Origin of the sequence: Streptomyces sp. NPDC056361, from assembly GCF_042262805.1 — a bacterium.
Taxonomy (GTDB): Bacteria; Actinomycetota; Actinomycetes; order Streptomycetales; family Streptomycetaceae; genus Streptomyces.
On sequence record NZ_JBHJQI010000052.1, the window covers coordinates 1 to 52164 of the forward strand.

Consider the following 52164-nt stretch of genomic DNA (forward strand, 5'->3'; position numbering starts at 1 on the left):
GCTTCGACAAGGAGCCCGTTTTCCGGTTCTGCTTCAAGGACGGCAAGCTGATCGAGAAGAAGTCGTACGAGGTCGAGGCGCGGTAGCGCCGATCGCCCGTACCGGAGCTGTGGGGGAGTAGCTGTGGCAGGGCAGCCGATCAGGGTCGTGATCGCCGACGACGAGCCTCTGATCAGGGCCGGGATCCGGATGATCCTCATCTCGGACCCGGAGATAGAGGTCGTCGGGGAGGCCGCCAACGGTCGCGAGGCGATCGAGGCGGCGCGGGCGCACGCCGCCGACGTGGTGCTGCTCGACATCCAGATGCCGGTGCTCGACGGCCTCTCGGCGCTGCCGGAGCTGCGCCGGGCGGCGCCGGCGGCCCGGGTGATCGTCCTGACGACCTTCGGGGAGCGGGAGAACGTGCTGCGGGCGCTGGAGCACGGGAGTGCCGGGTTCCTGCTCAAGGACACGGCGCCGGCCGAGCTGATCGGGGCGGTCCGGGCGGCCGCGGCGGGGGACGCCTACCTGTCGCCGGCGGCGACCCGGCACGTCGTGGAGCGGCTCGCCACGAGCCGGGAGGCCGCCCGCGCCGAGCAGGCGCGGGGGCGGGTCGCGGCGCTGAGCGAGAAGGAGCGCGATGTGCTGGCGCTGCTCGGCGAGGGGCTGTCCAACGCGGACGCGGGCAAGCGGCTGCACATGAGCGAGGCCACGGTGAAGACGTACGTGAGCAGGATCCTCGCCAAGCTGGACTGCGAGAACCGCGTCCAGGCGGCGCTGCTGGCGCGGGACGCGGGGCTGTAGGCGTCGCGGGACGCGGGGCTGTGGGCGCTCCGCGGGGACGCGTCAGCCCGGGGTGTTCTCGGGGAGGCCGGCGGTGCCCGCGGCGTTGTAGCGGAGCAGGTACGCGGCGAAGTGGGCGAGGTCGTCGGCCGACCAGTCCTTGAGGCGTTCCTGGTAGGCGGCGCGGCGGTTGGTCCGAGCCGAGTCGAGGATCCTGAGGCCCGCCTCGGTGGGGTGCAGGACGTGGACGCGGTGGTCGTCGGGGGCCGGGCGGCGCTCGACCAGGCCGAGCTTCTCCAGGCCGGCGACCTGGCGGCTGACCGTCGACTTGTCCAGCAGGTAGTGGGCCGCGAGGTCGGTGGCCCGGCAGCCGCGCTGTTCCTCGATGTGCGCGAGGAGCGTGTACGAGACGAGCGGGAGCTCGGGGTGGACCCGGGCCGCCGCGGCGCGGGCCCGGCGGGCGAAGGCCGTCAGTTCGCGCTGGATGACGTCCACGGACGCTTCGCGTGGTGGCTGTGTGTCGCCGCCGGTCATGATGCGCTCCCTCTGCCGTGGTCGGGCGCTGTTCGCCCGCCATCCCCCTTCGGTTGTATAGTACAACGGTTGTTTAGTTGTAAAAGCCAACTATGGAGGTCTCGTGTCCGCAGGACCGAACACCACCGGTGCGTTGCGGCATGTCCTCGGACATCTGCTCACCCCCCTGCTGATGTGCGTCGGCATGGGCCTCGCCTACCTCGGCGCCTTCCACGCCCCCGCACCCCACGATCTGCGCGTCGACGTCGTCGGCTCGGGCCCCACCACCCAGGTCCTCGCGCAGACCCTCCAGGACAAGGGCGCGGGCGCCCTCGACGTCCGTACCGTCGCCGACCGGGCGACCGCCGTCACCGCCCTGCGCACCCAGGACAGCTTCGGCGCCTACATACCCGGCGAGAAGCCCGAGCTGCTCGTCGCCTCGGCCTCCTCCGACACCAGCGCCATGGCCGTGGAGAAGGTGTTCACCAAGGTCGCGGCCGGCCAGGACGCACCGCTGAAGGTCACCGACGTCACCCCCGTCGCCTCCGGCGACCCCACGGGGCAGGGCGTCTTCTTCCTGCTCGTCGCCCTCAGCATCGGCGCGTACGCGTCGGTCGCCGTCATCGGCGGAGCCGGCTCCGTCCTGCCCATGCGGATCAGGGCACTCCTCGCCGCCGGGACGTCCCTCGTCGTCAGCCTCGTCGGCACCCTGTTCGCCGGACCCGTCTTCCACCTCGTCGACCGGGGACTCGGCGGGGTGTGGGCGATGTCCTGGCTGTACGCGGCGGGCATCCTGCTCGTCGGCGTCGGCCTGCACACCTTCCTGCGCCGCTGGACCACCCTCGGCGTCATGGTGCTGTTCGTGATGCTCAACTTCACGAGCTCCGGCGGCATCTACCGGCCCGAACTCCAGCCCGGCTTCTTCGGCGCGCTGCACGCCTTCTGGAACGGCGCCGGCTTCGTCGAAGGCGTCCGCGGCCACGTCTACTTCGACGGGCACGCGGTCGGCGGACACCTCCTCACCCTCTCCCTCTGGCTCCTCGCCGGCATCGCCCTCGTCGTCACCGCCGGCCTCGCGGAAGCCCGCCGGAAGCCCGCGAACGGCCCGCACGTCCCGGCGGCGACCCAGGCCGGGACCACCGAGGCGACGGAGAAGAAGAGCCAGGAGGTGACGGAGGCGGAGACCGAGGAGGATATGGAGGAGGCGGTCGCGGTCTGAGCACCGCCCGCGCACGTTGTCCACAGGGCCTTGTCCACAGGGGGAGACGGCCGATCGGACACGGCTGTACGGTCGGGGCCGGATGATGTTGGACCATCGCATCGGGGGAGGGCGTCCCATGGACGAGAACAGGGTCGTCGTAGCGGGACAGCGCGGTACGGACGGAGGGCCCGCGGGCTCGCGCGTCCCGCACGTGCCGGGATTCGCGCGCCGCGCCGCCGTCGGCGGGGACGCGGACGGCGGGGCCTCCCCCAAGGAGCTGGGCAGGCGACTGCGCGAGACGGTCCCGCGCTCCGCGCACGACCGGCCCGCCCTCGCCGCCGACCGCCCCGACGCCGTCCGCGCCGTCGAGGAGTCGAACCGGGGCCGCGTCCCCGAGCTCGCGCCGCTGCGCGTCGGCAGGATGGCCGCGAGCCCCTTCGCCTTCCTCCGCGGCTCCGCCGGACTCATGGCCCACGACCTCGCCGTCACACCCGTCACCGGCATAGCCGCCCAGATATGCGGCGACGCCCACGCGGCCAACTTCGGCCTCTACGGCGACGCCCGCGGCCGGCTCGTCATGGACCTCAACGACTTCGACGAGACCGTCGTCGGCCCCTGGGAGTGGGACCTCAAGCGGCTCGCCACCTCCCTCGTCCTCGCCGGACGCGAGGTCGGCGCGAGCGAGGAAACGTGCCGGGCCGCCGCCTTCGACACCGTCGGCGCGTACCGGCGCACCATGCGCCTGCTCGCCCGGCTCCCCGCACACGACGCCTGGAACGCCATCGCCGACGAGGAGCTCGTCTCCCACACGGACGCCCGCGACCTCGTCGGCACCCTGGAGCGGGTCTCCGCCAAGGCCCGCAACAACACCAGCGCCCGCTTCGCCGCCCGGTCGACCGAGGCCGTCACCGACGAGGAGGGCGGCGGCCGCCGGTTCGTCGACGCGCCCCCGGTGCTGCGCCGGGTCCCCGACGCCGAGGCGGCCGAGGTCGCCCTCTCCCTGGGCGCGTACCTGGAGACCGTGTCCGAGGACCGGCTGCCGCTCCTCGCGCGGTACGCCGTCCACGACGTCGCCTTCCGGGTCGTCGGCACCGGCAGCGTCGGCACCCGCTCCTACGTCGTGCTGCTCCTCGACCACCGGGGCGAGCCGCTGGTGCTCCAGGTCAAGGAGGCCCGGCCGTCGGCGCTGCTCCCCCACCTGCCCGCCGGCTACACCGCGCCCGACCCCGGCCACGAGGGACGGCGGGTGGTCCTCGGACAGAAGCGCATGCAGGTCGTGAGCGACATCCTGCTCGGCTGGACCACCGTCGACGGGCGCCCCTTCCAGGTGCGCCAGTTCCGCAACCGCAAGGGCAGCGTCGACCCCGCCGCCCTCACTCCCGACCAGGTCGACGACTACGGCCGGATGACCGGCGCCCTGCTCGCCCGGGCCCACGCCCACAGCGCCGACCCCCGCCTCATAGCCGGCTACTGCGGCAAGAACGAGGAGCTGGACGAAGCCGTCGCCTCCTTCGCGGTCGGTTACGCCGACCGCACCGAGGCCGATCACGCCGATCTCCTCACCGCGATCCGCACCGGTCGCACCGTGGCGGAGCCGGGCGTCTGAGGACCGTAGGCTGGACGGGACGAGGCGGAACGAGGACTGGGCGGGCGTGGACGTGAGCGTGGACCAGGGCAAGAACGAGGAACCCGGGGACGAGCGGCCCGAGGCGCGTCTCGAACAGGCCGTGCGGGTGGCCGAGCAGGCGCTGATCGAGTTCGAGATCGCCGTGGAGACCTTCCGGGTCGAGGTGGACAACTTCTCGCGGCTCCACCACCAGAAGCTCGGTCCGATGTACGCGCGGCTCGACGAGCTCGACGCGCGGATCGCCGAGGCCCGGGCGGCGCGCAGCGGGGATCCGGAAGACCTGCGGAAGGCGCAGGAGGCACGGGCCGCGGTCATGCCGATGCCGGGAGTGGAGGAGCTGTTCCACGACTGGATCGACTCCGACGGCCTCTCCCCCGAGGCCGCCGCGATGCTCACCGACCGTCCCGTGCAGTCGCCGAAGCGGGTCCGGCCCGGTGAGGAGGCGCGCCGGCTCTACCGCGAGCTGGCCCGCAAGGCCCACCCCGACCTGGCCCGCGAGGAGGACGAGCGGAAGCGGCGCGAGGAGTTCATCACCCGGGTGAACGCCGCCTACGCCCGGGGCGACGAGGCGCTCCTGCGCGAGCTCTCCGCCGAGTGGGAGGCCGGACCGGCACCTGCCGAGGAGCGGCTCAGCGAGAGCGAGGAGCTGTACGCGCGCCTGGAGTGGCTGGCGGAGCGCAAGGACATGCTGTCGGCGCTGGCGCGGGAGCTGGAGGAGAGCGCGATCGGCGCGATGCTGCGGATGGCGCCGGACGATCCGGATCGGCTCCTGGAGGAGATCGCCGAGCAGCTGCTCGCGCAGGTTTCCGAGCGGGAGGCCCAGCTGACGGAGCTGGTGGAGTAGGTTTTCCGTGCGCTCGAGACAGCTCGGGCGGTACTGACGAGAGAAGGCCGTTCCCATGAATTTCTCCCCGCTGCCCTCGGTGGACGCGGCTTCCGTGCCGGTCGATGCCCTGGTGCTGGACGTCAGGGAGGACGACGAGTGGGAGGCCGGTCACGTCGAGGGTGCGCTGCACGTGCCCATGAGCGACTTCGTGGCCCGCTTCGGTGAGGTGACCGAGGCCGTGGCCGAGCGCGGCCGCGCCTATGTGATGTGCCGGGTCGGCGGCCGTTCCGCCCAGGTCACGCAGTACCTGGTGCAGCAGGGCATCGACGCGGTGAACGTCGACGGCGGCATGCTCGACTGGGCCGGCGCCGGCCGCCCGATGGTGTCGGACGACGGCGGCGCGGCCTTCGTCCGCTGACCGGCTCCTAGTCGAGCGGGTGGGCGGCCAAGAGGTCGCCCAGTGCCTCTTCGTGGGCGGCGGCGGGGCCGAGGGAGAGTTCGAGGTGCTTGGCCCAGGCGTGGTAGCGGTGCAGGGGGTAGTCGGTGTCGGCGCCGAAGCCCCCGTGCAGGTGCTGGGCGGTCTGCACCACGCGTCGCACGCCTTCGGACGCCCAGATCTTCGCTACGGCGACGTCCCCGGCGGCGGGGAGCGCCCCGTCGGCCCCGGTGGAGACGCGCCAGGCGGCCTGCCAGAGGGTGGCTTCCATGGCGCGCAGGTCGATGTAGCGGTCGGCGGTCTGGACGGCGACGGCCTGGAAGGTGGCCACGGGGTGGCCGAACTGCTCGCGCTTGCCGGTGTACTGGCTCGTCATGGTGAGGACGGCCTCGCCGAGGCCGAGGGCGAGCGCGCAGGTGCCGGTGGTGAGGATCGCGCGCAGCTGTTCCCAGGCACCGTCGGCGTCGATGACGTCGGCGTCCGTGAGGCGGACGTCGTCGAGCCTTAGTTCGGCGAGGAGTTCGCCGCTGGTGGAGTACTGCTCGGTGAGGCCGAGGCCCTCGTGGGTCCGGGGCAGCAGGGCGAGGACGGTGCGGCCGTCGGGGGTGTGCGCGGGGACGGCGATGAGGTCGGAGCCGTGGGCCCACGGGACGGCGGTCTGGAGACCGTCGAGGAGCCAGCCGGCGCCGTCGCGGCGGGCGGTGACGGCCAGTTCGGCGGAGTCGTGGCCGGTGCGCCCCTGGGAGGCGGCGGTGAGGACGAGTTCGCCGCGCCCGACACGGGGGAGCAGGGCGGCGGCCGTCTCCGGGTCGGCGTACCGCTCGACGGTCATGGCGACCGCGCTGGTCTCCAGGAGCGGGACGCGGGCGAGGACGCGGCCGGCTTCGCGCAGGACGAGGCAGAGCGCGACGGCGTCGAGGCCGGCGCCGCCGTGCTCGGGGGCCGTGACGAGGCCGAGCAGGTCGGCGGCGGCGAGGCGGGACCAGAGCCGTCGGTCGAAGTCGTCGGACACGGCACCCGGTGTGAGGGCGGGACTGGGTACCGCGTCGGGTACGACGTCCGCGAAGACCGCCTTGGCCGCCTCGGCGGCCGCCTGCTGCTCTTCGGTGAAGGTGAAGTCCACTGCCCTGCCCTCCCGTTGCCGTACCCGTCGCCGTCCCGGCTCTCCTGACGGACCGTCAAGATAGAACAGGTTCTAGGCGAAGGGAATGGAGGCGCGGGAGTTCGTCGGCCGTCGGAATCGGCGGCCGACGTCAGCGGCGGTGTCGGCGGGCCGTGGCGGTCGCCGGTGTCAGCGGCCGGTGGCGGTCGCCGGTGTCAGCGGTCGAAGTCGAGCTCCACGTCGGCGGTGACGGGATGGGACTGGCAGGCCAGGACGTAGCCGGCGTCGGTCTCGTCCGGTTCCAGGGCGAAGTTGCGGTCCATCCGCACCTCTCCGCCGACGACGAAGGCCCGGCAGGTGCCGCACACCCCGCCCTTGCAGGCGTACGGAGCGTCGGCGCGGGCGCGGAGCACCGTGTCGAGCAGCGTCTCGCCCCGGTCGACCGGCCAGGTGCCGGAGCGGCCGTGGAGGGTCGCGGTGAGCGTGGCGTGCGCGGGGGCGTCGGCCGCGGGGGCCGGGGCCGGCGCGGACCCGTCGTCGACGTGGAAGATCTCCTGGTGGATCCGGGAGCGGTCCACCCCGAGGCCGCGCAGGGCCTGTTCGGCGCCCTGGACGAGCCCGAACGGCCCGCAGAGGAACCAGCCGTCGATCTCGCCGACCGGCAGCAGCGCGGGCAGCAGCCCGGCCAGCCGCTCGCGGTCGAGGCGCCCGGACGGCAGACCCGCCTGCTGCTCCTCCCGGGAGAGGACGGTGACCAGCTGGAAGCGGTCCGGGTAGCGGTCCTTGAGGTCGGCGACCTCGTCCAGGAACATCGTGGACGAGGCGGTGCGGTCGCTCCGGACCAGGCAGAACCGGGCCTCCGGCTCACGGGCGAGCAGAGTGGCGGCCATCGACAGGACCGGGGTGATGCCGCTGCCGCCGACGACGGCCGCGAAGTGGCCGGGGCGCGGGGCGAGCGTGAAGCGGCCCATGGGCTCCATGACCTCGACGACGTCGCCGACGGCCAGTTCCTTGAGCGCGTACGTCGAGAACGAGCCGCCGTCGACGAGCCGGATGCCGACGCGCAGGACGGGGGCTTCGCCGGCCGGGGCCGCGGGGGCGCAGATCGAGTACGTGCGCCGGATCTCCTCGCCTCGTTCGCCGGCACGCCGCAGGGCGAGGTGCTGGCCGGGGAGGTGGCGGTAGGTGTCGTGGAGTTCGGGCGGGACCGCGAAGGAGACGGCCACGGAGTCGTCCGTGAGCCGCTCGACCTCGCTCACCCGGAGCGACTGGAATCCGGCCCGCCCGGAGCCTGAGGACGCCATCTACAACTCCTTGAAATGGTCGAACGGTTCGCGGCAGGCGGTGCAGCGGCGCAGTGCCTTGCACGCCGTGGACGAGAAGCGGCTGAGCAGCTCGGTCTCGGTGGAGCCGCAGTGGGGGCAGCGGATCGCGAGGGTCAGCGGCACCGGGCCGCCCGCGGGGCCCTGGGGGCGGGGCGGGGCGATGCCGAACTCGGCGAGCTTGCGCCGGCCTTCCTCGCTGATGTCGTCGGTGGACCACGCGGGGGCGAGGACGGTGACGACGGAGACCTCCGGCACGCCGTGCTCGTGGAGCGCGCGCTCGATGTCGGAGGTCATGGCCTCGATCGCCGGGCAGCCCGTGTAGGTCGGCGTGAGGGCGACCTCGACGCGGCCGGGGCCGAGGACCTGGACGCCTCGCATGACACCGAGCTCCTCCAGGGTGAGGACGGGCATCTCGGGGTCGAGGACCGCGCCGGCGATCCGGCTCAGTTCCTCTTCCAGGGCGGTCGTGGTCACCACGACGCACCCGGGTGGCTGCGGTGCAGGTGCTGCATCTCGGCGATCATCCGGCCGAAGGACTCGGTGTGCAGGCCCTGCCGGCCCGCTCCGGCCGCCCAGGCGCCGGTGCGCGGCCCGCCGGGCACGGTGAGCGTGGCCCGGCCGAGGACGTCGGTGACCGAGGCGAGCCAGGCGCTCTCCAGCGCCGCGTGGTCCAGGTCGATGCCGTCGACGGGCTGGAACAGCTCGCCGGTGTACCGCCACAGGGCGTCGCAGGCGCGCTGCATCCGGTCGTGGCTCTCGGCGGTGCCGTCGCCGAGGCGCAGGGTCCAGTGCTCGGCGTGGTCCTGGTGGTAGGCGACCTCCTTGACGGCCTTCGCGGCCAGGCCGGCGAAGGGGCCGTCGCCGGCGGCCAGCTGTCCGTACAGGAGCCGCTGGTAGGTGGAGAAGTACAGCTGCCGGGCGATGGTGTGGGCGAAGTCGCCGTTGGGCTGTTCGACCAGCTGGACGTTCCGGAAGGAGCGCTCCTCGCGGAGGTACGCCAGTTCGTCCTCGTCGCCGGCGAGCGAGAGCAGGACGCGGGCCTGGCCGAGGAGGTCGAGGGCGATGTTGGCCAGGGCGACCTCCTCCTCCAGGACGGGGGCGGCGCCGGCCCACTCCCCCAGGCGGTGGGAGAGGACGAGGGCGTCGTCGCCGAGGGCGAGGGCGGCTCCGGTGAACGCGGCGGCCTCGTGGGTGGTCGGGGTGCTCACAGGTGCTTCACCCCCTCCGGGATCTCGTAGAAGGTCGGGTGGCGGTAGGGCTTGTCCGCGGCGGGCTCGAAGAAGGGGTCCTTCTCGTCCGGCGAGGAGGCGGTGATCGCCGCCGAGGGGATGACCCAGATCGACACGCCCTCGCTCCTGCGGGTGTACAGGTCGCGGGCGTTGCGCAGGGCCATCTCCGCGTCGGGCGCGTGGAGACTGCCCGCGTGGGTGTGGGACAGTCCGCGGCGGGAGCGCACGAACACCTCCCACAGCGGCCAACCGTCGCTCGTCATGCCTGTGCCTCTCCGTGCGTGCCGGTGTGCTTCTCCGCGTAGGCCGCGGCTGCTTCCCTGACCCAGGCGCCGTCCTCGTGGGCCTGGCGCCGCTTGCTCAGCCGCTGGTCGTTGCAGGGGCCGTTCCCCTTGAGGACGTCCCAGAACTCGGTCCAGTCGATCGGTCCGAAGTCGTAGTGCCCGCGCTCCTCGTTCCACCGCAGGTCGGGGTCCGGGAGGGTGAGTCCGAGGGCCTCCGCCTGGGGCACGGCGATGTCGACGAACCGCTGGCGCAGCTCGTCGTTGGAGTGGCGCTTGATCTTCCAGGCCATGGCCTGGGCGGTGTGGGTCGACTCGGCGTCCGGCGGGCCGAACATCATCAGCGAGGGCCACCACCAGCGGTCCACCGCGTCCTGCGCCATGGCGTGCTGCGCTTCGGTGCCGCGGGAGAGGGCGAGCAGGGCCTCGTACCCCTGCCGCTGGTGGAAGGACTCCTCCTTGCAGACGCGGACCATCGCGCGGGCGTACGGCCCGTAGGAGCAGCGGCACAGCGGGACCTGGTTGGTGATCGCGGCGCCGTCCACCAGCCAGCCGATGGCGCCGACGTCGGCCCAGGTCAGCGTGGGGTAGTTGAAGATCGAGGAGTACTTCTGGCGGCCGGAGTGGAGCTTGTCGAGCAGCTCGTCGCGGCTGGTGCCGAGGGTCTCCGCCGCGCTGTACAGGTACAGGCCGTGGCCGGCCTCGTCCTGGACCTTGGCCATGAGGATCGCCTTGCGCCGCAGCGAGGGCGCGCGGGTGATCCAGTTGGCCTCCGGCTGCATGCCGATGATCTCGGAGTGGGCGTGCTGCGCGATCTGCCGGACGAGCGAGGCGCGGTACGCCTCGGGCATCCAGTCGCGCGGCTCGATCCGCTCGTCTGCGGCGACAGCGGCGTCGAACACGGCCTCGTAGGCGGCCTGCTCCGCCGCCACGGCCGCGTCCGAGCCGCCGGGCGCGCCCGTGCTCTCTGCCGTCCCTGCCGTCACTGCGGTCATCGGACCCCCTACCGACCGATCGTTCGGTTGAATCACTTCAATGGTGGGTCGACGGCCCGTATGGTGTCAACCCTGTGAATGACCGAGGTGGGCCGTTGGGGGGTCGGATCGGGATGGACCCGTACGTGGAAAGGGACGCGGTCGAGGCGGGCGACGACCGGCCCGGACCCGAGGAAGCGGAACGCCGGGAAGACGGTGCCGGGGCGGGTCGTGGCACCGGGATCACGGCCCTGTCGCTGCCGTACCAGGTCGTCGTCGCCGTGGCGCTCGCCGTCGTCGGGGTGTTCGCCTGCGTCCACCTGGCGATGGTGTTCCTGCACGTGGCGCCGTCCAACACGCTGACCCAGCGGCACGGCCAGGCCGTCGACGACTGGATCTACCCCGAGTTCGAACAGAACTGGAAGCTCTTCGCCCCGAACCCGCTCCAGCAGAACCTCTCCGTGGAGGTGCGCGCCGAGATCGCCGGCGAGGGCGGGGAGCTCCGCACCACCGACTGGATCGACCTGACCGCCCAGGACATCACGGCGATCCGCTACAACCCGATCCCCAGCCACTCGCAGCAGAACGAGCTCCGCCGGGCGGTGGACTTCTACCGGAGCTCGCACTCCGACGACAACCGCCCCAACGGGCTGCGCGGCCGCCTCTCGGAGCGGTACATCCACCGGATCGCGCTGCTCCGCCTGGACTCCGACCCGTCGCTCCACGGTTCCGACGTGCGGCGCATCCAGCTGCGCACCGTCACCCGCCCCGTGCCCGCCCCCGGGTGGAGCACCGAGAAGACCGACGCCACACCGTCCCACCGCGACCTCCCGTGGTGGCGGGTCACCGACGCCGACCGGCCCGCCGGAACCGACCGAAGCCGCACGGAGGCGGGCCGATGAACGAGCCGACGCCCATGAGCGGGGCGACGCCGGTGGCCGGACCGACATCGCTGACCGGACCGACGCCGGTGGCCGGACCGACACCGCTGACCGGACCGACGCCTGGGGGCGAGCCGACGCCGGTGAGCGGGCCCGCGGACGCTTCCGCCGCCACGCGCGTGCGTGCGGGGGAACCCTTCGACCGGCGGCTCGCCTGGGCCGTCCAGACCGTCACGGGCCGTTCCCTCGGCCCGTACCAGACCGCGATCGTGCGGATCGGCTTCTCGCTGACGTGGCTGTTCTTCCTGCTGCGCGAGATTCCGCACCGGAACGAGCTGTACGGGCCCGACGGCCCGTGGTCCTGGGACATGGCCCGGCGGCTGATGTCCGGCAACCACGCCTTCACCGTGCTCATGTGGTCGGACGGGCGGCTCTGGTTCGAGGTGGTCTACGGGCTCGCGGTGCTCTCCGCCGTGCTGCTCCTGGTGGGCTGGCGCACCCGGGCCGTGTCCGTGGTGTTCATGGTCGGGGTGCTCTCGCTGCAGAACCGCTCCATCTTCGTGGGCGACGGCGGCGACAACGTCCTCCACCTCGTCGCGATCTACCTCGTGCTGACCCGCTGCGGCCAGGTCTGGTCCCTCGACGCCCGGCGGGCGGCCCGCGAGGCACGGGCGGCCGCGGCCGGCGAACCCGAGCGCCGCGACCTGGCCGGTCCGCTGCTGTGGACCGTGCTCGGCGGCTTCCTCCTCGCCGCCACCTGGTTCGCCGACGTCACCGGTGAGTGGTGGCTGCTGGTGCTGATGTGGGTGCTGTGGCTCGGGAACGCGCTGTGGTGGGTGGTGTGCCGGAACGCGCCCGGGGAGCCGCGCATCCTGCTCGACGCCCTCGCCCACCTCGCGCACAACGCCGCCCTCGCCGTGATCATGGTCGAGGTCTGCCTGATCTACGCCACGGCCGGCTGGTACAAGATCCAGGGCTCGCGCTGGCAGGACGGCACCGCGCTGTTCTACCCGCTCCACCTCGACTACTTCTCGCCGTGGCCCGCCGTCTCGGGACTGCTCGGCGCCAGCGGGATCATGGTGATGCTGCTGACCTACGGCACGGTGATCGTCCAGGTCGCCTTCCCGTTCACGCTCTTCAACCGCAAGGTCAAGAACGTCCTGCTGGTCGCGATGATGCTGGAGCACGCCGGGATCGCCGTGCTCCTCGGGCTGCCGGTCTTCTCGCTCGCGATGATCTCCGCCGACGCGGTGTTCCTGCCCACGGCCTTCCTGGTGGCGCTCGGCGCCCGGGCGGGGCGGGGCAGGGACCGGCTCCTGAAGCGGCCCCCCGCGAAGGCGGTGCCCGAGCAGCGCCGTACGGGTGAGGAGCGGGGTCCCCGTACCCTCGTCGGGTGAGCACCACCGAAGAGCAGCCAGGAGCCGAGCGGGCCGAGCGGGCCGGGACCGCCGAGCCGGTCCAGTACGACGAGGGGTTCGGCCCCGAGGTCGGCGTCGGGCCGCACCCCCGCCCGTGGCCCGAGGGCGAGCGGTACGACCCCGAGCTGCTCGCCGGAGGCGACCGGCGCAACGTCGTGGACCGCTACCGGTACTGGACGCACGAGGCGGTGGTGGCGGACCTGGACACCCGGCGCCACGACTTCCACGTGGCGGTGGAGAACTGGGGACACGACTTCAACATCGGGTCGGTGGTGCGGACCGCCAACGCGTTCCTGGCGAAGGAGGTCCACATCGTGGGCCGGCGGCGCTGGAACCGGCGCGGTGCCATGGTCACCGACCGCTACCAGCACGTGCGGCACCACCCGGACACCGAGTCGCTGACCTCGTGGGCGGCGGCCGAGGGCCTGCCCGTCATCGGGATCGACAACCTGCCGGGCGCCGTGCCGCTGGAGCGGACCGTGCTGCCCCGCCGCTGTGTGCTGCTCTTCGGGCAGGAGGGCCCCGGCCTCACCGAGGAGGCCCGCGCGCACGTGGAGATGGTCTGCTCGATCGCCCAGTTCGGTTCGACCCGGTCGATCAACGCGGGGGCCGCCGCCGCCATCGCCATGCACGCGTGGGTGCAGCGGTACGCGGAGATCGAGACCCCCTGAGGGGGTGCGGAGGCCCTGAGGGCCCCCGCACCGCCCGCCGGGTCAGGCCTGGCGGCGGACCTCCACCACCCGGAAGCGGTTGGAGACGAAGGCGCCGTCGCACAGCGCCGCGTTCGCCGCAGGGTTGCCGCCGGAGCCGTGGAAGTCGGAGAACGCGGCCGTCTGGTTCACGAACACGCCGCCCGTGAGGTTCAGCGACAGCTGCGCCGACTCCTCCAGGCAGACCTCCTCCACCGCGCGCTCGGTGTCCGCCGAGGTGGTGTAGGCGCCGACGGTCATGGCGCCCTTCTCGCGGACCGTGCGGCGGAGCAGCTCCAGGGCGTCGGCGGTGGAGTCCACCGAGACGGCGAAGGAGACCGGGCCGAAGCACTCCGAGAAGTACGCGGCCTGGGCGTCCGGCTTGGAGCCGTCCAGCTTCACGATGACCGGGGTGCGGACCACGGCGTCCGGGTACTCCGGGTTGACCACCTCGCGGGAGGCGAGCGCCACCTCGCCCAGACCGGCGGCGGCCTCCAGGCGCGCCTTCACGTCCGGGTTGACCAGGGCGCCGAGCAGGCCGTTCGCCCGGGCGTCGTCGCCGAGCAGGCCGCCGACCGCGCCCGCGAGGTCGGCGACGACCTCGTCGTACGACTTGGGGCCCTGGTCGGTGGTGATGCCGTCGCGGGGGATCAGCAGGTTCTGCGGGGTGGTGCACATCTGGCCGCTGTAGAGGGACAGCGAGAACGCCAGGTTGGACAGCATCCCCTTGTAGTCGTCGGTGGAGTCGACCACGACCGTGTTGACGCCGGCCTTCTCGGTGTAGACCTGCGCCTGGCGGGCGTTCTCCTCCAGCCAGTCGCCGAACTCGGTCGAGCCCGTGTAGTCGATGATCCGGATCTCTGGACGCACGGCCAGGGTCTTGGCGATGCCCTCGCCCGGGCGCTCGACGGCGAGCGCCACCAGGTTCGGGTCGAAGCCGGCCTCGGCGAGCACCTCGCGGGCGACCCGGACGGTGAGCGCGAGCGGCAGGACCGCGCGCGGGTGCGGCTTGACCAGGACCGGGTTGCCGGTCGCGAGCGAGGCGAACAGGCCCGGGTAGCCGTTCCAGGTGGGGAAGGTGTTGCAGCCGATCACCAGGGCGATGCCGCGGCCGACCGGGGTGAACTCCTTGCTGAGCTCCAGGGGGTCGCGCTTGCCCTGGGGCTTGGACCAGCCGGCCCGGCCGGCGGGGGTGCGGGTCTGCTCCGCGTACGCGTACGCCACGGCCTCAAGGCCGCGGTCCTGGGCGTGCGGGCCGCCGGCCTGGAACGCCATCATGAACGCCTGGCCGCTGGTGTGCATGACCGCGTGGGCGAACTCGTGGGTGCGGGCGGAGATCCGGGCGAGGATCTCCAGGCAGACCAGGGCGCGGGTCTCGGCCCCGGCGTCCCGCCAGGCGGCCGTGCCCGCGCGCATGGCGGGGAGCAGGACGTCGATGTCGGCGTGCGGGTACTCGATGCCCAGGGACGGGCCGAACGGCGAGGTCTCGCCGCCGGTCCAGCCGTCCGTGCCGGGCTGGTCGAGCTCGAAGCGGGTGTTCAGCAGGGCCTGGTGCGCGGCGAGGCCGGCCGCGGCGTCGAGCGAGCCGTCCGCGCCGTACGCCTTCGGGTGCTCGGGGTACGGCGACCAGTAGGCACGACTGCGGATGGTGTCGAGTGCCTGGTCGAGCGTGGACCGGTGCTTCTCGGCCAGACGGTCGGTGGTCAGCTGAGCGATGGCCATGGATGGACCAACTCCTCGTCGAGCTGGGCAGGGAGACGCGTACGGAGTTAGAGTAACCGAACGATCGGTCGGGACAAGGGGGTCCGTCGATCCTGTGGAAAACCCATCGGGGAGGATCACTCCTATGAGCGCCAACGTGACCGTCAGGGGGAGCGACGACGTGACCGCCAGTGAGACCGCAGCCGTGGGCCCGGACCGCACCGTCGCCGTGGTCGGCACCGGAACCATGGGCCAGGGCATCGCCCAGGTCGCCCTGGTCGCGGGCCATCCCGTGCGCCTCTACGACAGCGCCCCCGGCCGGGCGACCGAAGCCGTCGCGGCCCTCACCGCGCGCCTGGACCGGCTCGTGGAGAAGGGGCGCCTCGACGCCGCCGCGCGCGAAGCGGCCGTCGGCCGGCTGTACGCGGCGGAGGACCCCGCCGAGCTCGCCGACGCCGCCCTCGTGATCGAGGCGATCGTCGAGGACCTCGCGGTCAAGCAGCGGCTCTTCGCCGACCTGGAGAAGATCGTCGGCGACGACACCGTGCTCGCCACGAACACCTCCTCCCTCTCCGTCACCGCCATCGCGGGAGGACTCGGGCTCCCCGGCCGTTTCGTCGGACTGCACTTCTTCAACCCGGCGCCGCTGCTCCCGCTCGTCGAGGTCGTCAGCGGCTTCGCCACCGACGCGGACGTCGCCACGCGCGCGTACGAGACGGTGAAGGGCTGGGGCAAGACGCCGGTGCGCTGCGCGGACACCCCGGGCTTCATCGTGAACCGGGTCGCCCGCCCCTTCTACGCGGAGGCGCTGCGGGTGTTCGAGGAGGGCGGGGCCGACCCCGCCACCATCGACGCCGCCCTGCGCGAGTGCGGCGGCTTCCGCATGGGACCGTTCGAGCTGACCGACCTCATCGGCCAGGACGTGAACGAGGCCGTCACCCGCTCGGTCTGGGAGTCCTTCTACCAGGACCCCAAGTTCACGCCCTCGCTCGCGCAGCGGCGGCTCGTCGAGTCGGGCCGGCTCGGCCGCAAGACGGGCCACGGCTGGTTCTCGTACGCGGAGGGCGCCGAGCGGCCCGAGCCGCACACGGCGCCGCCGGCGGCGGCGCCCGAGTGGATCACCGTCTGCGGTGACCTCGGGCCGGCGGATCCGCTGGTGGGGCTCTTCGAGGCGGCCGGAATCACCGTCTTGACCAAGAAGGGCGGCGCGCACATCGAGCTGCCGGGCGGCGGCGAGCTCAGCCTCGCGGACGGCGAGACCTCCTTCGAGTACGACGAGGAGGCCATCATCTACTTCGACCTCGCGTACGACTATGCGGCCGCGAGCCGGATCGTGCTGTCGGCCCGCGAGGACATCGACCCCGGCGTCCTCGCCGAGGCGGTGGGGCTCTTCCAGGCGCTCGGCAAGAAGGTCTCCGTGATCGGGGACGTGCCGGGCATGATCGTGGCCCGCACGGTCGCGATGCTGGCCGACGTCGCGGCCGACGCGGTCGATCGGGGCGTTGCGACCGCCGAAGACATTGACACGGCGATGCGGCTCGGGGTCAACTACCCGGCCGGACCGCTGGAGTGGACCGGGAAGATCGGCCACCGGCGCACCTGCGGGCTGCTCCGGGAGCTGCACAAGCGGTACACGACCGGCCGGTACGCGCCGGGGCTCGGCCTCGTGCGCCGGGCGGCCGCCGAGGGCGGGGAGGACTCCAGATGACCACGGCGAAGCGCGACACGTACACCCCCGAGACGCTGCTCTCGGTCGCGGTGCGGATCTTCAACGAGCGCGGCTACGACGGCACGTCCATGGAGCACCTGTCCAAGGCCGCGGGGATCTCGAAGTCCTCGATCTACCACCACGTGTCCGGCAAGGAGGAGCTGCTGCGGCGGGCGGTCAGCCGGGCGCTCGACGGGCTCTTCGCGATCCTCGACGAGCCGGGGGCCGAGCGCGGCCGGGCCGTCGAGCGGGTCGAGTACGTGACCCGGCGGACCGTCGAGGTGCTGATAGCGGAGCTGCCGTACGTGACGCTGCTGCTGCGCGTGCGGGGCAACACCGCGACCGAGCGGTGGGCGATGGAGCGGCGCCGCGAGTTCGACCACAAGGTGGCCGACCTGCTGAAGGCCGCCGCCGCCGAGGGCGACCTGCGGGCGGACGTGGACATCCGGCTCGCCACCCGGCTCCTCTTCGGCATGATCAACTCACTGGTCGAGTGGTACCGGCCGCACCCGGAGTCGACCGCGGAGCGCGACCAGCTCGCCGAGACCGTCGTGCACCTGGCCTTCGACGGGCTCCGGGCGACCCACTGACCTGTCGCACGGGCGCCGCGGGGCCGTCGTGCGGGCCGCTGGCGGTCGTGCGGGCCCCGCTCGTCGTCGTACGGGCCGTGTCACCTTCGTAGGGCCCACCGGGTCCGTCGTACGGGCTGCTGAAGCCCGTGGGCGGGCCCGGCCCTGTTCCGGGCCCCCGGCCGGCCCCCGTGCGCCCGCTGATCACCCGTACGGCCCAGTGGGGGCCGTCAGCGGCCCGGGTCCCGGTGGTCGGGGTCGAGGTCGGTCTCCTCGAAGACCAGCAGGGTCCGGGTGGAGAGGACCTCGGGGATCGACTGGAGCTTGGTGAGCACCAGCTCGCGCAGGGTCCGGTTGTCGGGGGTGTGGACGAGCAGCAGGACGTCGAAATCGCCGCTGACCAGGGCGATGTGCGCGGCTCCCGGCAGTGCCTGGAGCTGTTCGCGCACGGTCCGCCAGGAATTCTGGACGATCTTGAGCGTGATGTAGGCGGAGGCGCCGTGCCCCGCCCGTTCGTGGTTCACGCGCGCGCTGAAGCCGCGGATCACCCCGTCGTCGATGAGCCGGTTGATCCGCGCGTACGCGTTGGCCCGGGAGACGTGCACCCGCTCGGCCACGGAGCGGATCGAGGCGCGACCGTCCGTCTGCAGGATGCGCAGGATGTCGCGGTCGATCGCATCGAGCGGGCGCGCCGGCGGCCCCGGCAGCCCCGCCGCGGGTCCCGGCGCGACGACCTGCTCCCAGTCCTCGGCCATTTGTTCATCCGCCATGTGCCCCCGCCTCTCTCCGGTGGACGACCTGCCCTTATCCCAGGCTGTGGAGAACCGTTTGTCCACAGGCTGGAGGTGCCTGTAGCCAAAATGCCTCCACGACCGAACAATCGGTAGGTGAGGCGCGCCACACTCGCGCCACCCGCCTTCGGGTCTTATGCCCGCTCCCACGAGGAGGTGGACTCGTTGCAACAGCGCAGTTCGACAGTCCAAGAGCCGCCCGCCGCCGTCGACGCCTACCGGCCCACCCCGCCGCCGGCGTGGCAGCCGCGGACCGACCCCGCCCCGCTGCTGCCCGACGCCGAGCCGCTGCGCGTGCTCGGCACGGACGCCGTGGCCGACGCCGACCCCGCGCTGCTGCTGCGGCTGTACGCGGAGCTGATCCGCGGCCGCCGGTACAACACGCAGGCCACCGCCCTCACCAAGCAGGGCCGGCTCGCCGTGTACCCGTCCACCACCGGCCAGGAGGCGTGCGAGATCGCCGCCGCCCTCGCCCTGGAGGAGCGGGACTGGCTCTTCCCCTCGTACCGCGACACGCTGGCGGCCGTCGCCCGCGGCCTCGACCCCGTGCAGGCGCTGACCCTGCTGCGCGGCGACTGGCACACCGGGTACGACCCGCACGAGCACCGCATCGCGCCGCTCTGCACCCCGCTCGCCACCCAGCTCCCGCACGCGGTGGGCCTCGCCCACGCCGCCCGGCTCAAGGGCGACGACGTCGTCGCGCTCGCCATGGTCGGCGACGGCGGCACCAGCGAGGGCGACTTCCACGAGGCCCTGAACTTCGCGGCCGTCTGGCAGGCCCCCGTGGTCTTCTTCGTCCAGAACAACGGCTTCGCGATCTCCGTGCCGCTCGCCAAGCAGACCGCCGCCCCCTCCCTCGCCCACAAGGCCGTCGGATACGGGATGCCGGGCCGGCTCGTCGACGGCAACGACGCGGTCGCCGTCCACCAGGTGCTGACCGAGGCCGTGGCCCGCGCCCGGCGCGGCGGCGGCCCCACCCTGGTCGAGGCCGTCACCTACCGGATCGACGCGCACACCAACGCCGACGACGCCACCCGCTACCGGACGGCCGGCGAGGTCGAGACCTGGCGGGCACACGACCCGATCCTGCTCCTCGAACGGGAACTGACCGAGCGCGGCCTGCTCGACGAGGACGGCCGGCGCGCGGCGGCGGAGGCCGCCGAGACGATGGCCGCGGAGCTGCGCGAGCGGATGAACGCCGACCCGGTGCTCGACCCGATGGAGCTGTTCTCCCACGTGTACGCCGAGCAGACGACGCAGCTGCGCGAACAGGCGGCGCAGCTGCGCGCCGAGCTCGAAGCCGAGGGTGAGGCGTGATGACGACCGCGACGACCGGCCCCGCGGCGGCCAAGGCCGCCGGGAAGGCCAAGCCCGCCACGATGGCGCAGGCGCTCCAGCGCGCCATGCGCGACGCGATGGCCGAGGACCCGACCGTCCACGTGATGGGTGAGGACGTCGGCACCCTCGGCGGCGTCTTCCGGGTCACCGACGGACTCGCCAAGGAGTTCGGCGAGGACCGCTGTACGGACACGCCGCTGGCCGAGGCCGGCATCCTCGGCGCGGCCGTCGGCATGGCCATGTACGGCCTGCGGCCCGTCGTCGAGATGCAGTTCGACGCCTTCGCCTACCCGGCGTTCGAGCAGCTGCTCTCGCACGTGGCGAAGATGCGCAACCGCACCCGCGGCGCGGTGCCGATGCCGATCGTCATCCGCGTCCCGTACGGCGGCGGCATCGGCGGCGTCGAGCACCACAGCGACTCCTCCGAGGCCTACTACACGGCCACCCCGGGACTGCACGTCGTCACCCCGGCCACCGTCGAGGACGCCTACGGGCTGCTGCGCGCGGCCATCGCCTCCGACGACCCGGTGGTCTTCCTGGAGCCCAAGCGGCTCTACTGGTCCAAGTCCGACTGGTCCCCCGAGGCGCCCGCGCCCGTCGAGCCGATCGGCAAGGCCGTCGTGCGGCGCCAGGGCACCGGCGCCACCCTGATCACCTACGGCCCCTCGCTGCCGGTCTGCCTGGAGGCCGCCGAGGCCGCCCAGGCCGAGGGCTGGGACCTGGAGGTCGTCGACGTCCGCTCCCTCGTGCCCTTCGACGACGAGACCGTCTGCGCCTCGGTGCGGCGCACCGGCCGCGCGGTCGTCGTCCACGAGTCGACCGGCTTCGGCGGCCCCGGTGCGGAGATCGCCGCCCGGGTGACCGAGCGCTGCTTCCACCACCTGGAGGCACCGGTGCTGCGGGTCGCGGGCTTCGACATCCCGTATCCGCCGCCGATGCTGGAACGGCACCACCTGCCGGGCGTGGACCGGGTCCTCGACGCGGTGGCGCGTCTCCAGTGGGAGGCGGGGAACTGATGGCCCAGGTGCTGGAGTTCAAGCTGCCGGACCTCGGTGAGGGACTCACCGAGGCCGAGATCGTGCGCTGGCTGGTCGCCGTCGGCGACGTCGTCGCCATCGACCAGCCGGTCGTCGAGGTCGAGACGGCCAAGGCCATGGTCGAGGTGCCCTGCCCGTACGGCGGTGTCGTCACCGCCCGGTACGGCGAGGAGGGCACCGAACTGCCCGTCGGCGCACCGCTCCTGACGGTCGCCGTCGGCGGCACGGGCGCGCCCGAGGAGCTCGCGGAGGCCGTTCCCGAAGCGGCACCCACGGCGGGCGGGTCCGCCGCCGCGGAAGCCGTCTCCTCGGAGTACTCGGGCAACGTGCTCGTCGGGTACGGCACGGCCGAGCCCGCCGCCCGCCGCCGCCGGGTCCGGCACGCGAACCCGGCCGCCGCCCAGTCGCCCGTCGCCGCTCCGGTCGCCGCTCCGGTGCCCGCGGCGGTCCAGGCCCCCGTGGCCCTCGTGTCCGCCGGGCAGGCGGGCCCGGTGCCCGTCATCTCGCCGCTCGTGCGGAAGCTGGCCAGGGACCGGGGGATCGACCTGCGGGAGGTGCCCGGATCGGGTCCCGAGGGGCTGATCCTGCGGGCCGACGTGGAGCTGGCCATCGCGGCCCTCGAACGGCCGGTCGCCGCCCCGGCGCCCGCCCCGAGCCCGGTCGCGACCCCCGTCGCGGCGGCCGGCGAGCGGATTCCGCTGCGCGGGATCCGGGGCGCGGTGGCGGACAAGCTGTCCCGGAGCCGTACGGAGATCCCGGACGCGACCTGCTGGGTCGACGCCGACGCGACCGAACTGATGGCGGCCCGGGCGGCGATGAACGCGGCGGGCGGGCCGAAGATCTCGCTGCTCGCGCTCCTCGCCCGGATCTGCGTCCACGCCCTGGACCGGTTCCCCGAGCTCAACTCCACGGTGGACACCGCAGCCCGGGAGATCGTCCGGCTGCCGTCCGTGCACCTCGGCTTCGCCGCCCAGACCCCGCGCGGTCTGGTCGTCCCCGTGGTCAAGGACGCGGGGCGGCGCACGGCCGAGTCGCTGACGGCCGAGTTCGCCCGGCTGACGGAGGCCGCCCGGGAGTCCGCGCTGACCCCGGCCGATCTGACCGGCGGCACGTTCACCCTGAACAACTACGGGGTGTTCGGGGTCGACGGCTCCACGCCGATCATCAACCACCCCGAGGCGGCCATGCTCGGCGTCGGGCGGATCATCCCCAAGCCCTGGGTGCACCAGGGCGAACTGGCCGTCCGCCAGGTGGTGCAGCTCTCGCTCACCTTCGACCACCGCGTCTGCGACGGCGGCACGGCGGGCGGCTTCCTGCGGTACGTGGCGGACTGCGTCGAGCAGCCGGCGGTGCTGCTCCGCACGGTCTGACGGATCGTCCGGCCCGTCTCTCTCCGTGGGACGGGCCGGACGTCCACGACCCCCCTCGGCCCATACTGCTGGGGTGACCACCGCATACGACGCCGTCGTGCTCGCCGGGGGAGCCGCCCGGCGCCTCGGCGGCTCCGACAAGCCCGGGGTACGGGTCGGGGGCCGGACCCTGCTCGACCGGGTGCTCGCGGCCTGCTCCGACGCCGGCCGGACCGTGGTCGTCGGCGACCCGCGCCCGACCGTCCGCCCGGTCCGCTGGACCAGGGAGGACCCGCCCGGCGGCGGCCCGCTGGCCGCCCTCGACGCCGGAACGCGGCAGACGGAGGCCGACGTCCTCCTCGTCCTCTCCGCGGACCTCCCCTTCCTCGACGCCGCCACCGTCCGGCGCCTCCTCGACGCCCTCGCCGCGGCCCCGGAGGCCGAGGTCGCCCTCCTCGCCGACACGGACGGCCGGGACCAGCCGCTGGTCGCCGCGTACCGGTCCGACCCGCTGCGCCGCGAACTCGCCCGGCTCACCGCGGACCACGGCGGCCTCGCGGACCTGCCGCTGCGCGGGCTCACGCGGGCCCTCCGCCCCCTCCGGGTCCCCGCGGGGCCCCTGGCCTCCTTCGACTGCGACACCTGGGAGGACATCGCCATCGCCCGGGCCCGCATCAGGGAGCATGGGACCGTGCTGGACGAATGGATCACCGCAGTCAAGAACGAACTGGGCATCGAGCTGGACGTCGACACCGGCGTGCTCCTCGATCTCGCCCGTGACGCCGCGCACGGCGTGGCCCGCCCCGCCGCACCCCTGACCACGTTCCTGGTCGGGTACGCGGCGGCGCTCTCGGGTCCCGAGGGCGGCCCGGAGGCGGTCGCCGAGGCCGCCCGCAAGGCCGCGGCGCTGGCCCAGCGCTGGGCCGCCGAGCAGGACGAGGCCGGATGAGTCCGACGGAACCCGTCCCCCTGGCGGAACAGCCCGCCGTGGCTCCGGCGGCCACGGGGACCCCGGCGGCTTCCGGGGCTCCGGCGGCCTCCGGGACCCCCGTGGTCTCCGGTGCCGGTACCGTCCCCGGCGTCCCGGTGAAGGCGGACCGGCCGCACCGCGCCACCCCGTGGCCGGAGGCGCGGGCCGCCGCCGTCCTCGCCGGGAGCGCCGTCCGTGCCGCGGCCGACCGGGAGCCGGTGGCCGTCCCGCTCGGGCGGGCGCTCGGGCGGATCGTCGCCGAGCCGCTCGCGGCCCTCACCGACCTGCCCTCCTTCGACACCTCCGCCATGGACGGCTGGGCCGTCGTGGGTCCCGGCCCCTGGGCCGTACGCGAGGAGGGCGCGGTCCTCGCCGGGCGCGCGCCCGGCGTCGTACCGGCCGAAGGGGAGGCCGTACGGATCGCCACCGGCGCTCGCGTCCCTCCCGGGACCACCGCCGTCATCCGCAGCGAGCACGCCAGGACCGAGCGGATCGAGCGGACCGAACAGCCCCAGCGACCGGAGACACCCGGTCCCACCACGCCGGGCGCCGCCGCCGGATCGACGCCGGGCGCCGCCGCCGGATCGACGCCGGGCGCCGCCTCCGGATCCACCCCAGGGGCCATCGCAGCGACTTCCGACTCCGCCGGATCGGCTCCCGCCACCACCACCGGGCTCGTGCTGCATGCCCTTCGCGAGGTCCTGGAGGGGCAGGACATCCGTCCCCGGGGGCAGGAGTGCCGGGCCGGGGACGAGTTGCTTCCGGCGGGCAGTGCCGTGACCCCCGCGGTGCTGGGCCTCGCCGCCGCCGCGGGCTACGACGAGCTGCGCGTACGCCCCCGCGCGAAGGTGGAGATCCTGGTCCTCGGCGACGAGCTGCTCACGGCGGGGCTGCCCCGCGAGGGCCTCATCCGGGACGCGCTCGGCCCGATGCTCGGCCCCTGGCTGGAGGCGCTCGGCGCCGAGGTGCTCGGCACCCGCCGGATCGGCGACGACGCCGAGGAGCTGTACGCGGCCGTCACCGGATCCCCCGCCGACCTGGTCGTCACCACGGGCGGTACCGCCGCGGGCCCGGTGGACCACGTCCACCGCGTGCTCGACAAGGCGGGGGCGACCCTCCTGGTCGACGGCGTGCAGGTCCGACCGGGCCATCCGATGCTCCTGGCGTCCCTGGGCGGCGACCGTCACCTCGTCGGGCTTCCCGGCAACCCGCTCGCCGCCGTCTCCGGGCTCCTCACCCTCGCCGAGCCGCTGCTCGCGGCCCTGGCCGGGAGCGCCCTCGCCGAGAGCAGCTCCCCCGTGGCCGGCGAGGTGCACGGGCATCCCCATGACACCCGGCTCGTCCCGGTCGTCCGCCACGGCGGACGGGCCGTTCCCCTCCACTTCAACGGACCGGCCATGCTCCGGGGCATCGCCGCGGCCGACGGTATGGCCGTCGTCCCTCCGGGCGGCGCACTGCCCGGCCAGGAGCTGACCGTCCTCGACCTTCCGTGGCCGGCGGCGGGGGCCGCTCCGGCCCAAGGAGCGTGTTTCACGTGAAACTTCCCAGCCGTGACGTGATGGCCCGCCACGCCGAAGAGAGGATCTCGGGCCCGACGGTCAGGCTGCCGCGCCGGGTCGTGGAGAAGCCGCTCCGCCAGGTCGGCAAGAGGCTCCTCATGGCGCTCGGCGTGCTGATCCTCACGGTCGTCATCGTGTACGTCGACCGCGAGGGCTACCACGACAACGCCGACGAGACGCTCGACCTCCTCGACTCCGCCTACTACGCGACCGTCACGCTCTCCACGACCGGATACGGCGACATCGTTCCGTACAGCGACTCGGCCCGGCTCGCCAACATCCTGCTCGTCACGCCCCTGCGCGTGCTCTTCCTGATCATCCTGGTCGGCACCACTCTCGAGGTCCTCACCGAGCGGACCCGGGAGGAGTTCCGGCTGAACCGCTGGAGGTCCACCTTGCGCGACCACACCGTCATCGTCGGCTTCGGGACGAAGGGGCGGTCCGCGATCCAGACCCTCTGCGCCACGGGGCTCCACAAGGAACAGATCGTCATCGTCGATCCCTCCACCAAGGTGATCGAGACGGCGAACGCCGACGGCTTCGTCGGCGTCATCGGCGACGCGACCCGCAGTGACGTGCTGCTCCGCGCCGAGGTGCAGAGGGCCCGTCAGATCGTCATCGCCACCCAGCGCGACGACACGGCCGTCCTGGTCACCCTGACGGCCCGGCAGCTCAACCGGGGCGCGAAGATCGTCGCCGCGGTCCGCGAGGAGGAGAACGCACCGCTGCTCCGCCAGTCCGGCGCCGACGCGGTCATCACCAGCGCCAGCGCCGCCGGGCGCCTGCTCGGCCTCTCCGTCCTGAGCCCCAGCGCGGGCACCGTGATGGAGGACCTGATCCAGCAGGGCTCGGGCCTCGACCTCGTCGAACGCCCGGTGACCAAGAGCGAGGCCGGCAAGAGCGTGCGGGAGACCGAGGACCTGGTGGTGAGCGTGCTCCGCGGCCACCGGCTGCTCGGCTACGACGACCCCGCGGCCAGCCCGCTCCAGCTCACGGACCGGGTGATCACCATCGTCCGCGCCGCACCGGTGACCCCGCTCTCCACGCCGCCGGAGGACTGAACACGGCCTGCGGGCGCGGCGGGAGTAGCCTCGCCGCCATGTATGCGATCACGATTCCGGAACCCGGTGGCCCCGAGGCACTCGTCTGGGACGAGGTGCCCGATCCCGTACCCGGCGAGGGCGAGGTCCTCGTCGAGGTGGTGGCCAGCGCGGTCAACCGCGCCGATCTGCTCCAGCGCCAGGGCTTCTACAACCCGCCGCCGGGGAGCTCCCCCTATCCCGGCCTCGAGTGCTCGGGCCGGATCGCGGCCCTCGGCCCCGGGGTGTCGGGCTGGTCCGTCGGCGACGAGGTCTGCGCCCTGCTCGCCGGCGGTGGCTACGCGGAGAAGGTCGTGGTCCCGGTCGGCCAGCTCCTTCCGGTGCCGGAGGGCGTCGACCTGGCCACGGCCGCCGCGCTCCCCGAGGTCGCGTGCACGGTCTGGTCCAACATCTTCATGATCGCGCATCTGCGGCCGGGCGAGACGCTGCTCGTGCACGGCGGCGCGAGCGGCATCGGCACGATGGCGATCCAGCTGGCGAAGGCGGTCGGTGCGCGGGTCGCGGTCACGGCCGGCGGTCCGGAGAAGCTGGCGCGCTGCGCCGAGCTGGGCGCGGACGTCCTCATCGACTACCGCGAGCAGGACTTCGTCGAGGAGCTGGCCAAGGCGACGGACGGGGCGGGCGCGGACGTCATCCTGGACATCATGGGCGCCAAGTACCTGGAGCGGAACGTGAAGGCGCTGGCCGTGAACGGCCGGCTGGTGATCATCGGTCTCCAGGGCGGGGTGAAGGGCGAGCTGAACCTCGGGGCGCTGCTCGCGAAGCGCGCGGCCGTCATGGCGACCACGCTGCGCTCCCGGCCCGCGCAGGAGAAGGCGGCGATCGTCGCCGCCGTCCGCGAGCACGTCTGGCCCCTGATCGGCGCGGGCACGGTCAAGCCGGTCGTCGACCGTACGGTGCCGATGCCGGAGGCCGCCGACGGGCACCGGGCGCTGGATTCCGGCGGTCACGTCGGCAAGGTGCTGCTGCTCGCCCCCCGGGGCTGACGCCCGGCACGGCGAGGACGACGAAGGGGCCCGGCACACGAACTGTGCCGGGCCCCTTCTCCGTACCGGCGGGACCTGTGGACAAGGCCCCGAACGGGCGCCGTGCCGGGCCCCTCCTCCGTACGAACGGATCGAACGGATCTACAGGTACGGTCCCGAGCGCACCGCGTGGCCGTGGCCGCGGTCGTCGTCGTCCTCGTCGTGGGACGCGCCCGGCGGGAGGGCGCGCCGCATCTGCTCCAGCTGGGCACGGGCCGCCATCTGCTGGGCGAACAGCGCCGTCTGGATGCCGTGGAAGAGGCCTTCCAGCCAGCCCACCAGCTGGGCCTGCGCGATGCGCAGCTCCGCCTCGGAGGGGATCGCCTCGTCCGTGAAGGGCAGCGAGAGCCGCTCCAGCTCCTCGACCAGTTCGGGCGCGAGCCCGTCCTCCAGCTCCTTCACCGAGCTGGCGTGGATGTCCTTGAGCCTGACCCGGCTGGCCTCGTCGAGAGGTGCCGCGCGTACTTCCTCCAGGAGCTGCTTGATCATGCTGCCGATCCGCATGACCTTCGCAGGCTGCTCGACCATTTCCGTCACCGGGACCTCGCGGGGTTCGTCGTCGCCCTGAGTGCCGCCGAGCGCCATCCCGTCCTGTCCCACGATGAGGACCTGGGGGCTCTCCTGCGACCTGTCATTCCTCGGCATCTCCATGCCGCCATTCTCTCGTACACATCGCGTCACCCACTGGTGTGCCCCTGTACGAGGGTGATCCACCCTCGTACAGGGGCACAGGTCGGGACGAGGTCCGTCAGGTCGCCGCGCGCCGGGCCAGCGCGCCGCGCGAGCGGGTCACGAGGGCGGCGAGCAGGGCGGCGCCCAGCGGGACGGCGACGAGCAGGCCGGCCAGCGTCTCCCAGGGGACGATGATCGGCAGGTCGGGCGGGGTGGCGTCGCCGCTCCAGCCCTGGGCGAGGCTCTCCTCGTAGTAGCGGATCTGCACGCGCTCCTGGGTGAGCAGGAGGCCCACGGCGGGCAGCAGTCCGGCTGCCGAGCCGAGGATCACGCCCATCGCGGCGACGGTTCCGCACTGGAACCCGCTGAGTGTGCGGCGGACCCGGGGCGGGGCGCCCACGGCGGCGAGCGTCTTCAGGTCGGCCTCGGCGTCGGCCTGGGCGAGACCGGTGGCGATGCCGGCCGCGCCGATGGTGACCAGGCCGGCGAAGACGGCCAGCGAGATGAGGATGATGCTGTCGCGGTTGACGAATCCTTCCTCCAGGTGGAACTCGACGGCGCTGCCGAGCTTGGCGATGTCACCGTCGAGCTTCTGGCGCTGCTCGCTGTTCGGGAGCCGGTCGGTGCTGACGTACACGCCCATCGGCACCGTGGCCAGGCCGGCGGCCTTGGCGGTGGCCGGGGTCATGAGGGCCTGGAGGCCGTACGACGCCTTGTCGCCGGGCACCAGGTAGGCGGGCAGGGAGCCGACCTTGCCGGGGACGGGGCGGTTCTCGTCGGCGGCCTTCTGGGCGGCGGCGACGTCGGTGATCTGCTTGATCCCGAGGGTGCCGTTCTCGTCGACGAGGGAGCGGTTGAAGACGACGACCTTGCCGTCGGCGAGGGCCTTCACGGTCGCGGGATCGTCGACGCCGAGGACCTGGAGCACGGCGGTGTCACCGACGAGCAGGCCGCCGTCCGTGATGTACATGCCGCTGCTCGCGGACTCCTTGCACCGCCAGTCGTCGGTGCGCATCTTCCGCCGCTGCTCGGGCGTGTACTTCTCCGCGGGGTCGCTGCCGTCCGGGGAGAACGCGTACAGCGGGCATTCGTTCGCCCGGGGGACGACGACCTCGTAGCGGCCGCAGCCGGCGCCCTCGTCCCACCGCGCGCAGCCGGGGTTGCCGACCGAGACCCGCTCGACGTCGGCGGTGACCTCGACGGGGAAGGCCCGCTGGATGGCCTCGCGGACGGCGGGGACGTCCCGGCCGCCCTCCTCGGGGACGAAGGCGGAGGCGACGCCGTACGGCAGCAGGGGCACGTAGTCGGCCCTGTTCTCGGCCTCGCTGCTGGCCATGTACGTGGAGACGGCGACCGTGCCCGCGACGGCGGCGAGGACGGCGGCGACGGCCGGCGCCGTGCGGCCCCGGTTGCGGACGGCGTCCCGCAGCGCGAGGCGCGGGGAGAGCGGCAGCCAGCGTCCGGTCCGCCCGAACAGGCCGACCAGGGCCGGGGTCATGGCGACGACGCCCAGCTCGGCGATGGCGGAGCCGCCCGCCACGATGACGAACTGCTCGCTGACGAGCGAGCCGAAGAGGGCGATCGCGCCGCCGACCAGGACGGCCGCGAGGCCGACCAGGGGCAGCACCCGGCTGCTGCGGCGGACACCGCGCCGGCCGGTGAGCGAGGCGAGCACGGTCTGCCGGGAGGCGGTGACGGCCGGGACGATCGCGGCGAGCAGGCCGGTCAGGACCGCGAGCAGCGCGATGCCGAGCAGTTCGACGGGCCGGACGTCGAAGGCCCCGAACCGCTGGCCCATGGTGTCTTCGAGGACCGGCTGGAGCAGCAGGGTCAGGATCACCGCGAGGACGGTGCCGGTGACGGCGGCGGCGAAGCCGATGACCAGACCGCCGCTCAGCACGATGGCACGGATGTGGCTGCGGGCGCCGCCGTTGGCCCCGACCAGACCGAGCTGGCGGCGCGAGCGGCGGGCGCCGACGGCGAACGCGGGTCCGGCGAGGAGGCAGATCTCCAGCATGGCCAGGCCGACGACGGTGCCGAGGGCGGCGAGATCGGAGGCACTGGCCGCCGAGCTGGACCCGTAATCGGCGTAGCCGCCCTTCTGGAACAGCGGTACCTCGGACCTGGCGGGCGGGTCGAGCAGCACGGCGCGCGAGACGACGGTGACGCCCTTGGTGTTGATCTGCTGCACGGTGTTCCACGTGAAACCACCCGGCTTGCGCACCAGGTACGAGACGGAGGTGTCGGGCGCCGGCAGGCCGGCCTTCTCGACGGCCTTCCCGTACGGGGCGAGGAACGCTCCCGGCAGCGCGTTGACCTGGTCGGCGTCGAGCGAGTCGGGAAGTTCGTAGGAGCCGACGATCCGATACGGGCGATCGAAGTTGCGGGCGGAAAGGGTCGAGCCGACCGACAGACCGCTGGTCTCCAGGAAGTGCGAGGTGGCCATGACCTCGTCGCCCTTCTCCGGGAAACGCCCGTCGAGGAGCGTCATGATCCCGCGGGCGACGGGGTCGGACGCCTTGAGCTCGCGCACCTCCGTCATGAGCAGACCGTGGACCGTCGTCAGCTTCGCCGAACCGGCCCCGTCCGTGAGGACGGTGGAGCCGGAGGGGACGGCCCCGGCGACATCGGTGGAACCGCTCGGCCAGGACCCGTTCCCGGGCTCCTTGGCCGGCGCGGTCATGTCGCCCGTCGGGTCCTGGAGGATCGGGACACCGCCCGTCTGGGCGTCCTTGAGGCGCGCGTCGGCCGCGCCGATCGACCGCTCCACCCGCTCGGCGGGGGAGAGTTCGGAGCTGCGGTAGGTCAGGTCGAGGGCGCTGACGCCGAGGATGGGAAGGGCGATCATCGCGAGGACGAGGGCGCTGCGGCCCTTGGAGCGCCAGGCGTCGCGCCGGGCGATGCGGATGGCGGCCCGCCAGGAGTGGAACCAGGTCTTCACGCCTCGGCCACCTGGCCCGACAGGAGCGAGTCGGCGTCGCTGCGCACGGTCTGGTCGACGATGGCACCGTCCCTGAGGAACACGACGCGGTCCGCCCAGGCCGCGAACCGCGGCTCGTGGGTGACGAGGACACCGGCGGCGCCCGCGTCGCAGCGCGAGCGGAGCAGGGCGAGCACGGACTCCCCGGTCTCGGAGTCGAGGGCGCCGGTCGGCTCGTCGGCGAGGACGAGCCGGCGGTCGCCGACGAGCGCGCGGGCGATGGCCACCCGCTGCTGCTGGCCGCCCGACATCTCGTCGGGGAAGCGGTCGGCCAGGTGGCCGAGCCCCATCTCCTCCAGGGCGGCCGCGGCCTCGACGCGCGCCTTGCGGGCGGAGGTCCCGTCCAGCTCGCGGGGGAGGGCGACGTTCTCGGCGGCGGTCAGGGCCGGGATGAGGTTGTAGTCCTGGAAGACGTAGCCGATGCTGCGGCGGCGCAGGGCGGCGAGCTGCTTGACGGTCGCGGTGGTGATGTCGGTGTCCTCGACGATCACCCGGCCCGAGCTGGGGGTGTCGAGGCCGCCCGCGATGGTGAGCAGCGTGGACTTCCCGGAGCCGGACGGGCCCATGACGGCGACGAGTTCGCCCGGGTACACGGCGAGGTCGATCCCGCGCAGGGCGTGCACCTCGGTGGCGCCGGAGCCGTGGACACGGGTCAGGTTCTGGAGTTGCAGCACGGGCTGCTGTGTGGACATCGAGGGGTCCCCCCTTGGGACGTACCCGGCGGACGGCCGGGCACGGAGCGTGCGGTGGACGGTGGTGCGTCGGCGGTACGGGCGGAGCGCGAGCGTGCGGTCAACGCGCTCCGGGCGCACCGGTGGTCGGGGTGCCTGCCGCGTCCGGCGTCCGCGGGGCGGCCGCGGTGACGGGGGCGGCCGGGGCCGCCGGCGCGGTCGCCGACAGGCGGATGAGCCGGGACTCGCAGTGGTCGAGCCAGCGGGCCTCGGCCTCGGTCTGGAAGATCAGCTGCTCCAGGACGAGCAGCCAGGCCACGTCGTCGCGCTCCCGGGCGCCGCCGCTCTCGACGGCGGCGAGGGCCTGGGCCTTGAGTCGGGTGTAGTCCTGCATGGCCTGGACGGTGTGCCGGCGCTGGGACTGGATGACGTCGCGGATGTCGACGGACGGTGCGCCCACGGCCATCGCGAGCTTGATGGCCAGCTCGTCACGGGCGGGGCTGGTGCGGTCCACCGGCTTCTCGAACCAGGTCCTGAGCTCGGTGCGACCGTTGTCGGTGATCGCGTAGAGCGCGTGCCCGGCCGCGTCCTCGCCGCTCTGCGCGACCATCCCGTCGCGTTCCAGGCGATTGAGGGTCGTGTAGACCTGGCCGACGTTGAGCGGCCAGGTGGCACCGGTGCGGGACTCGAACTCCGTGCGGAGCTGGGAGCCGTAGCGAGGGCCGCGTTCGAGGAGGGCGAGGAGCCCATGGCGGATCGACATACTCAGTATGTATACCGGGTATGTCGTCGCGGACAACCGTCCTGAGACGGAAGCGGCAGCTCCGTCTCAAGGGGGACCGGGCGGTCCTCGGGAGGCTCAGCGGCGGCGCATCCGGAGGCCGAGGAAGCCGATCCCGAGCCCCATCAGCGCCAGCCCCGCGCCCAGGGTGAGGACCGGAATCCGCTGGTCGACGAGGGTGGGCGAGGCTTCGGCCGCCAGCCGGGACCCGGCGGCCGGCAGGGTGGCCGGCGCCGCCTCGGGCGGCATCGCATCCTCCTCGGGTACCGCTTCCGGCTCCTCCTCGGCGGCCTCCTGTCCCCCTTCGTCTGTAGCGGTTTCGGTACGAGAGGGGCCCGGCGACGGGGCCGTCTCACTCGCCGGGGCCGCCTCGGAGCGGCCGGGCCGCGGCCGCCCCTCCCCGGCCGGCCGTCCCGCCAGCGAGGCGGAGCCGCTCGGCGCGGGAGCGTCACTCGGCTCGGCGCTCGGCCCGGCGCCCGGCCGGGTCGGGGAGCCCGAGAGGGCGCCGGTGCCGGTGCCGGTGGGCGCGGGTGCCGGGGATGCCGGCGTGCCGGCCGTTCCGGTGCGGCCCGGTGAGGCGGTGCCGGTGCCCGTGGCCGGAGCGGTCGCGGTCGCGGACGGAGCGGTCGCGGACGGCGCGGTGGAGGAGGGTGACGCGGAGGGCGCTGCCGGGGTGGTGCCGGTGGGCGCGGGCGTCGGGGCCGTGGTGCCCACCGCGGTGTGCGGAGGGTCGGCCGGATGGGCGAGGGGCGCGGCGTACAGGGCGCACGCGCCGACGAACGCGCAGGTGAGCGCGGGGCCGAGAGCCCGCGCGCGTGCCCTGCGGACTGCTGGAGTCACCGGGTGACCCCCTCCCGTGCCGAGCCGCCGAGGTAGTCAACTCAGCGTCACATGATGGGACGTTTCCGGCATCCGGGCTGGGTCGGCAGGCGTACGGCGGGGTCGCCGGGCGGGCGTACTGAGGGGTCGGCAGACGTACGGGGCGCCGGGCGTACGGCGGTGGTGCCGGGCGTACGGAGGTGGTGCCGGGCGTACGGCGGTGGCGGCTCGGCCACCGCCGTACGGGGCGTCCGCTACTGCGGCGGGTTGCCCGTCGAGACCTTGAGGGTGAACTCGGCGTCCTTGTCGGTGATGTCCTGGCCGGCCGGCGGGTACTGCTCGAGGACCGTGCCCTCGCCGTACGTCGACTCGTCCACCGGCGTCTGGGTCATGATCTTCCACCCGGCCGCCTGGACGCACGCCTTCACCGACTGGAGGTTCTTGTAGGTGAAGTTGGGCGCCTCGAACTTCTCGGGGTCGTCGCTGGACTCCTCCGGCTGCATGCACTTCTTGGTGTCGATGGTCTTGGTCAGGTCGGGGCCCTTGTGGCCGGGGGCCGCCGTCTGGCTCTGCTGGGTGTCGGTCCCGCCGGTGCCGCCCGCCTGCGGGTCCTTCTCCTCGTCGAGGTTGAGCGCCACGAGGAGGCCGCCGACGGCGAGGAGGGCGACGACGATCGCGCCGACGAGCACCGGGGTGTTCCGCCGGGAGCCGCCGGACGCGACGGGCGCGGGTCCGGTCGCGTACGGCGCGGGAGCCGGGGCGGGCGCGTACGGCGCGGGCGTGGGAGCGGTGGCGTAGGGCGCGGGGGTCGGCGCGGACGCGTAGGGCGCCGGCGTCGGGGCCTGCTGGGGGTAGCCGTACGCGGGGCCGGGCGCCGGGGTCGTGGGGCCGTACGGGCCGGGCTGCGGCGTCGGCGGCTGGTACGGCTGCTGCAGTCCGTGCGGAGTGGGCGGCGGGGTCTGGCCGACCGGCGGGAAGACCGCCGAGCCGACGCCCGCGCCGCTGCTGACCGGACCGCCCTGGACGATGACCGGCGCGCCCGTCTGGCCCGCCGACAGCACCCGCAGGCACTCGTCGCGCATGGCCGCCGCGCTCGGGAACCGCTCGTTCGGGTTCTTCCGCAGCGCGCGGGCGACGAGCGCGTCCATCGCCGGCGTCACCGACCGGTTGACGGTCGACGGGGCGACCGGCTCCTCCTGCACGTGCGCGTAGGCGATGGCGAGGGGGGAGTCGGCGTCGAAGGGCAGGCGGCCCGTCAGCAGCTGGAAGAGCATGATGCCGACCGAATAAAGGTCGGAGCGGGCGTCCACCGCGCGCCCGAGGGCCTGCTCGGGGGAGAGGTACTGCGGGGTGCCGACGACCATGCCGGTCTGCGTCATGGAGGTGACGCCGGACTGCATGGCCCGCGCGATGCCGAAGTCCATGACCTTGACCACGCCGCGCTTGGTCTGCATGACGTTGCCGGGCTTGATGTCGCGGTGGACCAGGCCCATCTCGTGGCTGACCTCCAGGGCGGCCAGCACGTCGGCCGTGACCTTGAGCGCCTTGTCGGCCGGCATCGCGCCGTACTGCTGCACGTCCGCCGCGAGGACCGAGCCGAGAGGCTGGCCCTCCACGTACTCCATGACGATGTACGGCATGACGGCGCCGTCGAGGGTGTCCTCGCCGGTGTCGAAGACCGAGACGATGTTGGTGTGCGACAGCTTCGCGACGGCCTGCGCCTCGCGGCGGAAGCGCTCGCGGAACGACTGTTCCCGGCCGAGTTCGGTGTGCAGCGTCTTGATGGCGACCTGCCGGTCCAGCGCGCTGTCGTAGGCCAGGTACACGGACGCCATGCCGCCCTCGCCGAGAAGATCGCGCAGCTGGTACCGGCCGCCCGCGACCGAACCGCCCGCATAGCGGCCCTGTGCGCCGTCCTGGCTCATCTGTGCTTCCCCCTACGCGCGCGTGGCGGCGTTGATCCGGATTTTCTCGGCCAAGTCTGCCCGAGGGCAGTGACACGTCAAGCCGGGTGCCCGTTCCGTGACCCTCTGCACAGGAACCCTCCCCGAAGCGTTTCGGCCGCGGCCGGACACCGTCACCGAATTTGCACAGGTGTACGGGGGCGGGGTTGGATGGCCGGTCCATCTCGGACCGTGATGTCGTACGGAGCCTGTAGCGTGACGACTGGACACGGCACGACAGACGACGGCGAGGACTGATGGCACCCGAATCCGGAGCAGGCGGCGGTGTGCCGGACTCGGCAGCGGAGTCCTGGGGCGTCGGCGGTGTCGTCGGCGACGGTCGTTACCGTCTGACGCACCGTCTGGGACGCGGCGGCATGGCGGAGGTCTTCGCCGCGGAGGACGTACGGCTCGGCCGCACGGTCGCGGTGAAGCTGCTGCGCGCCGACCTCGCGGAGGACCCGGTCTCCAAGGCCCGCTTCACCCGCGAGGCGCAGTCGGTCGCCGGTCTCAACCACCATGCCATCGTGGCCGTGTACGACTCCGGCGAGGACCTGGTCTCCGGCCGGCCCGTGCCGTACATCGTGATGGAGCTGGTCGAGGGCCGCACCATCCGCGACCTGCTGCTCAGCGCCGAGGCACCCGGGCCCGAGCAGGCCCTCATCATCGTCTCCGGCGTCCTGGAGGCACTCGCCTACTCGCACCAGCACGGCATCGTGCACCGCGACATCAAGCCGGCGAACGTCATCATCACCCACACCGGTGCGGTGAAGGTCATGGACTTCGGCATCGCCCGCGCCCTGCACGGCGCGCAGTCGACGATGACCCAGACCGGCATGGTCATGGGCACCCCGCAGTACCTCTCCCCCGAGCAGGCGCTCGGCAAGGCCGTCGACCACCGCTCCGACCTGTACGCGACGGGCTGCCTCCTCTACGAACTCCTCGCACTGAGGCCCCCCTTCACCGGCGAGACCCCGCTCTCCGTGGTGTACCAGCACGTGCAGGACGCGCCCGTCCCGCCGTCCGAGGTCACCGGAGGGGTGCCGCCGGAGCTCGACGGCCTGGTGATGCGCTCCCTCGCGAAGGACCCGGACGACCGGTTCCAGAGCGCCGAGGAGATGCGCGGCCTCATCCAGTACAGCCTGCAGATGCTCCATCAGCACGGCGGCCACACCAACACCTGGAACACCGGCCCGGTCGACATGCACGACGGCGGGCGCACCCCGGCCGGCGGCATGGCCGCGACCGCCGCGATGGGCCACCCGATGCACGGGGAGACCGCGCAGCGCCCGATCCTCCCGCCGATGAACCCGGACGACGGCGGATACGGCGGCTACGACGGCGGCACGGGCGGCACCGGCGGCTACGGCCAGGACGGCTCGTACGGCTCGCAGGGCGGCGGCAACGGCGGCCGCGGCAAGCTGTGGCTGTTCGTCGCGCTCGCGCTGATCGCGGTCGTCGCCGGCGTCGTGTACGCGGTCGACAAGGCGAAGGACAAGAGCGGCGACGTGAAGACGCCGACGACCGTCAGCAACTCGCCGTCGACGGCCTCCGAGGAGCCCACGCCGTCGGAGGAGCCGACCGACGAGCAGACGCAGGACTCGGGCACCTCGGACGGCGGCTCGACCCAGGAGCCGTGGAACCCGCCGACGACGCACACGCCGACGGAGGCCACGGGCACCCCGTCGACCGAGCCGCCCACGGAGCCGACGACGGCGCCGCCGACCGACCCCACGGGCACGCCGACCGGATCGACCACGCCGCCGACCGACCCCACCACGGACCCGGGCACCGACCCGACCGACGACTCGGGCGGCAACCCCGGCACCCCGCCGACCACCGGCACCCCGTGACCCGCTGACACGGTGCGGGGCCCCGAGGGCCCCGCACCGTCGCCGGCAGGACACGTCTAGCCGGCGAACGCGTCGCGCACCGCCTCGTACTCGCGGGTCCACCAGACCGCCAGGGCCGACACCGCAGGGAACTGCGGGTCGGCCCTTCGGTCGTGCAGCTGGTAGCGCCAGCGCAGCGTCCAGAAGTCGTTGAGCCGCTCCCACCACACCCGGTGGGCCGCGGCCGCCAGCTCGCCGCCGCACGCCCCCGTGGCCCGCCGGTACGCGCGCGCGTACGCCCGCACCTTCTCCAGGGCCAGCTCGCCCCCGGGCCGTACGAAGAAGATCGCGGCGGCCCTGACCGCCTCCTCGGCCCTGGGCCGGAACCCGAGCCGGTCCCAGTCGACGATCGCGGCGGGTTCGGCGCCCCGGTACAGCAGGTTCAGGGGGTGGAAGTCGCCGTGCACCCAGCCGGCGGCGACGGCCGGCGGGGGGCGACGGTGGGCGTGCTGGGCGAGCAGCCGGCGGCGCTCCCTGAGCCGGTGCTCGGCGAGCGCGTCGAAGCTGTCGCGGGGGCGGTGCGCGCGGACCAGGCCGATCAGTTCGTCGATGGCGCGGAAGGTGTCCAGGAGGTCGGCGCTCGCGCGGTCGTCGGTGCCCGGCGGGCCGTCCGGGCCGGTGGGTTCCATCACCCGGTCGAGGGCGGTGTGGACCTGGCCGAGCAGGGTGCCGAGGCGGCGGGAGCAGCCCGCGGTGAGCTGGGCGCCGTCGCGGTGCCGGCCGTCGATCCAGGGGTGCAGGGCGTAGCAGTGGCCGTCGACGACGGCGACCGTGCGGCCCGTGGCGTCGGCGAGCGGCGGGGCGACGGGCAGGCCGAGGGCGTGCAGGCGCTGGGTGGCGCGGTGCTGTCGGACGATGGTGGCGCGGTCGGCGGTGGGGGCGTCCAAGTGCTGTTTCAGGAAGTACGTGCCGCGGGTGGTGGTGAGCCGGAAGCCGCGGTTGAGCAGGCCCTCGGTGACGGGCACGCAGGCGAGGGGCTCTCCGGCGTGCCGGTGGCGGTGCAGCAGGGCGCCGACGGGCGGGGCCCCGGACGGACGGGGGTGCCGTCCGGCGGGCACGGGGAGGGGTTCAGATGAGCGCGGCACCCGCCAGATGTTAGATCACGCTACGTGGTGGAGGTGTCGCCGTACGGAAGGCCCGGTGGGCGCGGTCGCCGGGGTCTCGCTCGCGTAGTCGAGCGCGTGCACCGTCACGAACTGCGGTTCGATGCGCATGAAGACCGGGACGAAGGGTTCGCCGTCCACGAGTTCCGGCTCGGGCCCGAAGGCGGCGAGTTCCGCGGCGGTCGGCTCGACGATCTGCGCGGTGCCGGTGAACTGCACGGACCAGAGCTTCTCGGACCCGGAGTCGAAGTTGTCCGCCCCGTACGCGACGACGCTGCCGTTGCAGGCGCGGTGGTAGCCGAGCCCCTGGTGCATCCGGAGCAGGACGCGGCCGTCGGCCACGATGTGCCGGGCGGGGGCGACGAACGGCATCGCCCGCATGCTCGTCGCCACTCGGCCGTAGGACACGCGGCGGAGGAGCTCGATGGCGCGGTTCTCGTCGGTGGTGGACATGGTTCCACTCTCCGCCACCGGTGCCGTGTCGGAAAAGGGGCCCCTGCCCCGGTTTCGCGGGGACGTAGGTCCCGAAAACCACCTGGGGCCCCGGTCTGGTCCGTACGGGTGACGCACGGACCGGACCGGAGCCCGGGGGGTCGGTGCCGAGGCCGGTGGGTGCTCGGCGGCCGGTAGGTCAGTGGTGCTCGGTGGCCGGTGGCCGGTGGCCGGTGGCCGGCGGCCGGTGGCCGGTGGGTCAGTGGCGCTCGGCCTGGAGCCGCGCCACGTACGCCGCGGCCTGCGAGCGCCGCTCCATGCCCAGCTTCGACAGCAGGCTGGAGACGTAGTTCTTGATGGTCTTCTCCGCGAGGTGGAGCCGCTCGCCGATCACCCGGTTGGTCAGCCCCTCGCCGATCAGGTCCAGGATCCTGCGCTCCTGGTCCGTCAGGTTGGCGAGCTTGTCGTCACCCTTCGGGTTGTTGCCGTCGCGCAGCCGCTCCAGGACGCGGGCGGTCGCCACCGGGTCGAGCAGCGACTTGCCGGCCGCCACGTCCCGTACGGCGTTCAGCAGCTCGTTGCCCCGGATGGCCTTGAGGACGTAACCCGAGGCACCGGCCATGATCGCGTCGAAGAGCGCCTCGTCGTCGGCGTACGAGGTCAGCATCAGGCATTTGATCGACTCGTCGTGCGAGCGGATCTCGCGGCACACCTCCACGCCGCTGCCGTCCGGCAGCCGGACGTCGAGCACGGCGACGTCCGGGCGGGTCGCGGGGATTCTGACCAGCGCGTCCGCCGCCGTTCCGGCCTCGCCGACCACCTCGATGTCGTCCTCCACGGAGAGCAGCTCGTGGACGCCGCGCCGGACGACTTCGTGGTCGTCCAGCAGAAATACCCGGATTTTTCCATCTTCGCGCACGGAGTCAGTCTCACATATTGGCTCTTCCCGCGCCCGGGGTGCGCGGGATAACGTGCCCGTTGTTCCGGCGGCCTCTCAAGCCGTTGCCGACGCGCTGACCAGCCGCGCTTCCCGCTTTTCTCGATTTACTTGGAAATCCAAGCAAAATCGCAGGTCAAGTGGGGTTTCGCGGGAATGCTGCGCTGTGGGTAACGTGCCTATGACAGGGGCGCTCGCCGGGGCACCTGTCACGCCCGACCCCGGCCGCGTCGCACCCACCCCGTGCGAAGGGTACGGATAAGGCGGAGAGCCGCACTGGCCTTACCGGCGAACCCGGGGGCCGGACCGACGGAGGAGCACGCACGTGACCGTGGAGAGCACTGCCGCGCGCAAGACGACGCGACGCAGCAGCGGCACCAAGCGCACCGCAAGCGCGAGCACGAGCACCACCAAGAAGACGAGCACGCGCGCCGAGGCGGACGCTGTGGAGCCCGAGCTCGTCCAGCTGCTGACGCCCGAAGGAGAGCGCGTCCAGCACCCCGATTACGACATCGACCTGAGCGCCGAGGAACTGCGCGGTCTCTACCGCGACATGGTCCTCAGCCGCCGATTCGACGCCGAGGCCACCGCGCTTCAGCGCCAGGGCGAGCTGGGTCTGTGGGCGTCGCTGCTCGGTCAGGAGGCCGCCCAGATCGGCTCCGGCCGCGCCCTGCGGGACGACGACTACGTCTTCCCCACCTACCGTGAGCACGCCGTCGCCTGGTGTCGCGGGGTCGACCCCACGAATCTGCTGGGAATGTTCCGCGGTGTGAACAACGGCGGCTGGGATCCCAACAGCAACAATTTCCACCTGTACACGATCGTTCTCGGCTCGCAGACCCTGCACGCCACCGGCTATGCCATGGGCATCGCCAAGGACGGTGCGGACTCCGCCGTGATCGCGTACTTCGGTGACGGCGCCTCCAGCCAGGGCGACGTGAACGAGGCCTTCGTGTTCTCCGCGGTGTACAACGCCCCGGTCGTGTTCTTCTGCCAGAACAACCAGTGGGCCATTTCCGAGCCCATCGAGAAGCAGACCCGCGTCCCGCTCTACCAGCGTGCCCGCGGCTTCGGCTTCCCCGGCGTCCGCGTCGACGGCAACGACGTCCTCGCCTGCCTGGCCGTGACCCGCTCGGCGCTGGAGCGCGCCCGCCGCGGCGAGGGCCCGACGCTCATCGAGGCGTACACCTACCGCATGGCCGCCCACACCACCTCCGACGACCCGACCCGCTACCGCCGCGACGCGGAGCGCGAGGAGTGGGAGGCCAAGGACCCGATCCAGCGCCTCAAGACGTACATGGAGAACGAGGGCCACGCCGACGCGGCCTTCTTCGAGGAGCTGGAGGCGGAGAGCGAGGCCCTCGGCAAGCAGGTCCGCGAGGTCGTGCGCGCCATGCCCGTCCCGGAGCACATGGCGATCTTCGACAACGTGTACGCGGACGGGCACGCGCTCGTCGACGAGGAGCGCGCGCAGTTCGCCGCGTACCAGGCGTCCTTCGAGGGCGGAGAGGCCGAGTAACCATGGCTGTTCAGAAGCTTCCCCTCGCGAAGGCGCTCAACGAGTCGCTGCGCAAGGCCCTGGAGACCGACCCCAAGGTCCTGATCATGGGCCTGGACGTCGGCAAGCTCGGCGGCGTCTTCCGGATCACCGACGGGCTGCAGAAGGACTTCGGCGAGGACCGGGTCATCGACACCCCGCTCGCCGAGTCCGGCATCGTCGGCACGGCGATCGGTCTCGCCCTGCGCGGCTACCGCCCGGTCGTGGAGATCCAGTTCGACGGCTTCGTCTTCCCGGCGTACGACCAGATCGTGTCCCAGCTGGCGAAGATGCGGGCCCGTTCGCTCGGCACGGTGAAGATGCCGATCGTCATCCGCATCCCGTACGGCGGCGGCATCGGGGCCGTCGAGCACCACTCCGAGTCCCCCGAGTCGCTCTTCGCGCACGTCGCGGGCCTCAAGGTCGTCACCCCGGCGAACTCCAACGACGCCTACTGGATGCTCCAGCAGGCGATCCAGAGCGACGACCCGGTCATCTTCTTCGAGCCCAAGCGCCGCTACTGGGACAAGGGCGAGGTCGACACCGAGGCCATCCCCGGCGAGCTGCACAAGGCGCGGGTCGCCCGCGAGGGCACGGACCTCACCCTGGTGGCCTACGGCCCGATGGTGAAGACCTGCCTGGAGGTGGCCGAGGCCGCCGCCGAGGAGGGCAAGTCGATCGAGGTCGTGGACGTGCGCTCGATCTCCCCGCTCGACTTCGACACCATCCAGGCCTCGGTCGAGAAGACCCGCCGCCTGGTCGTCGTCCACGAGGCGCCGGTGTTCTTCGGCTCCGGCGCGGAGATCGCCGCCCGGATCACCGAGCGCTGCTTCTACCACCTGGAGGCCCCCGTCCTGCGGGTCGGCGGCTACCACGCGCCGTATCCGCCGGCGCGCCTGGAGGAGGAGTACCTGCCGGGCCTGGACCGCGTGCTCGACGCCGTCGACCGCTCGCTGGCGTACTGAGGAGAGCACCGTGACGATCCGCGAATTCAAGATGCCCGACGTGGGCGAGGGCCTCACCGAGGCCGAGATCCTCAAGTGGTACGTCCAGCCCGGTGACACCGTCACCGACGGCCAGGTCGTGATCGAGGTCGAGACGGCCAAGGCCGCCGTCGAGCTGCCGATCCCCTTCGACGGCACGGTCCACGAGCTGCTCTTCCCCGAGGGGACGACGGTCGACGTCGGCCAGGTCATCATCTCGGTGAACGTCGGCGGCGGCGCCGCGCCCGTGGCCCCGGTCGCCGAGGCCGCCCCGGTGGCGGCGGCCCCCGCCGCCCCTGCGGCCGAGGACGACGAGCCCAAGGGCCGCCAGCCGGTCCTCGTCGGCTACGGCGTGGCCGCCAGTTCCACCAAGCGCCGGGCGCGCAAGACGGTGTCGGACCCGGCGGGCGCGAGCGCCCCCGCACCCGTCGCCGCCCCCGCACCCGTCGCCACCCCCGCGCCCGTCGCCACCCCCGCGCCCGTCGCCGTCTCCGTACCGGAGCAGCTCAACGGGCACGGGCCGGCCGGCGACCGGCCGCTGGCCAAGCCGCCGGTCCGGAAGCTCGCGAAGGACCTCGGCGTCGACCTGGCGACGGTCACCCCGACCGGCCCGGACGGCATCATCACCCGTGAGGACGTCCACGCGGCGGCCGCGCCGGTGACCGCTCAGGCGCCCGCGCCGGTCGTCGAGGCCCCGGCCCCGGCCCCGGCGCCCGTGGCGGCCCCGGCGGCGGTGCCCGCCGCGGCGACGGCGGGCGCGTCCGACGCCCGGGAGACCCGGGTGCCGATCAAGGGCGTGCGGAAGGCGACGGCGGCGGCGATGGTCGGCTCGGCCTTCACCGCGCCGCACGTCACCGAGTTCGTGACCTTCGACATCACGCGCACGATGAAGCTCGTCGAGGAGCTCAAGTCCGACAAGGACATGGCGGGCCTGCGGGTCAACCCGCTCCTCCTCATCGCCAAGGCCGTGCTCGTCGCGGTCAAGCGCAACCCGGAGATCAACGCGGCCTGGGACGAGGCGGCGCAGGAGATCGTCCTCAAGCACTACGTGAACCTGGGCATCGCCGCGGCCACCCCGCGCGGTCTGATCGTGCCGAACATCAAGGACGCGCACGCCCAGACCCTGCCCGAGCTCTCGAAGTCACTGAGCGAGCTCGTCGCCACCGCCCGCGAGGGCAAGACCACCCCGGCGGCGATGCAGGGCGGCACCTTCACCATCACCAACGTCGGCGTCTTCGGCGTCGACACCGGTACGCCCATCCTGAACCCCGGCGAGTCCGCGATCCTCGCGGTCGGTGCGATCAAGCTCCAGCCGTGGGTCCACAAGGGCAAGGTGAAGCCCCGCCAGGTCACCACGCTGGCCCTCTCCTTCGACCACCGCCTGGTCGACGGCGAGCTCGGCTCCAAGTTCCTGGCGGACATCGCCGCGGTCCTGGAGCAGCCGAAGCGGCTCATCACCTGGTCGTGACCGTCGGGGCGTAACGCCCCGATGTGACCGTTTCACGTGAAACAGGCCCGTCCGCATCGCGGACGGGCCTGTTTGTTGCACCTCTGTTGTATCTATGCTGTGCGCATGCCATCAGCGCCCGCCGGTCCCGTCCCGCTGCCCACCAAGCAGCCACCCGCCGCCGACCGTGTCTACATGCACGTCAAGCAGGCCGTACTCGACCGGCGCTACGAGGGAGGCACCCTTCTCACCGAGGGCGAACTCGCGGACGCCGTGGGGGTGTCGAGGACGCCCGTCCGAGAGGCGCTGCTCAAGCTGGAGATGGAAGGGCTGCTGAAGCTCTACCCGAAGAAGGGCGCCCTCGTCCTCGCCGTCTCCGCCCAGGAGATCGCCGACGTCGTCGAGACCCGGCTGCTCGTCGAGGAGTTCGCCGTCCGCCGGGCCGTGCCCGCGCCCGCCGCGCTGATCGCCCGCCTCGAAGAGCTCCTGGAGGAGCAGAAGCGGCGCGCGGAGGCCGGCGACCTCGCCGAAGTCGCCGTCACCGACCGCTGCTTCCACGCCGAGATCGTCCGCCACGCCGGCAACCAGATCCTCGCCCGCCTCTACGACCAGCTCCGCGACCGCCAGCTGCGCATGGGCGTCGCCGTGATGCAGTCCCAGCCCGACCGCGTCGCCAAGAACATCACCGAGCACGCCGAGATCCTCGACCGGATCCGCGCCGGCGACGTCGAGGGCGCGGCCCACTGCGTCCGCCAGCACCTCAGCTGGGTCAAGGTCCTGGTCCGGGGTGAGGACCGGTGAACAGGTCCTACGGATCCGCCGTCACCCTCCCCGGCGACCCGCCCGGCGGCCGCCGGGCCGCGCTCGTCTGGGGCGTCGGAGTCGCCGTCTACTTCGTCGCCGTCATCTTCCGGACGTCCCTGGGCGTCGCCGGCCTCGACGCCGCCGACCGCTTCGACGTCAACGCCTCGGCACTCTCCACCTTCTCCATACTCCAGCTGCTCGTCTACGCGGGCATGCAGATACCCGTCGGCCTCATGGTCGACCGGCTCGGCACCAAGAAGGTCCTGGCCCTCGGCGTCGTCCTCTTCACCGTCGGCCAGCTCGGCTTCGCGCTCTCCCCCTCGTACGGCACCGCGCTCGCCTCCCGCGCCCTCCTCGGCTGCGGCGACGCCATGACGTTCATCAGCGTCCTCAGGCTCGGCTCCCGCTGGTTCCCGGCCCGCCGCGGCCCGCTCATCGGCCAGGTCGCCGCCCTCTTCGGCATGGCGGGCAACCTCGTCTCCACCGTCTTCATCGCCCGCGCCCTGCACGGCCTCGGCTGGACGACCACCTTCGTCGGCAGCTCGCTCGCGGGCGTCGTCGTCCTCGTCCTGCTGCTGCTGTTCCTCAAGGACCACCCCGAGGGGTACGAGCCCCAGCCCGCCACGCACGCGGGCGCCGCCTTCGTGCGCCGCCAGATCGCCGAGTCCTGGCGGGAACCCGGCACCCGGCTCGGCATGTGGGTGCACTTCACCACCCAGTTCCCCGCGATGGTGTTCCTGCTGCTGTGGGGGCTGCCGTTCCTCGTCGAGGCGCAGGGCCTGTCCCGGTCCACCGCCGGGGGACTGCTCACCCTGGTGGTGCTCTCGAACATGGTCGTCGGCCTCGCGTACGGGCAGATCATCGCCCGCCACCACACGGCCCGCGCCCCGCTCGCCCTCGGCACCGTCGCGGCCACCGCCCTGCTGTGGGCGACCACCCTCGTGTACCCCGGCGACCACGCCCCGATGTGGCTGCTCGTCACCCTGTGCGCGGTCCTCGGCGCCTGCGGACCCGCGTCGATGATCGGCTTCGACTTCGCCCGGCCGGCCAATCCGCCGGAGCGTCAGGGCACCGCCTCCGGCATCGTCAACATGGGCGGTTTCGTGGCCTCGATGACGACGCTGCTCGCCGTGGGCGTGCTGCTCGACGCGACCGGCGACAACTACCGGATCGCGTTCTCCTCGGTCTTCGTCCTGGAGGCGGTCGGCGTGGTGCAGATCCTGCGCCTCAAGGCCCGTACCCACCGCAGGGAACGGGAACGGCTCGTGGCCAGCCGCGTGGAGGCCGTCCACGTGCCCGCGTAGGGCGACCTACCGGGGCGTCACCGCGAAGTTGTCCAGGATGGCCCGCGCCAGGTCCTCGTCGCCCTCCACCTTGACCCGGTCGGCCACGTCGGCCGGCCGGACCCGGCCGCAGGCGAGGCGGACGAACGTCTCCCAGTCCGTCGCCAGCGTCACCGCGGGGCCGAGCGACGGCGCGCCGTCGATCGAACCGCGGCCGTCCGCGTCGACCCGCACCGTCCGCAGGAACTCCAGCGGACCGGTCACGTCGAGGACCACCGCGGAGGACGGCGGCGCCCCGGCGTCCTTGGCGACCACCTTGGGCAGCGCCTCCAGGAGCAGGTCCCGGGTGACGTGCGCGCCGGGCGAGTCCAGGTTCCCCGGCGCACCGAGCGCCGTCCGCAGGTCCTGCTCGTGCACCCACACGTCGAAGGCGCGCAGCCGATAGGCCAGTTCGAGGGACTGCTCGGCGCCGAGGGGAGCGCGGATCAGGTGCTCGGGGGAGCGGTTCTCGTTGCGCAGCTGCCGCGCCCGGCGGATCAGGATGTACTCCAGCTCCGAGGTCATCTCCGGCGCGGTGTGGTGCCGCCGCACATCGACCTGTACCTCCATGTAGCGCGCGAAGTCACTGCGTACGTGGTACAGATCGCGGGGCAGGGAGTGGATCGGCCGCGGGTCGCCGAGCATCTCCGTCTCCATGCCGATGACATGGGACACGATGTCGCGCACCGACCAGCCGACGCACGGTGTTGGCCGGTTCCATTCGCTCTCCACGAGCGGCTGCACCAGCTCGGCTATCGCCTCGATGGAATGGGTCCAGGCGTCGGCGTAGGTCTGGAGGCTGGGATGGACGGTCACGGGACCCCTCGGCGGTTCTTCGGTGCGCGGGCTGAAAACACGACTGGGTGGGAGGCTCGGACGCTAAGTTACGCTGCCCGAAGGCACCCCGGCAGTGCTTTCGTGTGACGATCGTAGGCCGGTGTTGACGGCTCGAATGCCAGGACGGTGGTAGTGTGCGCGCCTCGCTGATCCAGATCGCGGTAGACCCGGACGAACCGGTCGATGCCCGGCGTGCCCGCGCGGCACGCCTCGTACGGGAGGAATCCGGCCGCGCCGACCTCGTGGTCCTGCCGGAACTGTGGACCGTCGGCGCCTTCGCGTCCGACCTGTTCGCCGCCGAGTCCGAGCCCCTGAACGGGCCCACCCACGCGGCGATGGCGGCCGCCGCCCGCGACGCCGGGGTCTGGCTGCACGCCGGCTCCTTCGTCGAGGCGGAGGGCGGCGCCCTCTACAACACCTCGCTCGTCCTCTCCCCCGACGGAGAACTCGTCGCCTCCTACCGGAAGATCCACCGCTTCGGCTTCGACAAGGGCGAGGCCGTGCTGATGGCCGCCGGCGAGGACCTCGTCACCGTCGACCTGCCGCACCTCACCCTCGGCGTCGGCACCTGCTACGACCTGCGCTTCCCCGAACTCTTCCGCGGCCTCGTCGACGCCGGCGCCCAGGCCTTCGTCGTCCCGGCCGGCTGGCCGGCCCTCCGCCGCGCCCACTGGACGCTGCTGGCCCGCGCCCGCGCCGTCGAGAACCAGGCCTACGTCCTCGCCTGCGGCACCGCCGGCACCCACGCGGGCGTGGAGCAGGCCGGCCACTCGATCGTCGTCGACCCCTGGGGAGAGGTCCTCGCCGAGGCCGGACCCGACGAGGAGGTCCTCCGGGTGGTCCTCGACCCCGCGAAGGTCGCGACCACCCGCGAGCAGTTCCCGGCCCTCAAGGACCGCGTCCTCGGCATCGCCGCACCGCGCAGGGCCTGAGCGAACGGACCGGGCTCGCCCCGACCCCCAGCCCGCCCCGGCCCCCGGCCGAGCGCTCAGGACTGCGACTCGGCCCAGAAGCCGGTGATACGGGAGAGGCCCGCGCGCACTGCGCCGCCGCGGGTGAGGGCCGCCCGGTCCACCCCGGCGAACACCAGCGCCAGGGACAGATCGGCCCCGCCCGCCCGGCCCGACACCGTGACGTCGAGCCGGCGGCGCTTCCCGCGCCCGGCGCCGCGTACGGCCACGGTGACGCCCGGGTCCTCGTCGTCCGCCTCGCGCGCCAGCACCCAGGAGCGCCGGTCCCGTGCCCACAGCCGGTAGCGGTCGCCGCCGTACCGCAGGTGCAGCGCCCGCTGGCGGGCCGTCGCGCCGAGGCGGTTGCGGGTCATGGACACGAGGGCGTCGCCGACGCGGAGGGTCGCCCGGTTGAGGGTCGGCAGCCGGGCGACCTCCGTGTGGATGCCCCGCGTCTCGTACGAGGCCGGCGGCAGCAGACCGCCCCGCAGCTCCGTCACGGCCACCTGCGGCACGCTCTGCCGCAGCGGGGCCTCCACGGTGATCCCGCCGAACTCGGCGGAGTCGCCCCGCCAGCCGGTCCGCCGGTCGTACCCCTTCCCCTCCCGCCACGGGCGGAGCGTGAACGGGCTGACGGTGCGGTGCATGCGGTCTCCTCCGGCGGCGTGCGCGTCGGACCAATCTGCGGGTGCCGGACCGGGGAAGGCAAACGGCGGGTCCCGGCACCGGGCCCGCGAGCCACGCGGACCGGGACGACGCCGTCGATTCGCCCTCCGCCGCGTGGGGGCGACCCGGACCGGGCGCCGCCGAAGGGCCCCCGAAGCCCCCCGAAAGCCCGCCGAGTCGGCTAGTCCTCCCGTTCGCGTTCGGCCATCCGGATCACGCAGACGGCGACGGCGACGAGCAGGGCGGCGTCGGCGTCCTCGCGGACGACGTTGACCGCATAGGTCTCGCGGACGTGGAACCACTGCCGGGAGATGTGGGCGAGGAGTTCGCCGTCGTACTCGACGGTGAACTCCCGGTCCAGGACGCGCCCGCTGACGTCCAGTTCGGTGCCCTCGACGAGGGCCACGCGGTAGTGGTTGCGCAGCAGGGAGAGCCGTTTGCGGCGGACGGTCGCGAGGGGCCGGTCGTCCCGCTCGATCGTCATCGCGTCCCGCAGGCTGAACATCTTCTGCCGCAGGGTGACGAGGACCTGCCCGTCGGGGTCCTTCAGTTCCAGGGTGTCGCGCAGCCGCAGGGCCTTGCCGTCGACGAGGAAGGCGTGGCGGCCCCGCTCGTCCTCGATCCAGTAGTCGTCGCCGATCGCGAAGATCTTGTCCCGTACGAGATATTTCACGGCGTCATGTCTGCCCCGTACGGCGCGCGCCTCACCCGAAGTAGCGGGTGAAGGCGTCCGGGGTCGCGCCGAGCATCTCGCCGAACGGCGAGTCGAGCTGATGGATCAGCAGCACGGTGAACGCGATGAACCCGGACAGGCCCATCACCATCACGACGTGCGTCGTGCTCCGCTTGATCCCGAACAGGAACATGAACGCCAGCGTCAGGGCGCCGCCGATGAGGAGCCCCGTCCACAGCACCGGGGAGAGCCGCTCCTGCGCCGCCGCCTCCCGGCCGCGCCGCGCGTCGTCGATGTAGCCGAGCTGGGCGAGGACCTCCTGGGCCGCGATCTGCTCGGACACCCGGCTGGAGTCGGTCACCTGGCCCGCCCGCCGCAGCTGGTCGAGGAGCGTCCAGCCGGAGGTGTCGAGCGGCTCCCTTTCGGCCATCACGGGCCATTCGACGTCGACGACGTGGCGCGCGTACGTGCGGGCCGCGTCCCGCAGGGGCTGCCGGTGGGCGGTGGGCAGCGCGTCCGCGAGCAGGTACGTCTGGTGCAGCGCGCTCGCCTCGGCCTGTACGTGGTCGTCGGCGGCCGAGCGGGTGTCCCAGACGGACACCAGGCAGAGGCCGAGCACGACGGCGTAGAGGACCGACACCATCATGGCGATGTACTCGGCGACGTCCTCGCGCGGCTCCTCGTCCTCGCCGACCGGGAACAGCCTGGTCTTCGCGAAGACGGCGAGCGCGGCCACGAACGCGACGCCGAGGACGACGACGAGGGTCTCGAACAGGGCCACGGTCACTTCCCCCGGTTGCCGAGCAGGGCCGCCGCGACGGCCGCGGGAATCAGGAGCAGCAGCAGCGTCGCCACCACCCCCAGCCCGTCCGCCTCCCGCGCCCTGCGCCGCACCCGCCGCAGGAACCCCTCGTCGTCGAGCCCGGCCGCCCGCCGCGCGGCGACGTCGTGCCCGGTCCCGCTCGCCGTCCGGGTCCCGGTCCCCGCGCCGCGCGACTCGTCGCGTCCGGCCTCCCGCGCCCCCGTCCCGACGGGCGCGCTCTCCCACGGCGGTACGGCTCCGAAGGCCCCTGCCCCACCCCCGGGAGCCACCCCGGCCCCGGGCCCCGGACCGCCCCCGGAAACGCCCCCCGCCACCCCGGGAGCGCCCCCGGCCACCCCGGGAGCGCCTGGAGCCCCAACTGCCCCGGGAGTCCCGGCCAACCCAGGAGCCCCGGAGCGAGGAGCCCCACCCCCAGGAACCCCGGACCCAGGAGCCCCGGCCCTAGGAGCCCCGGACGCCCCGGCAGCCCCGCGGGCCGCCGTGCCCCGCGCGCCCGCCGCCCCTGCGTTCCCCCGCGCCCCTGCGTTCCCCCGTGCGGTCGCGTTCTCCCGCTGGGCCGCGCGCTCCGGTGTCGCACGCGCGAGCGTGAAGACGGCCGAGGCGCGGGCGGTGAGCGTGGGCGCGGGGACCTGCCCGCCCCCGGGGCCGTACGTGCGCACCGCGTCGGTGCCGGTGGCGACCCCCGTGCTCCGGTGGGTGCCCGGGGGGCGCCGTACGGTCGCCGTGCAGCGGACGGAGGCCCCGGGCGGAAGCACGGCCACGGCCCCGGCACGCCCGCCGCAGTCCGGCACGCCGGGACCCGCCCCGGGTGCCGACCGCGCTGTCCGTGGGCGGGGATTCGCCCCGGGCGCCGAGCGTGCTGCCCGCCCGCCGGGAGCCGCCCCCGGCACCGATCTCCCGGCCCGTCCACCACTCCCCGCCTCAGCCCCCGTCCCAGCCCCGGCCCCCGTCCCCGGCTCCAGTCCCAGTCCCGGGTCCGTGACGTGGATGGTGTGCAGGGGGTGGTTGCCTCGGTTGGTGACGGTGTAGGTGAGGGTGGCGGTGCCGCGGCCCGGGGGGCCGACGGTGACGCGTTCGGTGAGGGCGAGGGCCGCGGTGACGCCGCTGTAGCCGGCGCGGGCGGTGGCGGTGAGGCGGCGGTCGAGCGAGGGGATGTCGCCCTCGACGCGCACGGTGGCGCGGTGGGCGCCGGGCAGGGCGCGGAAGCGGGCGACGCACTCCAGCTCGGCGAGCGCGGCGAGGACGCGTCCGGGGCAGCGGACGGCGCCGCCGGGCACGGCGGGGTCGACGACGCGCACCCCGTACAGGTGGGCCTCGCCCCGGTTGACGAGCCGGTAGCGCTTCACGACCTGTGCCCCGGTGCGTACGGCCGGGGGGCGTACGCCGGTGTGGCCGCGGGCGTTCACGGTCACCGTCACGCTCAGGGCCCCGTCGCCGGCCCCGCCGGCCCAGGCTGCGGTCCCGGGGAGGGTGAGGAGGGCCGCCAGGAGTCCGCCGCTCACCCGGTGGCGGTAATGGTCCGATGATCTGATCGCGCGCTCCGGCATGCCCGCCATGCTGACCAGCCCACCCCCGCCACCCGGCCCGGGGACACGCGTGCCCGCCCCGCCCGGCCCCCACAATCCACCCGTACGGCACTCTTGAACCATGAACGACTCCGCGCCCGCACCCGCGCCCCGACGTGCCCGTGTCCGCGCCCCCGAGCTGATCGGCAAGGGCGGCTGGCTGAACACGGGTGGAGACGACCTGACCCTCGCCGACCTGCGAGGAAAGATCGTTCTGCTCGACTTCTGGACCTTCTGCTGTGTGAACTGCCTGCACGTCCTCGACGAGCTGCGCGACCTGGAGGAGAAGCACCGCGACACCCTCGTGATCGTCGGCGTGCACTCGCCGAAGTTCGTGCACGAGGCCGAGCACCAGGCCGTCGTCGACGCCGTCGAGCGCTACGAGGTGCACCACCCCGTCCTGGACGACCCGGAGCTCGCGACCTGGAAGCAGTACGCCGTGCGCGCCTGGCCGACGCTCGTGGTGATCGACCCCGAGGGGTACGTCGTCGCCCAGCACGCCGGCGAGGGGCACGCGAACGCGATCCGCACCCTCGTCGAGGAGCTGGAGGCCGAGCACGAGGCCAAGGGCACGCTCCGGCGCGGCGACGGGCCCTACGTGGCGCCGGAGCCGGTCGCGACCGACCTCCGCTTCCCCGGCAAGGCCGTCGTCCTCGCCGGCGGGAACTTCCTGGTCTCCGACACCACCCGGCACCAGCTCGTCGAGCTGGCGGCGGACGGCGAGACCGTCGTGCGGCGCATCGGCGAGGGCGTGTTCCGCGAGCCGCAGGGCCTCGCGACGCTCCCCGACGGCAAGGTCGTCGTCGCCGACACCGTGAACCACTCGCTGCGCGTCCTCGACCCGGAGACCGGGGCGATCGAGCTCGTCGCCGGCACCGGCCGGCAGTGGTGGCAGGGGTCCCCCACCTCCGGGCCGGCCCTGGAGGTCGACCTGTCGTCGCCGTGGGACGTGGCCTGGTGGCAGGGCAAGGTGTGGATCGCCATGGCCGGCGTCCACCAGCTGTGGACGTACGACCCGGAGACCCGGACGGTGGAGGTCGCCGCCGGCACCACCAACGAGGGCCTCGTCGACGGGCCCGCCGCCGAGGCCTGGTTCGCGCAGCCGTCCGGCCTCGCCGCCACCGAGGACCGGCTGTGGATCGCCGACTCCGAGACGAGCGCCGTGCGCTGGATCGACACCGACGGCATCGTGCACACCGCCGTCGGCACCGGTCTCTTCGACTTCGGCCACCGCGACGGCGACGCCGGCCAGGCCCTGCTCCAGCACCCGCTGGGCGTGACCGCGCTGCCCGACGGCTCGGTCGCCGTCAGCGACACGTACAACCACGCCCTGCGCCGCTACGACCCCGCCACCGGCGAGGTCACCACGCTCGCCACCGACCTGCGCGAGCCGAGCGACGCGGTCCTCGTCGACGGCGACATCGTGGTCGTCGAGTCCGCCCGCCACCGGCTGACCCGGCTGCGGCTGCCCGAGGAGGCCGTCCAGGTCGACGCGGTCGCCCACCGCACCCGCCGCGAGGCGACCGAGGTCGCCCCGGGCCGCCTCCGGCTGGACGTCGTCTTCCAGGCCCCGACGGGCCAGAAGCTCGACGACCGCTACGGCCCCTCGACCCGGCTCCTGGTCTCCTCGACCCCGCCGGAGCTGCTCGTGGCGGGCGAGGGCACCGGCACGGACCTCTTCCGGGAGCTCGACCTGAACCCGGAGGTCACCGAGGGCGTCCTGCACGTCTCCGCCATGGCGGCCTCCTGCGACGACGACCCGGCCAACGAGTACCCGGCCTGCCACGTCCACCAGCAGGACTGGGGCGTCCCGGTGAAGGTCACGGCGGAGGGCGTCGCCCGGCTGCCGCTGATCCTCGCGGGCATGGACGGCTAGCAACCGGAGGAACGACGACGGCCCACCCGCGTCCTGCGGG

Annotated in this window: 48 protein-coding genes; 25 read left to right on the forward strand and 23 right to left on the reverse strand. The window is 73.3% G+C overall.

The genetic code is table 11. The annotated features are described in order from the left end of the window. Positions 1-123: 123 nt before the first annotated feature. The gene (locus ACFCY7_RS18720; RefSeq protein WP_376486305.1) at positions 124-783 is read left to right on the forward strand and encodes a response regulator; all 660 of its coding nucleotides are present in this window, start codon (positions 124-126) and stop codon (positions 781-783) included. 42 nt (positions 784-825) lie between these two features. Here the strand turns inward: ACFCY7_RS18720 and ACFCY7_RS18725 are convergent, their stop codons facing one another. Further along, a complete protein-coding gene (locus tag ACFCY7_RS18725; RefSeq protein ID WP_376486308.1) occupies positions 826-1296 on the reverse strand; it encodes a MarR family winged helix-turn-helix transcriptional regulator in 471 nt (156 codons plus the stop codon). Positions 1297-1399: 103 nt separating this feature from the next. Between ACFCY7_RS18725 and ACFCY7_RS18730 the strand changes: the two genes are divergently transcribed. From ACFCY7_RS18730 to ACFCY7_RS18745, 4 genes are all read left to right on the forward strand, one after another. Beyond that, positions 1400-2494, forward strand: coding sequence for a hypothetical protein (locus tag ACFCY7_RS18730; protein WP_376486311.1), 1095 nt, complete (start codon positions 1400-1402; stop codon positions 2492-2494). 118 nt (positions 2495-2612) lie between these two features. Continuing rightward, positions 2613-4082 carry a DUF2252 domain-containing protein gene (locus ACFCY7_RS18735; protein WP_376486314.1) on the forward strand — a complete coding sequence of 490 codons (1470 nt, stop codon included), beginning with the start codon at positions 2613-2615 and terminating at the stop codon, positions 4080-4082. A gap of 46 nt (positions 4083-4128) precedes the next feature. Continuing rightward, positions 4129-4947 (forward strand): hypothetical protein, encoded by an 819-nt coding sequence (locus ACFCY7_RS18740; protein ID WP_376486315.1) that lies wholly within the window; start codon positions 4129-4131, stop codon positions 4945-4947. 55 nt (positions 4948-5002) lie between these two features. Continuing rightward, positions 5003-5347: a rhodanese-like domain-containing protein gene (locus ACFCY7_RS18745; RefSeq protein WP_376486317.1), complete on the forward strand. Its 345-nt coding sequence runs from the start codon at positions 5003-5005 to the stop codon at positions 5345-5347. 7 nt (positions 5348-5354) lie between these two features. Here ACFCY7_RS18745 and ACFCY7_RS18750 read toward each other — a convergent pair whose 3' ends face one another. From ACFCY7_RS18750 to paaA, 6 genes are all read right to left on the reverse strand, one after another. Beyond that, positions 5355-6488 (reverse strand): acyl-CoA dehydrogenase family protein, encoded by a 1134-nt coding sequence (locus ACFCY7_RS18750; RefSeq protein WP_376486318.1) that lies wholly within the window; start codon positions 6486-6488, stop codon positions 5355-5357. A gap of 194 nt (positions 6489-6682) precedes the next feature. After that, positions 6683-7771, reverse strand: a complete 1089-nt coding sequence (locus ACFCY7_RS18755; RefSeq protein ID WP_376486320.1) for a 2Fe-2S iron-sulfur cluster-binding protein — start codon at positions 7769-7771, stop codon at positions 6683-6685. After that, positions 7772-8269 carry a 1,2-phenylacetyl-CoA epoxidase subunit PaaD gene (gene paaD, locus ACFCY7_RS18760; RefSeq protein WP_376486323.1) on the reverse strand — a complete coding sequence of 166 codons (498 nt, stop codon included), beginning with the start codon at positions 8267-8269 and terminating at the stop codon, positions 7772-7774. Then, a complete protein-coding gene (gene paaC, locus ACFCY7_RS18765) occupies positions 8263-9000 on the reverse strand; it encodes a 1,2-phenylacetyl-CoA epoxidase subunit PaaC (protein ID WP_376486326.1) in 738 nt (245 codons plus the stop codon). Before paaC ends, paaD begins: the two co-directional genes overlap by 7 nt. Continuing rightward, positions 8997-9284 (reverse strand): 1,2-phenylacetyl-CoA epoxidase subunit PaaB, encoded by a 288-nt coding sequence (paaB, locus tag ACFCY7_RS18770; protein WP_376486330.1) that lies wholly within the window; start codon positions 9282-9284, stop codon positions 8997-8999. The genes paaC and paaB overlap by 4 nt, the downstream gene beginning before the upstream one ends. Beyond that, positions 9281-10297 carry a 1,2-phenylacetyl-CoA epoxidase subunit PaaA gene (paaA, locus tag ACFCY7_RS18775; protein WP_033201485.1) on the reverse strand — a complete coding sequence of 339 codons (1017 nt, stop codon included), beginning with the start codon at positions 10295-10297 and terminating at the stop codon, positions 9281-9283. The genes paaB and paaA overlap by 4 nt, the downstream gene beginning before the upstream one ends. Before the next feature lie 125 nt (positions 10298-10422). On the opposite strand from paaA, the gene ACFCY7_RS18780 reads away from it, so the two are divergent. Genes ACFCY7_RS18780 through ACFCY7_RS18790 form a run of 3 tightly spaced genes read left to right on the forward strand, consistent with a single transcriptional unit; the run spans position 10423 to position 13246 of the window. Next, on the forward strand, positions 10423-11178 hold the full coding sequence (locus ACFCY7_RS18780; protein ID WP_376486333.1) for a DUF5819 family protein: 756 nt from the start codon (positions 10423-10425) through the stop codon (positions 11176-11178). Then, positions 11175-12554, forward strand: coding sequence for an HTTM domain-containing protein (locus ACFCY7_RS18785; protein WP_376486336.1), 1380 nt, complete (start codon positions 11175-11177; stop codon positions 12552-12554). Before ACFCY7_RS18780 ends, ACFCY7_RS18785 begins: the two co-directional genes overlap by 4 nt. Next, positions 12551-13246, forward strand: coding sequence for a TrmH family RNA methyltransferase (locus ACFCY7_RS18790; RefSeq protein WP_376486339.1), 696 nt, complete (start codon positions 12551-12553; stop codon positions 13244-13246). Before ACFCY7_RS18785 ends, ACFCY7_RS18790 begins: the two co-directional genes overlap by 4 nt. Positions 13247-13288: 42 nt before the next feature. On the opposite strand, the gene paaN is transcribed toward ACFCY7_RS18790, so the two are convergent. Further along, positions 13289-14986, reverse strand: coding sequence for a phenylacetic acid degradation protein PaaN (gene paaN / locus ACFCY7_RS18795; protein WP_376486341.1), 1698 nt, complete (start codon positions 14984-14986; stop codon positions 13289-13291). 124 nt (positions 14987-15110) lie between these two features. Between paaN and ACFCY7_RS18800 the strand changes: the two genes are divergently transcribed. Together ACFCY7_RS18800 and ACFCY7_RS18805 are read left to right on the forward strand one after the other, a co-directional pair. After that, entirely contained in the window at positions 15111-16673 is a 1563-nt protein-coding gene (locus ACFCY7_RS18800; protein ID WP_376486344.1) for a 3-hydroxyacyl-CoA dehydrogenase, read from the forward strand. Beyond that, positions 16670-17263 carry a TetR/AcrR family transcriptional regulator gene (locus tag ACFCY7_RS18805; protein WP_376486347.1) on the forward strand — a complete coding sequence of 198 codons (594 nt, stop codon included), beginning with the start codon at positions 16670-16672 and terminating at the stop codon, positions 17261-17263. The genes ACFCY7_RS18800 and ACFCY7_RS18805 overlap by 4 nt, the downstream gene beginning before the upstream one ends. Positions 17264-17472: 209 nt before the next feature. On the opposite strand, the gene ACFCY7_RS18810 is transcribed toward ACFCY7_RS18805, so the two are convergent. Next, a complete protein-coding gene (locus tag ACFCY7_RS18810) occupies positions 17473-18012 on the reverse strand; it encodes an Lrp/AsnC family transcriptional regulator (RefSeq protein ID WP_376486350.1) in 540 nt (179 codons plus the stop codon). A 177-nt stretch (positions 18013-18189) separates the two neighbouring features. Between ACFCY7_RS18810 and pdhA (ACFCY7_RS18815) the strand changes: the two genes are divergently transcribed. The 7 genes from pdhA (ACFCY7_RS18815) (at position 18190) to ACFCY7_RS18845 (ending at position 26372) form a co-directional block, all read left to right on the forward strand. Beyond that, positions 18190-19350: a pyruvate dehydrogenase (acetyl-transferring) E1 component subunit alpha gene (gene pdhA, locus ACFCY7_RS18815; protein ID WP_376486414.1), complete on the forward strand. Its 1161-nt coding sequence runs from the start codon at positions 18190-18192 to the stop codon at positions 19348-19350. Next, complete coding sequence (locus ACFCY7_RS18820) at positions 19350-20387, forward strand: alpha-ketoacid dehydrogenase subunit beta (RefSeq protein WP_376486353.1); 1038 nt, start codon at positions 19350-19352, stop codon at positions 20385-20387. Before pdhA (ACFCY7_RS18815) ends, ACFCY7_RS18820 begins: the two co-directional genes overlap by 1 nt. After that, positions 20387-21778, forward strand: a complete 1392-nt coding sequence (locus ACFCY7_RS18825) for a dihydrolipoamide acetyltransferase family protein (RefSeq protein ID WP_376486356.1) — start codon at positions 20387-20389, stop codon at positions 21776-21778. Before ACFCY7_RS18820 ends, ACFCY7_RS18825 begins: the two co-directional genes overlap by 1 nt. Before the next feature lie 73 nt (positions 21779-21851). Beyond that, positions 21852-22706, forward strand: a complete 855-nt coding sequence (locus ACFCY7_RS18830; protein ID WP_376486359.1) for an NTP transferase domain-containing protein — start codon at positions 21852-21854, stop codon at positions 22704-22706. Next, a complete protein-coding gene (locus tag ACFCY7_RS18835) occupies positions 22703-24265 on the forward strand; it encodes a molybdopterin-binding protein (protein ID WP_376486360.1) in 1563 nt (520 codons plus the stop codon). The genes ACFCY7_RS18830 and ACFCY7_RS18835 overlap by 4 nt, the downstream gene beginning before the upstream one ends. Beyond that, complete coding sequence (locus ACFCY7_RS18840) at positions 24262-25347, forward strand: potassium channel family protein (RefSeq protein ID WP_376486362.1); 1086 nt, start codon at positions 24262-24264, stop codon at positions 25345-25347. The genes ACFCY7_RS18835 and ACFCY7_RS18840 overlap by 4 nt, the downstream gene beginning before the upstream one ends. Before the next feature lie 38 nt (positions 25348-25385). Further along, on the forward strand, positions 25386-26372 hold the full coding sequence (locus tag ACFCY7_RS18845; RefSeq protein WP_376486365.1) for an NAD(P)H-quinone oxidoreductase: 987 nt from the start codon (positions 25386-25388) through the stop codon (positions 26370-26372). 141 nt (positions 26373-26513) lie between these two features. On the opposite strand, the gene ACFCY7_RS18850 is transcribed toward ACFCY7_RS18845, so the two are convergent. From ACFCY7_RS18850 to ACFCY7_RS18875, 6 genes are all read right to left on the reverse strand, one after another. Further along, positions 26514-27062: a bacterial proteasome activator family protein gene (locus ACFCY7_RS18850; RefSeq protein ID WP_367823616.1), complete on the reverse strand. Its 549-nt coding sequence runs from the start codon at positions 27060-27062 to the stop codon at positions 26514-26516. A gap of 97 nt (positions 27063-27159) precedes the next feature. Then, the gene (locus ACFCY7_RS18855; protein ID WP_376486368.1) at positions 27160-30024 is read right to left on the reverse strand and encodes an FtsX-like permease family protein; all 2865 of its coding nucleotides are present in this window, start codon (positions 30022-30024) and stop codon (positions 27160-27162) included. Next, on the reverse strand, positions 30021-30755 hold the full coding sequence (locus ACFCY7_RS18860) for an ABC transporter ATP-binding protein (RefSeq protein WP_376486370.1): 735 nt from the start codon (positions 30753-30755) through the stop codon (positions 30021-30023). Before ACFCY7_RS18860 ends, ACFCY7_RS18855 begins: the two co-directional genes overlap by 4 nt. Positions 30756-30855: 100 nt before the next feature. Further along, on the reverse strand, positions 30856-31497 hold the full coding sequence (locus tag ACFCY7_RS18865) for a PadR family transcriptional regulator (RefSeq protein WP_376486371.1): 642 nt from the start codon (positions 31495-31497) through the stop codon (positions 30856-30858). 96 nt (positions 31498-31593) lie between these two features. After that, positions 31594-32355 carry a hypothetical protein gene (locus tag ACFCY7_RS18870; RefSeq protein ID WP_376486374.1) on the reverse strand — a complete coding sequence of 254 codons (762 nt, stop codon included), beginning with the start codon at positions 32353-32355 and terminating at the stop codon, positions 31594-31596. 233 nt (positions 32356-32588) lie between these two features. Further along, entirely contained in the window at positions 32589-34259 is a 1671-nt protein-coding gene (locus ACFCY7_RS18875; protein ID WP_376486376.1) for a protein kinase, read from the reverse strand. Between the two features lie 275 nt (positions 34260-34534). On the opposite strand from ACFCY7_RS18875, the gene ACFCY7_RS18880 reads away from it, so the two are divergent. Further along, a complete protein-coding gene (locus tag ACFCY7_RS18880) occupies positions 34535-36130 on the forward strand; it encodes a protein kinase (RefSeq protein WP_376486379.1) in 1596 nt (531 codons plus the stop codon). Between the two features lie 56 nt (positions 36131-36186). Here the strand turns inward: ACFCY7_RS18880 and ACFCY7_RS18885 are convergent, their stop codons facing one another. The 3 genes from ACFCY7_RS18885 to ACFCY7_RS18895 form a co-directional block, all read right to left on the reverse strand. Then, positions 36187-37254, reverse strand: coding sequence for a phosphotransferase (locus tag ACFCY7_RS18885; protein WP_376486381.1), 1068 nt, complete (start codon positions 37252-37254; stop codon positions 36187-36189). A gap of 15 nt (positions 37255-37269) precedes the next feature. Beyond that, complete coding sequence (locus ACFCY7_RS18890) at positions 37270-37725, reverse strand: pyridoxamine 5'-phosphate oxidase family protein (RefSeq protein ID WP_376486384.1); 456 nt, start codon at positions 37723-37725, stop codon at positions 37270-37272. Positions 37726-37963: 238 nt separating this feature from the next. Continuing rightward, a complete protein-coding gene (locus tag ACFCY7_RS18895; protein ID WP_376486385.1) occupies positions 37964-38623 on the reverse strand; it encodes a response regulator in 660 nt (219 codons plus the stop codon). Between the two features lie 343 nt (positions 38624-38966). Between ACFCY7_RS18895 and pdhA (ACFCY7_RS18900) the strand changes: the two genes are divergently transcribed. The 5 genes from pdhA (ACFCY7_RS18900) to ACFCY7_RS18920 all read left to right on the forward strand — a co-directional run bounded on the left by pdhA (ACFCY7_RS18900) (position 38967) and on the right by ACFCY7_RS18920 (position 44716). Then, positions 38967-40160 (forward strand): pyruvate dehydrogenase (acetyl-transferring) E1 component subunit alpha, encoded by a 1194-nt coding sequence (pdhA, locus tag ACFCY7_RS18900; protein ID WP_376486388.1) that lies wholly within the window; start codon positions 38967-38969, stop codon positions 40158-40160. 2 nt (positions 40161-40162) lie between these two features. Next, on the forward strand, positions 40163-41143 hold the full coding sequence (locus tag ACFCY7_RS18905; RefSeq protein ID WP_376486391.1) for an alpha-ketoacid dehydrogenase subunit beta: 981 nt from the start codon (positions 40163-40165) through the stop codon (positions 41141-41143). Between the two features lie 31 nt (positions 41144-41174). Further along, positions 41175-42629, forward strand: a complete 1455-nt coding sequence (locus ACFCY7_RS18910; protein WP_376486417.1) for a dihydrolipoamide acetyltransferase family protein — start codon at positions 41175-41177, stop codon at positions 42627-42629. A gap of 105 nt (positions 42630-42734) precedes the next feature. Beyond that, on the forward strand, positions 42735-43409 hold the full coding sequence (locus tag ACFCY7_RS18915) for a GntR family transcriptional regulator (protein WP_376486394.1): 675 nt from the start codon (positions 42735-42737) through the stop codon (positions 43407-43409). After that, the gene (locus tag ACFCY7_RS18920; protein ID WP_376486396.1) at positions 43406-44716 is read left to right on the forward strand and encodes a nitrate/nitrite transporter; all 1311 of its coding nucleotides are present in this window, start codon (positions 43406-43408) and stop codon (positions 44714-44716) included. Before ACFCY7_RS18915 ends, ACFCY7_RS18920 begins: the two co-directional genes overlap by 4 nt. 6 nt (positions 44717-44722) lie before the next feature. On the opposite strand, the gene ACFCY7_RS18925 is transcribed toward ACFCY7_RS18920, so the two are convergent. Then, complete coding sequence (locus ACFCY7_RS18925) at positions 44723-45550, reverse strand: maleylpyruvate isomerase family mycothiol-dependent enzyme (protein WP_376486398.1); 828 nt, start codon at positions 45548-45550, stop codon at positions 44723-44725. Between the two features lie 155 nt (positions 45551-45705). Here ACFCY7_RS18925 and ACFCY7_RS18930 point away from each other — a divergent pair, with 155 nt between their 5' ends. Further along, on the forward strand, positions 45706-46503 hold the full coding sequence (locus ACFCY7_RS18930; RefSeq protein WP_376486400.1) for a carbon-nitrogen family hydrolase: 798 nt from the start codon (positions 45706-45708) through the stop codon (positions 46501-46503). 56 nt (positions 46504-46559) lie between these two features. Here ACFCY7_RS18930 and ACFCY7_RS18935 read toward each other — a convergent pair whose 3' ends face one another. The 4 genes from ACFCY7_RS18935 to ACFCY7_RS18950 all read right to left on the reverse strand — a co-directional run bounded on the left by ACFCY7_RS18935 (position 46560) and on the right by ACFCY7_RS18950 (position 48952). Beyond that, the gene (locus ACFCY7_RS18935) at positions 46560-47168 is read right to left on the reverse strand and encodes a hypothetical protein (protein WP_376486402.1); all 609 of its coding nucleotides are present in this window, start codon (positions 47166-47168) and stop codon (positions 46560-46562) included. 200 nt (positions 47169-47368) lie between these two features. Continuing rightward, positions 47369-47860, reverse strand: coding sequence for an LURP-one-related/scramblase family protein (locus ACFCY7_RS18940; protein ID WP_376486405.1), 492 nt, complete (start codon positions 47858-47860; stop codon positions 47369-47371). Positions 47861-47891: 31 nt separating this feature from the next. Continuing rightward, complete coding sequence (locus tag ACFCY7_RS18945; protein WP_376486408.1) at positions 47892-48641, reverse strand: hypothetical protein; 750 nt, start codon at positions 48639-48641, stop codon at positions 47892-47894. Between the two features lie 2 nt (positions 48642-48643). Next, positions 48644-48952, reverse strand: a complete 309-nt coding sequence (locus ACFCY7_RS18950) for a hypothetical protein (RefSeq protein WP_376486409.1) — start codon at positions 48950-48952, stop codon at positions 48644-48646. Positions 48953-50330: 1378 nt separating this feature from the next. On the opposite strand from ACFCY7_RS18950, the gene ACFCY7_RS18955 reads away from it, so the two are divergent. Beyond that, positions 50331-52124, forward strand: coding sequence for an NHL domain-containing thioredoxin family protein (locus ACFCY7_RS18955; RefSeq protein WP_376486412.1), 1794 nt, complete (start codon positions 50331-50333; stop codon positions 52122-52124). Positions 52125-52164: the final 40 nt, after the last annotated feature.

Excerpts from the sequence above, each read along its gene's own strand:
- ACFCY7_RS18725 (WP_376486308.1), bottom strand. The coding sequence starts at position 1,296 with ATGACCGGCGGCGACACACAGCCACCACGCGAAGCGTCCGTGGACGTC.
- ACFCY7_RS18735 (WP_376486314.1), top strand. The coding sequence starts at position 2,613 with ATGGACGAGAACAGGGTCGTCGTAGCGGGACAGCGCGGTACGGACGGA.
- ACFCY7_RS18745 (WP_376486317.1), top strand. The coding sequence starts at position 5,003 with ATGAATTTCTCCCCGCTGCCCTCGGTGGACGCGGCTTCCGTGCCGGTC.
- ACFCY7_RS18755 (WP_376486320.1), bottom strand. The coding sequence starts at position 7,771 with ATGGCGTCCTCAGGCTCCGGGCGGGCCGGATTCCAGTCGCTCCGGGTG.
- paaB (WP_376486330.1), bottom strand. The coding sequence starts at position 9,284 with ATGACGAGCGACGGTTGGCCGCTGTGGGAGGTGTTCGTGCGCTCCCGC.
- paaA (WP_033201485.1), bottom strand. The coding sequence starts at position 10,297 with ATGACCGCAGTGACGGCAGGGACGGCAGAGAGCACGGGCGCGCCCGGC.
- ACFCY7_RS18785 (WP_376486336.1), top strand. The coding sequence starts at position 11,175 with ATGAACGAGCCGACGCCCATGAGCGGGGCGACGCCGGTGGCCGGACCG.
- paaN (WP_376486341.1), bottom strand. The coding sequence starts at position 14,986 with ATGGCCATCGCTCAGCTGACCACCGACCGTCTGGCCGAGAAGCACCGG.
- ACFCY7_RS18800 (WP_376486344.1), top strand. The coding sequence starts at position 15,111 with ATGAGCGCCAACGTGACCGTCAGGGGGAGCGACGACGTGACCGCCAGT.
- ACFCY7_RS18805 (WP_376486347.1), top strand. The coding sequence starts at position 16,670 with ATGACCACGGCGAAGCGCGACACGTACACCCCCGAGACGCTGCTCTCG.
- ACFCY7_RS18810 (WP_376486350.1), bottom strand. The coding sequence starts at position 18,012 with ATGGCGGATGAACAAATGGCCGAGGACTGGGAGCAGGTCGTCGCGCCG.
- ACFCY7_RS18820 (WP_376486353.1), top strand. The coding sequence starts at position 19,350 with ATGACGACCGCGACGACCGGCCCCGCGGCGGCCAAGGCCGCCGGGAAG.
- ACFCY7_RS18825 (WP_376486356.1), top strand. The coding sequence starts at position 20,387 with ATGGCCCAGGTGCTGGAGTTCAAGCTGCCGGACCTCGGTGAGGGACTC.
- ACFCY7_RS18835 (WP_376486360.1), top strand. The coding sequence starts at position 22,703 with ATGAGTCCGACGGAACCCGTCCCCCTGGCGGAACAGCCCGCCGTGGCT.
- ACFCY7_RS18845 (WP_376486365.1), top strand. The coding sequence starts at position 25,386 with ATGTATGCGATCACGATTCCGGAACCCGGTGGCCCCGAGGCACTCGTC.
- ACFCY7_RS18850 (WP_367823616.1), bottom strand. The coding sequence starts at position 27,062 with ATGGAGATGCCGAGGAATGACAGGTCGCAGGAGAGCCCCCAGGTCCTC.
- ACFCY7_RS18860 (WP_376486370.1), bottom strand. The coding sequence starts at position 30,755 with ATGTCCACACAGCAGCCCGTGCTGCAACTCCAGAACCTGACCCGTGTC.
- ACFCY7_RS18865 (WP_376486371.1), bottom strand. The coding sequence starts at position 31,497 with ATGTCGATCCGCCATGGGCTCCTCGCCCTCCTCGAACGCGGCCCTCGC.
- ACFCY7_RS18875 (WP_376486376.1), bottom strand. The coding sequence starts at position 34,259 with ATGAGCCAGGACGGCGCACAGGGCCGCTATGCGGGCGGTTCGGTCGCG.
- ACFCY7_RS18880 (WP_376486379.1), top strand. The coding sequence starts at position 34,535 with ATGGCACCCGAATCCGGAGCAGGCGGCGGTGTGCCGGACTCGGCAGCG.
- ACFCY7_RS18890 (WP_376486384.1), bottom strand. The coding sequence starts at position 37,725 with ATGTCCACCACCGACGAGAACCGCGCCATCGAGCTCCTCCGCCGCGTG.
- ACFCY7_RS18905 (WP_376486391.1), top strand. The coding sequence starts at position 40,163 with ATGGCTGTTCAGAAGCTTCCCCTCGCGAAGGCGCTCAACGAGTCGCTG.
- ACFCY7_RS18910 (WP_376486417.1), top strand. The coding sequence starts at position 41,175 with ATGCCCGACGTGGGCGAGGGCCTCACCGAGGCCGAGATCCTCAAGTGG.
- ACFCY7_RS18915 (WP_376486394.1), top strand. The coding sequence starts at position 42,735 with ATGCCATCAGCGCCCGCCGGTCCCGTCCCGCTGCCCACCAAGCAGCCA.
- ACFCY7_RS18935 (WP_376486402.1), bottom strand. The coding sequence starts at position 47,168 with ATGCACCGCACCGTCAGCCCGTTCACGCTCCGCCCGTGGCGGGAGGGG.
- ACFCY7_RS18955 (WP_376486412.1), top strand. The coding sequence starts at position 50,331 with ATGAACGACTCCGCGCCCGCACCCGCGCCCCGACGTGCCCGTGTCCGC.